Here is a 56,514-nt window from a genome sequence, read left to right as displayed (position 1 = left end):
GCTTACCGACCAGAGCTGCGGTGAAGCCATCAACACCGAGCTTCAGGTTGGCGCTATCACCACCCGCAGCGCCACTGGCAGAGAAATCTCCAAGATCTACATAGTTAGCTTCTACAGCGAAGTTGGGGTTGAACTGGTAGCCGGCAAACAGCTTGTAAGCGGTATCGCTGTCATCGGTGTTGAATCCGTTGCGATCAAGCCAGTCCAGGCCATCGTTGTCCATTGAGGCATGGCCAATCCCGGCACCCAGATAGGGCCCCTCGGCAGGGCTGTACTGGTAGCTCTGGGCGAAGGCGGGGGAGGCGACCAGCCCGGCCAGGGCGGCGGTGGCGATCAGGCGTTTCATCATGCGCTCCTTTGCATGCTGGGGCAGGCGGGCCTGCAGTTGGGCAAGCGGCAAAAGCTGGCTACCCTGATGTAAGATCCTGTGAAAGGATGTAACCTCGATGATTCTAGATGCTAATTCAAATGAATGCCATGGTCCGGCGACGGCCGGCAGGGCGACAATCCAGGCGACGGGGCAGGGAGCGAGGATGATGAAGCGATTGGGCAAGAGCACGATGTTCGCCATGCTGGCGCTGGTGATGCTGCTGGGCAGCCTGCCGGCCGTTGCGCAGGGCGAGCGCATGGAGGCCCAGCCCAGCGGCGGGGCGATGATCGCCGATGCGGTCGTCGCCCGGCCGCTGCTGGCGGCAGCCACGGTGGGCGGTGCGGCGATCTTCCTGGTGTCGCTGCCGTTCACCGCCCTGGGGGGCAACGTGGACGGGGCGGCGGAGACCCTGATCAAGACCCCGGCCGAGGCGGCCTTCCGGCGCTGCCTGGGGTGTAAGGTTAGTAGGCGCGCCGACGAGATGTAGGCCATCTGCCGCCGACGGCCAGTCCCTCAACCGGGTGTTCTGGCTGTTTAGGCGCGTTATCAGACGACGGCGCCCCGCTCGATGAGCGGGGCGCCGTCGGTCGTGCTGGCGTTGAGCGGGGTCAGGCCGCGGTGATGAGGTGGTACTTCTCCATCAGCTCGTCACGACTTTCCTTGTGCCCCGGGTCCAGCGGGATGCAGTCCACCGGACAGACCTGCTGGCATTGGGGCTCGTCGTAGTGGCCAACGCACTCGGTGCACAGGCCGGGGTCGATGACATAGATCTCTTCCCCCGGCGAGATGGCGCCGTTGGGGCATTCGGGTTCGCAGACGTCGCAGTTGATGCACTCGTCGGTGATCATCAGGGCCATGGGGTACCTCACGGATGTCGCTGGCCGGCAAGCGGTCTCGGGAAGGGGATAATCCCGAGTTTCCTAGTCAGGTATTGTAATGGCTCTTCAGCGTCTGGGCGACCCTGGGATGCACGTGCTTGGAGACATCGCCGCCGAGCCGGGCGATCTCGCGCACCAGCGTCGAAGAGATGTAGGAGTTCTCCACCTCCGGGGTCAGGAAGACCGTCTCGAGATCCGGCATCTGGGCGCGGTTCATGTTGGCCAGTTGCAGCTCGTACTCGAAGTCGGATACCGCCCTCAGGCCGCGCAGCAGCACGCGCGCCTGCTGCTGCTTCATGAACTCGGTCATCAGTCCCGAGAAGCCGACCACCTCGACGTTGTCGAGGCCGGCCACCACCTCCCGGGCCAGGGCGATGCGGGTGTCGAGGTCCAGGGTAGGTCCCTTGCCGGGGCTGGTGGCGATGGCCACCACCACCTTGTCGAACAGCCGGGCGGCACGCTCGATCAGGTCGAGGTGGCCGTTGGTGATGGGGTCGAAGGTGCCGGGATAGACGGCGGTATTCATCACGCTTCTCCTTCGTCGAGTCGTCCGAAGGGATTGTCCACGGCCAGTGACACCTCCCGCGCATAGCCGGGAATGCGAATCGCGTCGCGGCCGACCTCGAGCTCGGGCCCCTCCAGCACGCCCTCGCCGAAGCGGTAGCGCACCTCGAAGCGGCCTAGGTCGGCGGCCTGATGATAGGCCGCGGCGGCCTGCCGGGTGGCTTCGCGGCGGGTCTGCCAGGCGGCCACGGCGGTTTCGCCGTGGCGCTTCACCATCAGCCGCTCGGTCACCGCGGGGGAGAGCACCACGCCGGTGGCATTGTTGCCACCGAAGCCCTTGGCGTTGATGAAGGCGGCATCCGCGACGAAGGGCAGCGGCTCGCGAAACAGCTTCAGGCGCTCGGCATGGACGTCGTCGGCCACGGCATCCAGGGTAAAGATGCCCGGCAGTAGCCCGTAGGCGAAGCTGCCAAGGGCGCTGGTCAGCTGGTCGCCTGCGGCACTGCCCTGGGAGTGGCCGACGAAGGCCTTCACCGCTACCACCGGCCATGCTGCGATGCCATGGGCGCGGGCCACCTGGTCGAAGACATGGGACTCGGTGATGCGGTTCTTGGGCGTGCTGGTACCATGGGCGTGGAGGAAGGTGCGCTCGCGCAGGGCCGTCTCGCCGAGCATGTCGCGCACCAGCGCGGCCGCCTTGGCCAGGGAGATGTAGTTGCCGATGCCGGGGGCAGAGATCGAGCGCTTCCAGCCGTCGGCATTGACGAACACGCCCGGCACGCTGCCGAGGATCTCGGCACCGGTCTCCAGGGCCAGGGCATCGTCCATCAGCATGATGAACTGGCTGGACTCGCCCATGGTGAAGCCGCAGTTGCGGGCGAAGGGCCGGCAGGCCCGCTGGTAGTCGGGGTCGGTGAGCAGCTCCAGGGCATCCAGCGCCTTGAGGCCGTCGTCATCGGCCAGCGCCCCCATGCTGCGGAAGCCCTCGATGACCTCGGGCGTGATCGGGGCGTCGGCGGTGCCCACCAGCACCACCCGGCGGCGGCCGGCACGGATGTCGTCCACGCCCAGGCGCAGGTTGTAGAGGAAGCTGGCGCAGGCGCCGAGTGCCGCCCCGGTGCCGCCCACGCTGCCCAGCACATAGGCATTGATGAAGTCGGCGGGCATCTGGCCATAGCCCAGCGGCATCTGCTTGGAGGTGGCGCGCTTGCCGGAAACGAAGCTCTTGAGCAGGCCGCCCCAGCCCTCGTCATCGAGCTGGCCGATGGAGTTGCCGGCGTAGACGGCGACCTCGTCGGGGTCGAGGCGGTCGCGCAGCTCGTCCCATTCCAGGCCGCTGTCGCCCAGGCAGTCACTGGCGGCGAATACCGTCATCGAGAGCCCGCGCGGATGGTGCACGCTGCGGTAGAGCCGGCTCGGCTCGAACCCTGTGGGCAGCTGGCCGGCGGCGCGCACCTGGGCCGGGCGCGTCTCGGGCAGCATCACCTCCATGGTGCCGGAGGGGACGGTGACTTCGAGGCTCTGGCGGTCCAGCTCCCGAACCTGCCAGGTGGGGGGCAGGTCGTTGGGCAGCTGGCGGCGGCGGATGCGGAAGGTCAGCGGCGTGTCCAGCGCGAGGCTCGCCTTGCGGTTGGCCGGCAGGCCCTCCTCGTTGAAGCGGGGATCCTCGATGCGACGGATCAGGGTGTGGTCGAGCACCTGCTGACGGGTCTGCTCGACGACCCCGGCGGCGTCCAGCGGCCGGCCCTCGGCGTCATGCCAGGCACCGTCTGCCTGGCAGTCGGCCAGGCGCATCATCGCCGCCAGGCCCAGCAGGGTGCGGGCCTGGTCGTCGTCGGGCAGGGCGTCGAGCACGGTACGGCGAAACGCCTGGTGGCCCGAGGTTCGGCCGGCGGGATTCACGCCGCCCATGCCGACGATCACCGGTAAGTGTGGCAAGCCGGGTTCCTCGTTGTGCGGTTGATATCGTGGCTGCATGTGTCGCTGTCAGGCCATGGATCATAGCACCCGGCCCGTGGCGGCGTCATGCCGGGGCCTCTGCGTGGGGGGCTTGCGGCTGGTAGAATACCGGCCCTTTCCCTTTCCGCCGAGTTCGCTGCCATGACTGCCCGTTCGCGATCCATCGTCAGCCGCCAGACCGGCCCCCACCAGGACCTGGCCCGCCGCGTGGCGAGGGCCCTCGAGCATCCCCTGCGCAAGCCGCTCGCCGCGCACACCCGCGAGGCCTTTTCCGGGGCCCGGGACTGGCTCGAGCGCCGTGGTGGGGCGCCGTTGATCCTGGATGCGGGCTGCGGCGTGGGGCTCTCGACGCGCCGGCTGGCCGAGCAGGCCCCGGACGCCGCGGTGATCGGCGTCGATCGCAGCGCCGACCGCCTCTCCCGCGACCATGGCCGGCTGCCGGATAATGCCCTGCTGGTGCGGGCCGACCTGGTGGACTTCTGGCGCCTGGCCCTGGCCGAGGGCTGGCGGCCGGTGCGTCACTACCTGCTCTATCCCAACCCCTATCCCAAGGCCGCCCACCTGAAGATGCGCTGGCAGGGGCATCCGGTGCTGCCGGTGATCCTGGCGCTGGGCGGTCGGCTGGAGCTGCGCTCCAACTGGCGGCTCTACGTGGAGGAGTTCGCCCTGGCGGTGACCCAGGCCACCGGGGTGGCGGCCGAGGCACAACCCTTGGTGCCGGGTGAGGCCTGCCTGACGCCCTTCGAGCAGAAGTACCATGCCAGCGGACAGGCGCTCTGGCGGCTGGTGGTCGAGCTGCCCCACGCACCCGGGCTGGTGCCCGGGGGCGCGCTGCCGGCCGCCGGGGAGGACGCATGATGGTGTTCCTGTACCTGGCGCTGGCGATCGTCGCCGAGGTGGTCGGCACCAGTGCACTGAAGGCCTCGGAGGGCTTCACCCGGCTGTGGCCCAGCGTCACGGTGGTGGTCGGCTATGGGCTGGCCTTCTACCTGCTCGCCCTGGTGCTGCGCACCATGCCGGTGGGCATCGCCTACGCCTTCTGGGCGGGTCTCGGCATCGTGCTGGTGACCCTGGTGGGCATCCTGGTCTATGGCGAGAAGCCGGACCTGCCGGCACTGCTGGGCCTCGCCATGATCGTTGGTGGCGTGGTGGTGATCCAGGTGTTCTCTTCCGTCGCGTCCCATTAAGCTGTGGGCCCCCCATGCTGCCTGGAGGTTAGATGTACCGTCGTCCGCTGCTCTGCGTCCTGCTGACGCTGCTGCCGCTGTTCGCCCAGGCGAGCGGCTTCACCCGCCTGGCCGAGTTGGCCGACAAGGGCTTCCTGCTGGGTGCCGAGGCCCGTCTGCTGGACAGCGGCGAGACCCTCGGCGCCATCGAGCCCGAGCGCCAGCTGTCACCGGCCTCGGTCTCCAAGGTCTACCTGGCGGCGGCGGCGCTGGAGCGCTGGGGCCCCCAGCACCGCTTCACCACCCGGCTGGTGAGCCTGGCCGAGCCCGATGGCGAGGGGGTCCTGCACGGCGACCTGGTGCTCGACGGCGGGGGGGATCCGCTGCTGACCAGCGAGGACCTGTGGCGGCTCACCCAGCGGCTGCACCAGGCCGGCGTGCGCCGGGTCGAGGGGCGCCTGGTGGTCAGCCAGTGGCGCTATGGCCCGGTGGAGTGCATCACCACCGACCGCTGCCAGGCCCACTCCCGGGTGGCCAATGCCTACAGTGCGCTGCTCTCCTCGGCCGGGGTGAACCACGGCAGCTGGTGCGTCAGCGTGGCCCCCGCCGCCGTGCCCGGCGAGCCCGCCCGCATCACCAGTTGCGACAGCCAGGCGCCGATCGTCGGGATCGACAATCGCGTCGAGACCCAGCCCGACGACAGCGGCACCCGGCTCAATGCCGAACGTGTGCTTCGCGACAGCGGCGACGTCATGGTGGTGAGCGGACAGATCTCCACCAATGCCCGCCCCCGCGCCGTCTACCGGGCCAGCTCCGACCCGGCGCGCCAGACCGCGGCGACCCTGCTGGCGATGCTGGAACAGGCCGGGATCGGCGTGCGTGACGGTGCCGGCGTGGCGTCCACCGAGCCACCGGCCGAGTCCCGCTCCCTCGCCGAGGTGGAGAGCGAGCCGCTGCAGGAACTGCTGCTGCGCACCCTCAACCACTCCAACAACTTCATGGCCGACCAGCTGGCGCTGAACCTGGTGGAGTCGCCCCGCGCCGGCCTGGTGCAGGCCGGCGGGGCGCTGGAGGCCTTCGTGGCCGGCCTGCCCGACCACGGTCCCGTGACCCTTCGCAGCGGCAGCGGGCTGACCCCGGAGAACCGCACCTCGGCGGCGGGTATCACCACCCTGCTGGAGAGCATGTACCGCCGGCCGGCGCTCTTTCCCAGCTTCGTCGCGGCCCTGCAGTCACCCGCCAACGGCGTGATGCGTTTCCTGCGCCGTGGCTCGGCGACCTTCCAGGAGCATGTCATGCTCAAGACCGGCACCCTCAACCAGCCGGTGGCGGTGCGCGCCGTGGGCGGCTACTTCCGCACCCGCAGCGGGCAGTGGGGCGTGTTCGCGGCGCTCGTCAACGGTACCTCGAACACCCCCTGGCTCAACTGGCAGCAGGTGCTCGAACCCTTGGCTGCCGACCTCGAGGAGATGATCGATGCCCACTGATACCCCGGAGCGCGCGACATGAAGCCAGGGCACACCGGCTGGCAGCACCTGGTGCACTCCACCCGCTATTCCCTCAAGGGGCTCAGCGCGGCCTTTCGCAACGAGGCGGCCTTCCGGCAGGAACTCGGGATCTGCGTGGTCCTGCTGCCGCTCGCCTGGTGGATCGGCCAGGGGCCGGTGGAGTGGATCCTGCTGGTGGGCAGCTGCCTGCTGGTGCTGATCGTGGAACTGCTCAACAGCGCCATCGAGAACGTGGTGGACCGCATCGGCACCGAGCACCATGAGCTCTCGGGGCGCGCCAAGGACATCGGCTCGGCGGCGGTGATGCTCTCGCTGATCCTCGTCGGCCTGACCTGGGGGTTATTGGCCTGGGAGAAATTCCTCACCTAGGCCGGGTTATGGGGCGAGGCTGGCTTCGCTATGCTGGAGGCATTCAAGAACCGGATGCGAGACGCCCATGGCCCTGCCCGATGACTTCCTGCCGCTGGATGACATTCCCGAGCCCCTGAGGGCTCCCCTGGCGCATGCCCGCGACCGGCTGGCGAGCTCGCTGGAGCAGGCCGACAACCTGGCCGAGATGAACGGCAGCGACTCACCGCTGGAGGACTGGCTGGCGCTGTCCGACGCGCGGCGGTATCAGCTGGCGCGGGTGCTGGCCATCTCGACCTTCGCTGCCGAGACCCTGGTGCGCTACCCGGAGTGGCTGTTGCACCTGGATGCCAGCGGCGAGCTGGAGACGACGCCCTCCGCTGAGGCCCTGCGCGAGTGGCTCGACGAGCGGCTGGAGGCCGCCGAGGACGAGGCGGCCCTGCATGGCGCCATTCGCCGCTTTCGTCGTGCGCGGATGCTGGGCATCGTCTGGCGTGACCTGACCCGCCCCCCGGGCATCGACATGTGGCACACCAGCGGGGCGGTGTCGCGGCTCGCCGAGACCTGCCTGGAGGGGGCCCTGACCTGGCTCGAGGCCCATCTTGCGCCGCGCTGGGGGCGCCCCGCCCCGCGTCGCGACGGCAGCGAGCAGCGGCTGGTGGTGCTGGGCATGGGCAAGCTCGGCGCCGGCGAGCTGAACCTCTCCTCCGACATCGACCTGATCTTCGCCTTCCCCGAGAAGGGCGAGACCGAGGGCGGGCGCAAGTCCCTGGAGCACCAGGAGTATTTCACCAAGCTCGGCCAGCGGCTGATCACTGCCCTGGACGCGGTGACCGCCGACGGCTTCGCCTTTCGCGTCGACATGCGCCTGCGCCCGCTGGGCGACGGCGGCCCCCTGGTGGGCAGCTTCTCCTCGCTGGCCGGCTACTACCAGGACCAGGGGCGCGAGTGGGAGCGCTACGCCATGCTCAAGGCGCGGCCGGTGGCCGGCGACCTGGGCGCGGGCGCCGAGCTGCTCTCTAGCCTGCGCCCCTTCGTCTATCGCCGGTACCTGGATTTCGGCGCCATCGAGTCGCTGCGCGAGCTCAAGTCGATGATCAATCGCGAGGTCCGGCGCAAGGGCATGCAGGGCAACATCAAGCTCGGCCCCGGGGGCATCCGCGAGGTGGAGTTCGTGGTCCAGGCCTTCCAGCTGATCCGCGGCGGCCGTGACACCGAGCTGCAGGTCACGTCGCTGAAGACCGCCCTGGAACGCCTGCCCGAGCTTGGCCTGCTGCCCCGGGAGGTGGTCGAGGAGTTGACCCCCGACTACGCCTTCCTGCGTGACCTGGAACATGTGCTGCAGGCCCTGGAGGACCGCCAGACTCAGACCCTGCCCGATGACGACATCGACCGCGAGCGCGTGGCCCTGGCGCTCGACATGGAGGACTGGCCGGCGGTGATGGCCCGCCTCGACGAGGTGCGGGAGCGGGTGCGCCGGCATTTCGATGCGGTGATCGCCGAGCCCGAGGAGGAGGTCGACGAGGCCATTGACGCCGACCAGGCCCCCGGCGCCGTCGGCCTGGAGGAGTGGCGCGCACTGTGGCACGGCGAGCTCGAGGAGGACGAGGCCCGGGAGCTGCTGGAGGAGGCCGGCCTGGCGGAACCGGATGCCGCCCTGCGCCGGCTGCGGGCACTGCGCCAGTCGCGCCAGGTGCAGGCCATGCAGCGCATCGGCTTCGAGCGACTCGAGGCCCTCATGCCGCTGCTGCTCGATGCCGTGACCACCAGCGAGACCCCCGACATGGCCCTGGAGCGGGTGCTGCCGCTGGTCGAGGCGGTGTTGCGACGCACCGCCTACCTGGCGCTGCTGCGCGAGAACCCGGATGCCCTGGGGCATCTGATGAAGCTGTGCAGCGCCAGCCCCTGGATCGCCAGCCAGCTCGCCCGGTATCCCATCCTGCTCGACGAGCTGCTGACCCCGGAGACCCTCTATACGCCGGCCGACAAGGAGCGCCTGGCCGACGAGCTGCGACAGGCCCTGGGGCGGCTTCCCGAGGATGACGAGGAGGCCCAGCTCGAGGCGCTGCGCGTCTTCAAACATGCCCAGGTACTGCATGTGGCGGCCTCCGACATTGCCGGAACCCGCCACCTGATGAAGGTCAGCGACTACCTCACCTACATCGCCGAGGTGATCCTGGAGGCGGTGCTGGCCATGGCCTGGAAGCACCTGACCCGCAAGCACGGCTTCCCGGAACGTCGCGAGGGTGGGCGCTGCGACAGCGAGCCCGAATTCCTGGTGGTCGGCTACGGCAAGCTGGGCGGGATCGAGCTGGGCTACGGCTCCGACCTGGACCTGGTGTTCCTCCATGACGGCGCTACCCAGGGGGCCACCGACGGCAAGCGTCCCATCGACAACGCGGTCTTCTTCACCCGGCTGGGCCAGCGCATCATTCACCTGCTGACCGCGGTGACGCCGGCGGGCAGCCTCTACGAGGTGGACATGCGCCTGCGCCCCTCGGGCAACTCGGGGCTGCTGGTCGCGACGCTTTCGGCCTTCGCCGACTACCAGCGCGAGCAGGCCTGGACCTGGGAGCACCAGGCCCTGGTTCGGGCCCGGGTGGTGGCCGGGCATCCGCGGCTGGCCGAGGGCTTCGACGCGATTCGCGGCGAGATCCTCGGCCGTGAGCGCGACCTCGAGGCGCTGCGCGAGGAGGTGGTGAAGATGCGCCACAAGATGCGCGACCACCTGGGCGGCAAGAGCGGGGAGGGCGAGTTCGATCTCAAGCACGACCCCGGTGGGATGGTCGACCTCGAATTCCTCTGCCAGTACGCCGTGCTGGCCATGGGCCATGAGGCGCCGGTACTGCTGGCCTACAGCGACAACATGCGCATCCTCGAGACCCTGGAAGCCACCGAGCGCCTGCCGGCCGAGACATGCCAGCGACTGCGCGACGCATACCTGGCCCTGCGCAGCGCCGCCCATCGCGCCTCGCTGACCCGCGAGCCCGTTCGCGGACGCGACGAGGCGTTCCAGGAGCACCGCCAGGTGGTGATCGAGGCCTGGCAGCAACTGCTGGAGCCGCAGGAGGATCCGCAATGACTCCCCTCGAGGCGTGCAGACGGGGTATCTGATAGAGCACGTATAAAGGCGTTAGTCCCTGGAGGAGGTCAATGCCGACCGTGACGACCTCGTCGAGCGTGATGGCGAACGGGTTGCCTGGTGTGAAGGCGTCTCGAGAAACGGATTACCCGCGACGCGATCTACCTCGCCCATGAGGTCCTCTTCGCCGCGGGATGACTGACGCCGGAGGCCCGGACCCTCCGCCCACCCCTCTCTCGGTGATTCCCGGAATGGAAACCACGGCGCCCCGCCCGTCATCGACGGGCGGGGCGCCCTGCGTCTGCACCAGTGATGTCCCGTTACCGAGTGATCCTTCGGTAACGCCTGCCCGATACTTTCTGTTTATACAACCAAGGGTTAGTGACGAATGAATCCGGCATTCCTCGCTGTTGCCCCAGGATGTGGCGCCTGGCGACGGCAAAATAGCCAAAATGGTCATTTCGCCGGGATGGTCGCGTTGCGGTGAATCAAGCCACGGCACTAAGCTCACCTGACCCTGACAAGCCGCTCCGGCGAGTCGGTGAGTCCAACTAAAACAAAGCAGGTGACAACATGATCTACAAAACAGCGCTAGCCACCAGTGTCATGATTCTCTCCGCGGGCCTCGCCCAGGCCGAGGAGTCCTATCGGATCGGCATCACCCAGAACAATGTCGGTGTCGACAGCTACCAGACGACCTATGAAAGTGCCTTCGAGCAAGCCGCCGCCAAGCAAGGCAATGTAGACGTCGTCGTGCTCGATGCCGGCGGCGATGTCGCTCGCCAGATCGGCCAGGTGCGCAATCTCATCCAGCAGCGTGTCGATGCCATCATCATCTGGCCGACCAACGGACAGGCGGTAATCCCCGCCATCCGCCAGGCCCACAAGGCCGGCATCCCCGTCGTGGTAACCAACTCCAAGATCGCCGAGGCGGGCCTTGACTACATTGCGGCCTTCTCGGGCCCCGACAATGTCCAGCAGGGGGCCTCTTCTGCCGAGATGATGTGCGAAGCCCTCGACGGTGAGGGACGGGTCGTGCAGATCACCGGTCAGCCGGGGTATACCACTGCCATGGAGCGTGCCAAGGGCTTTGAGGAGCGACTGCCCGAGGCGTGCCCCGGCGTCGAACTCGTGGAGACCCAGCCCGCCGACTGGAACCGTGAGAAGGCCCAGCGGGTCATGGAGAACTTCCTCACCAAATACGATGACATCGACGGCGTCTATGCCGGGGATGACAACATGGGTGTCGGTGCCCTGAACGCGGCCAAGAGCGCCGGCCGGGCCGACGAGATCGTGTTCATCGGTGCCACCAATTTCGCCGTGGGTTACGAGGCCATCGAGCGTGGCGAGTACTACGGCTCCATCTATCAGTCACCGGTCGATGACGCGGAAGCGGCCCTCCAGACCGCCCTCGATGTCCTGGCGGGTGAAGAGGTGCCGAAGATGAACTTCTTCGAGACACCCAAGATCACCGCCGACAACCTGGCCGAGTTCGACAAACCCGTTTTCTAAGCTTCGGGGTTCTCGGGTCACGCAGGGGGCTTGGCCTTCTCAGGTGACCCGGGGACAGTGGTTCCGGAATATTTGATAAAGACTCTTCTTTCGGAACACCAGGAACGACACTCTGTTCCGTCTGCCATGCCAAATGGCCACGAGTTTTCTCGGATCGATGGCATGCTCCCGGGCATGCCATCGGGGCGACGACTGCAACGGAAGCATCCTGGCCTTCAGTCAGTAGTGCCAATAAAGGTGAGTATCATGGCTTCTGTAGAACAAGGTAAACAAGCCATCATGCTGAATAAGAAGTATAAGGCAGGTCTCCTGAACTTTCTTTCCGCTCAGGGTATCCTGGTCTTCTTTCTTATCTGCATGTTCGCTTTCTCGCTGTTCTCCGAACAGTTTCTCTCCCAGTCAAATATCATGACGGTGGTGCGTCAGGCTTCGATCATCGGCATCATTGCCGTAGGTGTCACGGTGGTCATCATCGGCGGTAACCTGGACCTCTCCGTCGGGTCGATGCTCTCCTTCTCGACGGTGCTGGTCGTCGATCTGCATGACAAGATCGGCCCAACCGGTGCCATCATCCTGATGTTCGTCTTCACGCTGTTGATCGGGGCCGTCAACGGCTTCCTGATCGGCTTCATGCGGCTGAATTCGCTGATCGTTACCCTGGCGATGCTGTCGGCGATCCAGGGGCTGGTGCTGATCTATAGTGGCGGGAAGAACGTCGATATCGCCAACCAGAGCGGCACCTGGTTCGCCTTCTTCGGACGAGGCTATGTGCTGGGTATCGCGGTCCCGGTAATCCTCTTTGCCGTGCTGGCGATCATCATGCAGATCGTCATGTCCTACACCAGCTATGGTCGGCGCATCTTCGCCGTCGGCGGTAACCCGGCCGCGGCCGTGTATTCCGGTATCCGCAAGAACTGGTGCGTATTCAGTACCTACCTGATCTCGGCCTTCTGCGTGGCCTGTGCTGCACTGGTTCTGGGCTCGCGGGTCATGGGTTCCCAGAACAACGTCGGGCAGGGCTACGAATTGCTGGTGCTGGCCGGGATCATTCTCGGGGGAACCAGCCTGTTGGGTGGGGCAGGCAGCATCTGGAAGACGATCGTCGGGGTACTGATCCTGGGCTTCATCCAGAACGGCCTGCTGCTGTTGGGGTATCCCTATTACACCCAATGGCTCGTCACCTGGGTGATCATCATCCTGGCGGTGTGGCTGGATCTTGCCAACAAGCGCAAGCGTCTGTTCACGACTCACTCCTGAACCTGGTGATCAACATGATTAACATGAAGGATTTTCTAAAGGGCAGTGGCTTTATCCAGCCGATCTGGGTATTTGTCATCGCCATTACCGTCTTCTTCAGCTTTATGTCGGAGTACTTCCTCTCGGTCGGTAACCTGACCAATATCCTGGTTCAGACCTCGACCATCGGGCTGATTGCCCTGGGCATGACCTACGTGATGATCAACGGCAACATTGATCTCTCGGTAGGTGCCGTCCTGGGGCTGGCGGCATCATTGTCGGTCGGTCTTCAGGACTATGGCATCACCATCGCGGTCATCGCCGCTCTGGCATCGGGCCTCGTGTTGGGCGCCATCAATGGCCTGATCGTCTGGAAGACCGGCGTCAACGCCTTCATTGTGACCCTGGGGGCCATGATCGGTATCCGTGGCCTCATCTTCGTCTACACCGAAGAGCAGTCCTTCTACGCCACCAATTTCGCCTTCTCCGACTTCGGGGTCGCCTCGATCGGGCCGTTTCCCGTACTCGCCATCATCTTCCTCATCTGCACCCTGGTGATGCATCTGGTGCTGAAGAAGACCGGCCATGGGCGCAATACCTTCGCCGTGGGCGGCAACCCCGAGGCCGCCCTGGATGCGGGTATCCGCATCGGTCGTCACATGATGATCAACTTCATGATCGTGGGGTTCTTCGCGGCCCTGGCCGGCGTGATGCTCGCGACCCAGATGGGCGCCGCAACGCCGAACCTGGGTCGTGACTACGAGCTCTGGACCATCACGGCGGTAGTGCTCGGCGGCACCAAGCTGGCAGGCGGATTCGGCAGCATCACCGGCACCCTGGGCGGCGTGCTGGCCATCGGGATCCTGCGTAACGGCATGAACCTGATGCAGGTGCCGGCCTTCTACGTGCTGGTCATTCTCGGCGTCATCCTGATCTCGGTGCTGATCATCGACCAGCGGATCAATGTCCATGCCAGCAAGGGAGTCAGCATATGAGCACTGCAGCCATGAACCGGAACGCCAGTCACGGTGCGGATTCCCCGAGCCCCGTACTGTCGTTGATCGATATCACCAAGAAGTTCCCCGGTGTGGTGGCCCTGAACAAGGTCAGCTTCGACGTCAGGGCGGGTGAGGTGCATGCCCTGCTGGGCGAGAACGGCGCCGGCAAGTCCACCCTGATGAAGGTGCTGGCCGGCAAGCACCAGCCCAACGGGGGCCAGATCATACTGGCGGGAGAGGAGAAGTCCTTCGAGAACCCCAAGCAGGCCAAGAAGAGCGGTATCGTGCTGATTCACCAGGAGCAGTCGCTGGTCCCCGAGATGTCGGTGGCGGAGAACATCTTCCTGGGCAGCCTGCCGCTGAAATGGGGCAACCGCGTCGACTGGAAGAAGCTGCATGCCGACAGCACCGAGATACTCAATCGCCTCAAGTGTACCTTCAGCTCCCGCGACATGGTCAGCAATCTCTCCATTGCCAAGAAGCAGATGGTCGAGATCGCCCGAGCCCTGGTCTTCACACCGCGGATCGTGGTCTTCGACGAGCCGACGGCATCACTGACCGACCACGAGAAACCGGTGCTCTACGACATCATCCACAACCTGCAGGAGCAGGGGGTAGGCATCGTCTACATCTCGCACCGCATGGACGAGATCTTCTACCTCTCTCAGCGCATCTCGGTCCTGCGTGACGGCGAGTACAACGGGACCCTGAATACGGCCGAGACCAGCGAGGACGAAGTCACCAAGCTGATGATCGGCAGGACCCTCGAACTCGATCACGCCAGCAAGCCGAAGGATTTCGGCGAGAACATGCTCGAGTTGCGCAACCTCACGGTCAAGGGGGTCTTCGAGGACGTCAGCTTCAACGTGCGTAAGGGCGAGATCGTCGGCATGTACGGTCTGGTCGGCGCAGGCCGCTCCGAAGTCGCCGAGACGATCTTCGGGCTGCGTCAGCCATCGGCCGGCGAGATCCTGCTCGACGGCAAGGTCGAGACGATCCGTTCCACCCACGATGCGGTGTTAGAGGGGATCGCGCTGGTGCCTGAGGATCGCAAGGACCAGGGCCTGATCCTCGGCATGAACTGTCGCGACAACATGACCCTCTCGGCGCTTGGCAGTGTCTCCTCCATGGGCTTCATGAAGACCAGGGAAGAGAAGGTCGTCTACGACAAGTACCAGCAGGCGATGAAGATCAAGACGCCCAGCTGGCGCCAGAAGGTCGGCAACCTCAGCGGCGGCAACCAGCAGAAGATCGTCATCGGCAAGTGGCTGCACACCCACCCCAAGCTGCTGATCCTCGACGAGCCGACCCGCGGCATCGACGTGGGCTCCAAGGCCGAGATCCATGCGCTGATCAAGGAACTGGCCCGGTCGGGCTATGCGGTACTGGTGATCTCGTCGGAAATGCCCGAGGTGCTGGGTGTCAGCAACCGCATCATCGCGATGTATGACGGCCGGGTGACGGCCGAATTCGACGGCGATGCGGTATCCGAGGACAAGCTGGTTCAGGCCATCACCGGGCAGTACGTCACGGAAACCAGCGGGCCTTCCCACTCGGCCTCGGCCTGATGTGTCCATGCGACCCGCGACCCAGCTTCCCACGCAATCAAGAGGACACCACCATGATGCCCTTCATCTATAACGGCCTGCCGTCACGCGTCATCTTCGGCCAGGGAACCCTGACCCGACTCGCCGACGAGGTCCGTGAACTGGGCTGCCACCGAGCACTCGTCCTGGCAACGCCCGAGCAGGCAGGCCAGGCCCGCGAGGTGCTCGCCCAACTGGGCGAGCTAGGGGCCGGCCTCTTCGCCGAGGCCAGGATGCACACCCCGGTCGAGGTCACCGACGCGGCGATGCGCCATGTCGAGGAACTCGAGGCGGACTGCACCGTGGCCATCGGGGGCGGCTCCACCATCGGGCTCGGCAAGGCCATCGCCCTTCGCGCCGGCCTGCCCCAGGTGGCGATCCCCACGACCTATGCCGGCTCCGAGATGACGCCGATCCTCGGGGAAACCAAAGGCGGCCTCAAGACGACCCAGCGCACCCTCGAGGTACTGCCCGAGGTGGTGATCTATGACGTCGACCTGACGCTGGGTCTGCCGGTCGGCATGTCCGGGACCAGCGGCATCAATGCCATCGCCCATGCGGTGGAGGCGCTCTACGCCAAGGACCGCAACCCGGTGGTCTCGCTGATGGCCGAGGAGGGCATCGCCGCCCTGGCGCGAAGCCTTCCGGTGATCGCCGAGAATCCCGCCGACCAGGACGCGCGTTCGGATGCCCTCTATGGTGCCTGGCTGTGCGGTGCCTGCCTCGGCTCCGTCGGGATGTCGCTGCATCACAAGCTCTGCCACACCCTGGGCGGCTCCTTCGACCTGCCCCATGCCGAGACCCATACCATCGTGCTGCCCCACGCCGTGGCCTACAACGCCGAGGCGGCGCCGGAAGCGATGGCACGCATCGCCCGGGCGCTGGGCGCGGGCGACGCGGCCGGCGGACTTTATGACCTGGCGCGCGCCGTGGGCGCCCCCCTGGCCCTGCGCGACATCGGCCTGCAGGAGAGCGATATCGACCGGGCGACCGAGATCGCCACGGGCAATCCCTACTGGAACCCGCGCGAGATCGAGGCCGACGGCATCCATCGCCTGTTGAGCGATGCCCATGCCGGCCGTCGCCCGACGTCAAGGGAGGTTACTGACGCATGAAGACCCTGCTGACCAATGCCACCGTGGTGACCATGGACCCCGAGATCGGCGATCTGGCCAAGGGCCAGGTGCTGGTGGAAGACGATCGTATCCTGGCGGTTGGCCATGACCTGCCGTCCGAGGGGGCCGAAGTGGTCGACTGCCGGGGCGGCATCCTGATCCCCGGGCTGGTCAATGCCCATATGCATACCTGGCAGACGGGGCTGCGCGGCGTCGCCGCCAACTGGACGCTGCTCGAGTACTTCGGCCATGTGCATCGCGGCCTGGCGACCCTGTTCACCCCGGATGACATCCACATCGCCACCCGTATGGGCGCGCTCAACCAGCTCAACTGCGGTACTACCACCCTGGGTGACTGGTGCCACAACAACCCCACGCCCGAGCATACCGATGCGGCCATCCGCGGGCTCGAGGAGTCCGGTATCCGGGCGCTGTTCTTCCATGGCTCTCCCAAGCCGGACCCCAAGCCGGGCCAGCCGCACTTCAGCGAGATCCCCCATCCGCGCAGCGAGGTCGAGCGGCTGCTCGCCGGCTCGCTGGGCGACCGCGAGGGACGCGTGACCCTGGGGCTGGCGATTCTCGGGCCGCATTACTCCACCCTCGAGGTCAGCCTGCACGATTTCCGACTGGCCAAGGAGTTCGGCCTGGTGGCCTCGATGCACCAGGGCGGCGGCGAGGCCGTCAGCCCCGGTGGCTGGGACGTGATCGAGGAGCAGGGGCTGCTGGGGCCGGACATCAACATCGTGCATGGGCAGAGCCTGGACGACGGCCAGCTGGCCCGCTTCTGCGAGCAGGGCGTGACCTTCTCCATCGCCCCCGAGAACGAGATGACCCAGGGGCACGGCTTCCCGATCACCGGCCACGTTCGCCGACACGGCGGTGTCGTCTCCCTGGGAGTGGATCTCGAATCGGTCATTTCCGGTGACATGTTCTGCGTCGCCCGCATGGCACTGGGCATGCAGCGCTCGCTGGACAACGATGCCTCGCGACGCGAGCAGGGCACGATACCCGACACCTCGACCATCCGCACCCGCGAGGCGCTTCAGTGGATCACCGTCGATGGGGCGAGGGCCCTGGGCCTCGAGGGGCGCATCGGCAGTCTGACGCCGGGCAAGCAGGCCGACATCGTGCTGCTGGACAGCGGCCTGCTGAACATGCAGCCGGTCAACGATCCGGTATCGGCTGTGGTCATGCAGGCGAGTCTCGCCAACGTCGACAGCGTCATGGTGGCGGGGGAATTCCACAAGCGACACGGCAAGCTGCTGGGGGACGTCGAGGAGGGGATCAGCCACCTGGCAGCCTCCGGCCACCGCATCAATGCCGAGCTTCAGTCACGGCAACAAGAGGGGGCGTCACAATGACCACCACCACCACCAAGGTAGCCTGGATTGGCCTGGGCAAGCTGGGTTTGCCCATGGCGACGCGGATCGCCGCGGCCGGCTACCCCGTCCAGGGATTCGACCTCAGCGCCGAGCGGATGGCGCTGGCCGAGCAGGCCGGCATCACGGCACATGAGGACCTGGCCTCCGCCGTCGAGGGCTGCCGCCTGGTCTTCGTCTCGATTCCCGACGACAAGGCGCTGCTGGGCCTGACGCTGGAAACCGGCCAGCTGCTGGCGAAGCTGGCGCCGGGGAGTGTGCTTATCGAGACCAGTACCGTCAGCATCGAGGCCTCCGCCAGGGTGGCCGTGGCCGCCGAGGAGCGGGGCATTGCCTATCTGCGTAGCCCGGTGTCGGGCAACCCGGTCGCCGCCGAGTCCGGGACCCTGTCGGCCATGGTCTCCGGTCCGCGCGAGGCCCTGGAGGAGGCCGTGCCGGTGATGAACACCTTCACCAAGGCCCAGTACTGGCTCGGTGACGATGAGCAGGCTCGCTACGCCAAGCTGGCCATCAACCTGATGATCGCGGTGAGCGCCGGGATGATGGGCGAGGCCCTGGCGATGGCCCGCAAGGGCAACATCGGCTGGGACGCGATGCTGGACCTGATGGCCGACAGTGCCGTGGGCTCGCCGATGGTCAAGTACAAGACCCAGCCGCTGAAGGACCGTGACTTCACCTCCACCTTCTCGGCCGCCCAGATGGCCAAGGACCTGGACCTGATCCTCGGCTGTGCCCACGGAGACGGTGTCGCCGTGCCCCTGGCCGCCCAGATGCGCGAGGCCTACAGCTCGCTGATCGGCACGGGGCACGGTGGGGATGACTACATCGCCACGATCCACCACACCGAGCGCCTCTCCGGGCTGCCGGCCATCGAGAGGAAATGACCCCATGCGAAACCTCAATGCAGAGAACATCACGGACGCCGTGATCGAGCAGTTCGCCGGCTGCAGTGACGAGCGCCTGAAGAGCGTGCTGAACAGCCTGGTGACCCACCTGCACGCCTTCATCCGTGAGGTGGAGCCCACCGAACAGGAGTGGACCCAGGCCATCGACTTCCTGACCCGCACCGGCCAGATGTGCGACGACAAGCGTCAGGAGTTCATCCTGCTCTCCGATACCCTGGGCGTGACGATGCTGGTCGATGCCATTAATCATCAGACCTCGGATCCCATGGTGTCGGAAAGCACGGTGCTGGGCCCCTTCTATGTGGCCGACCCGCCCGAGGTCGCTCAGGGCGAGTCGATCGACTGGAACGTCGAGGGCGAGCCCTTCTTCGTGGAGGGGCGAGTGCATGACGGGCGCGGCGAGCCGCTGGCCAATGTCGTCATCGATGTCTGGCAATCGGACAGCGAAGGGTTCTACGACGTCCAGAAGGAGCTCGAGAGTGCCTCGCTGCGGGCCAGGTTCACCACTGACGACCAGGGGCGCTATGCCTTCTGGACGGTGACCCCCTCACCCTACCCGATTCCCACCGACGGCCCGGTCGGCAAGATGCTGGAGGTCACGGGGCGACATCCTTACCGGCCCGCCCATGTGCACTTCATGCTGATGGCCGAGGGCTACGAGACCCTGGTGACCCAGGTCTTCGCCGAGGACGACCCCTATCTCGATTCCGATGCCGTCTTCGGCGTCAAGGATTCCCTGGTCAGGGAGTATGAGCTGCTGCCACCGGGAAGGGCACCGGATGGACGGTCGATGGAAGTCCCCTTCCGCCATCTGAAGTATGACTTCGGCCTGAAGACGAGCCGCTAGTCCCATCGCAAGACGAAGCCAACCAGCAACAACCACCCAGCAAGAGGAAAGCGATATGACTGTCATCGATAACCATGCGGTCGAGACCTTGTTCACCGAGGCACGTACCCACAACGTGTGGACGGATCAGGACGTGAGCGAGGAGAAGCTGCGCGAGCTGTATCACCTGATGCATTTCGGCCCGACCTCCATGAACTGCCAGCCCCTTCGCGTGCTCTTCCTGAAGAGCCAGGCGGCCAAGGAGCGCCTCAAGCCGGCGCTGCTTCCCGGCAACCAGGAGAAGACCATGAAGGCGCCCGTGGTGGCCGTGCTGGGCTACGACACCGAATTCTACCAGCACCTTCCGCGGATGTTTTCCCACAACAAGGACGCCAAGTCGCTGTTCGAGGGCAAGACCGACTTCATCAATACGACGGCGTTCCGCAACAGCTCCATCCAGGGGGGCTACTTTATCCTGGCCGCCCGCGCCTTGGGACTGAATGCCGGGCCGATGTCTGGCTTCAACAATGCGGCCGTGGATGAGGAGTTCTTCCCCGATGGACAGGTGAAGAGCAACTTCCTCTGTAACCTGGGGTACGGCGATGCCTCGGCGCTCTTCCCGCGCCAGGACCGCTTCAAGTTCGAGGAGGTTTGCGACGTCCTGTGATGTGGCCTTCCGGGAGGCGACTCCCTGACATCCCATGAGGCGTTCCCTTCATGGGCGGCAATGTACTCCTCCGATTGGGCCGTGATCGTCACGGCCCCTTTTTATATCCGGTCAGAGAGCAGGGGCCTGCATGGTGTACGACTGGCAGTTCATTGTGTTGATCATCATCGCCGTGCTGATTACCGGCATATCGAAATCGGGCTTCGCCGGCGGCGTCGGGGTGGTGGCGGTGCCGCTGATCTCGCTGAAGGCCAGCCCGGCCTTCGCCGTGGCCGTCATGCTGCCGCTGCTGATCGTCATGGACGTCTTCAGCCTGAAGGCCTGGTGGCGCCACCGTGTGGGGTCCGTTCTGTGGCTGATGTTTCCCCCGGCGGTGCTGGGCGTGGCGGTCGGCTACCTGACCTATGGCCGCTTCGATGAGGAGCTGCTGAAGGTGCTGCTGGGGGTGTTCTCGATCCTGTTCGGCCTGTGGGGACTGCTCAAGCCCTTCCGCGGCCGCGTCATGCCGGTCTGGGTCGGTGGGCTGAGTGGCGGTATCGCCGGCTTCACCAGCTTCATCGCCCACGCCGGGGGGCCGCCACTCAACTTCTACCTGCTGCAGTGCCGGCTCACCAGGGAGCAGTTCCTCGCCACCGCCGTGGTCTTCCTGGCCGCCACCAACCTGGTCAAGCTGGTGCCCTACGGCCTGCTCGGCCTGCTGAATGTGGCGAACCTCACCATCGCGCTGCTGCTGATCCCGGTGGCCTGGCTGGGGGTGCGCCTGGGGCTGGTCATTCAGAAGCGGCTGAGCGGTGAACTCTTCTTCCGGGTCATCCTGAGCTTGCTGATCCTGCTGGGCATCCGGCTGATTATCGACGGCTGGGGATAGCCGCGTTGGCGTCGCGTTTGCTGCCAGGCGCAAGGCGGCGCTATCGTGGTGCACTACCTTCTCCCTGCCCCGAGGCGAACATGAGCGACCTCCCCGACGAGCGCCATCCGGAGGGTCCCTATGACCAGCTGTCGCAGAGGCCGATGCCGAAGCTCTCCAATACGGAGTTCTCGCGCTTCATCGACTTCATCGAGAAGTTCGAGGGAGAGACCGAGCAATCCCTCTCCATGAGCCACGGTTACCGGGAGATGCGCATGATGCTCCATCTCATGCGCAACCACCTGGCCGGCCGACTGACGACGCCCACGTCACTCGCGGATGCCTCGGGGCTCTCCTATGGCACCGCCAAGCGCGGGATCGAGAGCATCATCAAGCGCGGGTTGATCCTTTCACGCCCCAGAACGAAGTCGGGAAAGACCGTATCGCTGCACCCCTCGCCCATGATGATCGACGAGTGGGAGGCCTATGCGCACCGGATCAAGGGCCTCCTGGGCCCCCTGTTTGGCGTGGACCCGGCGTCGGATTCCGGTCGACGCATCTTCCTCGACGAGGCCGCGGCGGATTGCGTGATCTCACCGCCGGCGGTGCTTTCGGCACGGCTCGAACTGAAGGGCGGGTTGCGTGGACTCATCCACGCCGATCCCACCTTCATGGCGATGCATAACCTGAAGCAGCAGCTGGAATCGATCTTCGGCCTCGAGATCCACAACTCTGCCAGGTCGATCGACGACCTGCTCGAGGCGATCCTGACCAATGCCGGTCGCTCGAAGTCTCGCTATGATCTCGTGGCCTGCGATCTCCCCTGGTTCGGCGAGTTGGCGTCGAAGGGGATTCTGCAGCCCCTCGACCACTTCATTCGTCGCGATGCCTACGACCTTTCTGACTTCCACTCGGTTGCCGTTCAGAGCACGCAATACGCCGGACAGCAATACGGCATTCCCCTGCAGACCACGCCGGAGCTGCTCTGTTACCGGAAGGACATATTCGAGCAGGCACAGCTCGAGCCCCCGACGACGACCGAGGAGCTGATCAAGGTGGCCAGGCAGTTGCATGATCCTGCCAGGGGGCGCTATGGCATCGCCTGGAATGCCGCGCGAGGCACGCCGCTGGGACACACCTTTAGTTTTCTGATGGCCAAGTTCGGTCAGCCGATCCTCAATCTTCGCCGCTGCGAGGGTGGCTATGACTTCAAGCAGGCGTCCGGGGAGGAGCTGCGGCCGATGTTCCAGACGGATGCGGCCTATCGGGCCTGCGAATATATGCTGGATATTCTCAAGTACTCACCCCCTAACATTCTCCACATGGCGTGGTACGAGCGAGCCCAGTCCTATGCCGCCGGCGAAGCCTGCATGGCCTACTGCTATACGCTGCTGGCCCCGCTCATCGAGTTCGACCGACAGTCACCGGCCTGGGGAAAGACCGGTTATCTGCCGCACCCGATCGGCAACCATGGCCGTCTGATCACCCCGATCGGGGGCTATGCCCTGGCCATTCCGGCCAACCTATCGGAGGAACGGGTCGAGGCGGTCTGGACGGCCCTTCGTCACCTGACCTCGGCCAACATGTCCAAGCTCTACATCCTCAACGGCAGCCTGGTGACCCCGCGCTTCAGCGTCAGCCAGGACCCGGAGGTCTCGGCACTGTCGCCGCTGATCGAGATCGTGGATGACATGGCGAGGAAGGAGATCCTGCAGGCCTGGCCGCGTCCCCCGGTGCCGGGCATCACGGACGTGATCAGTATTGCCGGGCATGAGATCTTCGAGGTGCTGGACGGGCGGCGCTCCATCAAGAAGGCCCTGTCCATGGCGCAGGACAGGGCCGATCGGGTGATGCGCGACAGGGGGTTCTACTGAGCCACCAGTCGGCTTGCCGCTGGCATCACTGCATGATCATGCCGCCGTCTATCATCAGCAGCTGGCCGGTCATGTAGTCCGATTCCGGGCTGGCCAGGAAGGAGGCGGTTCCCACCACGTCTTCCGGGTAGGAGTAGCGCTTCATCAGGATCATCTTCTCGGCGAGTTCGTCCATGGACTGGCCCTGCTTGTCGAACTTGCCGATGCTGACCAGGTCCTTGTCGAGCTGCTCCCACAGCTCGGTACGCACGACGCCGGGGCCATAGCCGTTGACGGTGATGTTGTGGTCGACCAGCGCTTTGGCGCCACCGTTGATCATCGCCAGGACGGCATGCTTGCTGCAGGCATAGGGCACCACATCATCGAAGGCCTGGCGCGACAGGATGGAGCCGACATTGAGGATCTTGTAGGGGCCGTTCTCCTTGCCCTGCTCGATCATCTGCTTGGCGGCTTCCTGCATGCCGATCAGGCACCCCAGGGCATTCACATCCATGATCTGGTGCCAGTTCTCCTCGGTGATATCGAGGAACATCAGCGGCTTGTTGATGCCGGCATTATTGACCATGACGTTGAGGCTGCCGAAGGCATCGACGGTGGCCTTCACGGCGGCCTTCATCTGGTCGCGTTCCGTGACGTTCAACTTGACCGCGATGGCCTTGCCGCCATCCCTGTCGTTGATGCGCTTGGCGACTTCCTCGCATCCCTCGATGTTCAGGTCCGCCACGCAGACATTGGCACCCTGCTCGGCATAGTGTTCGGCAACAGCCGCGCCCATGCCGCGCGCCGCACCGGTAATCAGGCAGTTCTTTCCTTCGAGTCGAGTCTTGTCCATGGTGTCACCTCGGAAATCTTGTTGTGGGTCTCTCCATAGCGCCGCTGATCTGATGACCGCTTTTTGGGGCGCGTGGAGACTGGGGCTACAAGGAGTCTTGTCACGCGTTAATCCGCGCGAACGAAACGTCGTGTGTCCTTGCTGATCCGTATTGTCTTCAGGCCAGCCTGGCAATGACAGTTGCCGCTGAGGCCAATATGACCAGATTGGATTTTTCCGAGGGTGCTGCGTCATGCGCAGGCAGCCTGCCGAGCAGATGGCCACTGTCTTGCAACCCCTGGGGGGGGAACTGACAATTGCCAGGCTGCCAGGGACACCCACTGGCTGATCTCTTGAACCCCATCGACAAATGATTAAGGAAGACTGCCAGATGAGTCAGTGCAAGGTACTGGTACTCCACGGCCCCAACCTCAACCTGCTGGGCACCCGGCAGCCCGAGATCTATGGCCATGAGACGCTGGATGACATCAACAACGCCCTCTACGAGCAGGCGGCGCTGGGGGGCTGGGAGATTACCTGCCGGCAGAGCAACCACGAGGGCGAGCTGATCGACCTTATCCAGGCGGCTCGTCTGGATGGCACCGCGGCGATCATCATCAACCCGGCGGCCTATACCCATACCTCGGTGGCGATCCTGGATGCGCTCAACGCCTTCGACGGCACGGTGATCGAGGTGCACCTCTCCAACGTGCACCGGCGCGAGAGCTTCCGTCACCACTCCTATGTCTCGCTGCGGGCCGACGGGGTGATCGCGGGCCTGGGGAGTCGAGGCTATGTCAGCGCCCTGGAGGCGGTGATGGTTTCTGGCGGGGTGTCAGCCTCCTGACAGCCGGCGCTCAGGCCGGCAGCAGGCCAGTGCGAGCCGCGATGAAGCCGGCACCGATCAGCAGGAAGATCGGCAGCGTGATCGCCAGTATCTCTAGCACGTCACCGTCCTTGGGGTGGCAGGGGGGATCAGCTGACGCTGGCGCGGATCTGTCGGGCCTTGTCCTGCAGCAGCGGCAGGTACTGGCGCATCAGGGTGTCGAAGTCGATCCGAGCGGCATTGGTGCTGATGTTGATCGCGCCCAGCAGCCGGCCGTTGGCATCGAAGGCCGGCACGGCCACCGAGCGCAACCCGGAGTCGAGCTCCTGGTCGGCGATGGCGTAGCCCTGCTGGCGCACCTCGAGGATGCAGCGCCTGAGCTCGGCCTTGTCGGTGATGGTCTTTTCGGTATGCGGCTCGAGGACCACCCGCGCCAGAAAGGCGTCGAGCTCGGCATCCGGCAGCTGGGCCAGCAGCACCCGCCCCATGGAGGTGTGGGCCGCCGGCAGGCGCGTGCCCACCGAGAGGGTGATGGCCATCAGCCGGTGGCGTGACGAGGAGCGCGCCACATAGGTGACGTCGTCGCCGTCCAGCACGCCCAGCGACGAGGACTCGCCACACTCGGTGGTGATGTCCTCGAGAATCTGCTGGATCACGCTGCGGTAGTTGTTGGCCGAGAGGAACGCATAGCCGAGGTTCAGCACCTTGGGGGCCAGCTCGAAGTGACGCTGCTGCTTGCGGACATAGCCCAGGGCATGCAGGGTCAGCAGGAAGCGTCGCGCCCGGGCACGGTTCATGCCGGTGCGCGCCGCCACCTCGCTGAGCGTCATGCGCGGGTGGGCCTCGTCGAAGGCCAGGATGACTTCCAGTCCGCTGGCCAGGGCCGTGACGAAGTCGCGGTCATCTGGTGTCAGGGTCTCGTCTTGCATGGGCACGTCATCCGCTAATGGTCCTGTGGAGTGGTGGGGTCACGGTGCCTCAATCTACCATGATGTTCGAGATGCGAACACTTGTGCATCCGGCTCTAAAGGAATTGACGGCCGGTCGCGGCGGGCGTATTTTGTTCGTAATGCAAACCGATGTTCACACAGCGAACAGTTTGCGGGCCAGCCAGCTTCCTAGTCGGTGGCCTCCCGAACGCCAGCACACCGGCGACGAACAGGAGAAACTCCATGAGCGACGTATTCCTCTGTCATCCGCGGCGCAGCGCCGTGGGGCGCTTCGGCGGCTCGCTGGCAAGTGTCAGGCCCGACGACCTGTCGGCCGCCATCTTCCAGGCGGTGCTGGCCGAGGCCCCCGGGCTCGACCCGGCGGCCATCGACGATGTCTTTATGGGCTGCGCCAACCAGGCCGGCGAGGACAACCGCAGCGTGGCGCGCATGTCGCTGCTGCTCGCCGGCCTGCCGACCTCCGTGCCCGGCACTACGCTGAACCGCCTGTGCGGCTCCGGCATGGACGCCGTGGGCACCGCCTTCCGCGCCATCAAGGCCGGTGAGATGGCGCTGGCCCTGGCCGGCGGTGTGGAGTCGATGTCCCGCGCCCCCTACGTGATGGGCAAGGCCGACAGCGCCTTCTCCCGCGGCCAGAAGATCGAGGACACCACCATCGGCTGGCGCTTCATCAACCCGCTGATGAAGAAGGCCTACGGCGTGGAGTCCATGCCCGAGACCGCCGAGAACGTGGCCGACCAGTTCAAGATCTCCCGCGAGGACCAGGACGCCTTCGCCCTGCGCTCCCAGCAGAGGGCCGCCGCCGCCCAAGAGGCCGGCCGCTTTGCCGAGGAGATCACCGCCATCGAGATCCCGCGTCGCAAGCAGGCGCCGCTGGTGTTCGAAACCGACGAGCATCTGCGCGAGACCACGCTCGAGATGCTCGCCGGCCTGCCCACCCCCTTCCGCGAGGGCGGCAGCGTCACCGCCGGCAATGCTTCCGGGGTCAACGACGGCGCCGCCGCCATGCTGGTGGCCAGCGCCGCGGCGGTGGAGCAGCATGGCCTGACGCCCATGGCGAAAATCCTCGGCATGGCCACCGCCGGGGTCGAGCCGCGCATCATGGGCGTCGGCCCGGTGCCGGCGGTGAACAAGCTGCTCGCGCGCACCGGGGTCTCGCTCGACGAGATCGACGTGATCGAGCTCAACGAGGCCTTCGCCGCCCAGGCGCTGGCCTGCATGCGCGACCTGGGGCTCGAGGACGATGACCCGCGGGTCAACCCCAACGGCGGCGCCATCGCCCTGGGCCATCCCCTGGGCATGTCCGGCGCGCGCCTGCTGCTGACCGCGGCCCACGAACTGCACAAGAGCGGCAAGCGCTACGCCCTGTGCACCATGTGCGTGGGCGTGGGGCAGGGCATCGCGACGCTGATCGAGCGGGCGTAAGGGCCCGCGGCACCGCCCTTGAGACGCATCCATACTCTCCTAACGAGCCCTTAGGCCTAACGCGAGGTTCCCATGTCAAATCCCTGTATTATCTGCGTTGCCATCACCGGCAGCCTGCCACGCAAGGAAAACAACCCGGCGGTGCCGATCACCATCGAGGAACAGATCGAGAGCACCCAGGCGGCCTTCGAGGCCGGGGCGGCCATCGCCCACTGCCATGTCCGCAACGAGGATCAGACCCCGACCTCGGATCCCGAAAAGTTCGCCCGCCTGCTGGAAGGCCTGCGCAAGCACTGCCCGGGGATGATCGTCCAGCTGTCCACCGGCGGCCGTTCCGGTGCCGAGCGTGAGCGCGGCGGCATGTTGCCATTGAAGCCCGACATGGCCAGCCTGTCGGTGGGGTCCAACAACTTTCCCACGCGCGTCTACGAGAATTCCCCCGACCTGGTGGACTGGCTCGCCGCCGAGATGCTGACCCATGACATCAAGCCCGAGATCGAGGCCTTCGACCTGTCGCATATCCATCAGGCGGTGAACCTGATGAAGCAGGGCAAGATCAAGGCACCTCTCTACGTCCAGTTCGTGATGGGCGTGAAGAACGCCATGCCGGCCGACAAGCCGACCTTCGACTTCTATATCGAGACCCTGGAGCGTCTGGCACCGGGGTCCCAGTGGTGCGGGGCCGGGGTCGGCGCCAACCAGCTGGTGCTCAACGAGTGGTCGATCGCCGCCGGAGGCCACACGCGCACCGGCCTCGAGGACAACGTCCGCTGGGACAAGGAGAGCCTGGCCCCCTCGAATGCCGCCCTGGTCGAGCGGGTGGCGGCGCTTTGCGAGAAGTATGAGCGCCCGGTGGCTACCTGGCAGCAGGCTCGCGAGATCCTCGGTCTTAGGATGGCCTGATCGGCCAAAGGCCGGCGACAGCGGGACGATCATGACAAGGGGCCGGCATCCGATGGATGCCGGCCCCTTCCTCTCTAACGGTCATCGGCGCGCTGTCCTTCGCCCTGCGGCATCGGTCATGGCGCGGCATAGGAGCGCCGGGACGCAAGACGCAGGCCCCCAGGGGCAAGCCCTTCCGGCAGGCGTCTCCGTCAACGGTGATCGGCGTCCTTCTGCTCCTCGTCCCTGACCTCGTAGTCGCCCTCCAGTACCTGCTGCTCGCGGTAGCGGCCGTCGGCGTCGCGGCTCTCGCGATAGTGGGTCTCGCGGTAGTGGACGCTGCCGTCCACGTCCTCGGCCCGGTCGGCGCGCATCTTCTCCATCTGCTTCTTCATGCGGTGGCGCAGGAAGGGCATCATCGCCCAGCCGATGAGCAGGAAGAACAGCCCCAGCACCATGGCGACGATCATCATGGCGCCGAACAGCAGCCAGGTGAGCAGCAGCTTCAGGCCGCTCAGGGGGCCGTCGGCGCGGGTCTGGCGGGCACGCGACTGCCACTCTCGGGCGGCGCGCCAGGCGGCATTCTGCTGTGAATCGCGGCGCGGGTCATGGGGATCGGGCATGCGGGACTCCGGTGTCTCTGAAGGGGCGCCGGCCCGGCCGGCGCCCCGTGAATGACTGCCCCTTGGAAAGCGCAACGGGCGCTTCGTTCCGAGGCGGGGTCAGGATGCGATCAGCCGCCACAGGGCGGCGGTCAGGATCCCGGCGGCGATCGCCGGTAGCGGCTTGCGCAGCACCAGCATCACTCCCGCCGTGGCGACCAGGGCCATCCGGGCCCCGCCGTCGCCGTTCACGGCCATGGGGGTGATCACCGCCACCAGCACCGAGCCGGCCATGGCGTTGATGAAGCGCTCGACCCGCGGGCCGATGGGCACCCGGGCCATCACGAAGACTCCGCCGGCGCGAGTCAGGTAGGTGACCAGCGCCATGATCAGGATCGCCAGCAGCACGCCGCCGTTGGCGGCCGTCAGGGTCATGGGGGCGTCTCCTTGCTTGCGGGGGGCAGCAGCAGGCCCACCACGCCGCCCGCGAGCGCGCCGACGATCACGTGGGCATGGGGTGGCAGCCAGGCCATCGCCGCCAGGGCCGCCAGGGCCGCGGCACCCCAGGGCAGCAGCACGCCGAGGTCGCGCTTGTCGCCCACCAGCATGGCCAGCAGGAAGCAGCCCATGATGGCATCCAGCCCGAAGCGGTCGGGTTCGCTGATGCCGCTGCCGAAGGCCACGCCGAGGCCGGTGCCGATCATCCAGGTGGACCACAGGGCCAGGCCCCCGCCGACCAGGATGCCCAGCCGGGCCGCCGTGGTTTCCCCGGTCATGGCCATGGCCCAGTTGGCGTCGCTGAGCAGCAGCAGGCTGGCGTAGCGGCGCCCGCTGGGCAGGTCACGCAGGTGCGGGTAGAAGGCGGCGCCCATCAGCAGGTGGCGGGCATTGATCGCCAGGGTGATGGCCACCAGCGGCAGCAGCGGGATGGTATCGCCCCACAGCTCCAGGGTCGCGAACTGGGCCGCCCCCGCGAACACCAGGCCGCTCATCAGCAGGGTCTCGGCCGCGGAGAGCCCCTGCTGCAGGGCTGCCACCCCGAAGGCCAGCCCGAAGACGATCACGAACAGCGACAGTGGCGCCATGCGCCGGAAGCCGTCGACGAGATGGCCAGGGGTGGGTCGCGAGGTGTCGGGTGGGGTCATGAGCGCCACATTTCGGCGACGATCTCGTAGCTTCGCAGCCGATCCTCGGCGTCGTAGACATCCGTATTGAGCATCAGCTCGTCGGCGCCGGTCAGCTCCAGGAAGCGCTCCAGGCCCTCGCGCACGGTCTCGGGCCCGCCGATCACCGCGGCGCCCAGGAACTGCTCCACCTGGGCCTGTTCCCGGGGTGACCAGTCCAGCGCCTCCACCGGCGGCAGGGCCTTGGTGCGCTGGCCGCGGATCATGCCCAGGAACTTGCGGCGGGCGGTGGAGGCGAGGTAGTCCGCCTGGAGGTCGTTCTCGGCGGCGATCACCGGCAGGCCGACCATGGCGTGTGGCCGGTCCAGCACCGCCGAGGGCCGGAAGTTGTCGCGATAGAGCCTGAGTGCCTCGAACAGCTGGGCCGGGGCGAACTGGGCGGCGAAGGCGAAGGGCAGCCCCTCCCGGGCCGCCAGGCGGGCGCTGAAGTCGCTGGAGCCGAGCAGCCAGAGCGGCACCTTCGTGCTCTGGCCGGGCACCGCCCGTACCCGCTGGCCCGGCCGCTCGTCATCGAGGTAGCCCTGGAGCTCGGCCAGTCGCTTCGGGAAGTCATCGACTCCGGCGTAGGGGTCGCGGCGCATGGCGGCCATGGTGGGGCCGTCGGAGCCCGGCGCGCGCCCCAGGCCCAGGTCGATGCGCCCGGGATAGAGGGTCTCCAGGGTGCCGAACTGCTCGGCCACCACCAGCGGCGGGTGGTTGGGCAGCATGATGCCGCCGCTGCCCACCCGGATCCGCTCGGTGGCCCCGGCGATATGGCCGATCAGCACCGCGGTCGCGGCGCTGGCGATGCCCTCGATGCTGTGGTGCTCGGCCAGCCAGTAGCGCGTGAAACCGAGCCGCTCGGTGAGCCGGGCCAGCGTCACGCTCTCCCGGAAGCTGTCGGCGGCGCTGCCGCCCTCGCGGATCGGGGCCAGGTCGAGCACGGAAAGCGGCGTGTCGGCGAGTCGGGACATGTCGTGGAGAACTCCGGAAACAATTAGCCTGCTGAGTTTCTACGCCTGCTTCACGGGGGCGTCAATGTCCTGCCGTAACGGCCGCTATCCCGGCTCTGATAGCATGGCCACCGATCGAACACACGCAGCGAGGAGTCGACGATGGCCAGTCATGGCGGACAGCGCGTCTTTTACGTTTCACTGGGCATCACCCTTGCCGTTGTTATCGGAGGGGCGGCGTTCCCGGAGGCGATCGGCGATTTCGCGGAAGTTGCCCTCGATGGCACGACGCGCCTGTTCGGCTGGTTCTACCTGTTCTCGTTGTTCAGCGGGGTGGTCTTGCTGGGATGGCTGGCCCTGAGTCGCTACGGCAAGATTCGCCTGGGGCCGCAGGACAGCCGGCCGGACTACGGCTTCTTTTCCTGGATCAGCATGCTGCTGGCCGCGGGTTTCGGCGTGGGGCTGGTCTTCTACGGCATGGCCGAGCCCATGACCCATTACATCGATCCGCCCTACGGGGATGTGCCCGCCGAGACCGTCGAGTCGGCGCGCCATGCGATCCAGTACAGCTACTTCAACTGGGGGATCCACCAGTGGGCGGCCTTCTCGGTGGTGGGGCTGATCATCGCCTACTTTCAGTTTCGCAAGGGGCAGGCTGGCCTGGTCTCCTCGGTGCTCTCCTCGGTCACCCCCAAGGAGGCGCGGTATCGCTCCAGCATCGGCTGGCTGGACGTCTTCGCGGTGGTGGCCACTGTGATGGGCGTGGCCACCTCCCTGGGGCTGGGCGTGCTGCAGATGAATGGCGGGCTCAACGCCGTCTTCGGCCTGCCCGAAAATACCCTTTGGCAGTTCATCATCCTGTTTGCCTTGTTCCTGGCCTACATGGCCTCGACCTGGGCGGGCCTGGACCGGGGGATCCGACGTCTCTCCAATCTCAACATGATTCTCTGCATAAGCCTGATGCTCTATGTGCTGGTGACGGGCCCCACGGTGGCGATCCTTGAAACCATCATGCTCGGGTTTGGCGACTACCTGCAGAACTTCATCGGCATGAGCCTGCGCACCACCCCATACAGCAACGATGCCTGGGCGCAGGAGTGGACGCTCTTCTACTGGGCCTGGGCCATTGCCTGGTCGCCCTTTGTCGGCACCTTCGTGGCACGGGTCTCGCGCGGACGCACCATCAAGGAGTATGTGGTAGGTGTCCTGCTGGTGCCGCCGCTGCTGGCCTGCCTGTGGATCGGCGTGTTCGGCGGTGCTGCCATCAACATGGAACTCGGCACCGACGTGGGCCTGGCCGCGGCCACCCAGGACAACATCACCGTGGCCCTGTTCGAGATGTTCGAGCTGATGCCCTTCTCCGGGGCGCTGTCGGTGGTGGCGATGCTGCTGATCTTCATCTTCCTGGTTACCTCCGCGGACTCCGCCTCCTATATTGTGGCGCAGATGACCGACGCCGGCTCCATCAACCCGCCGCTGTTCAAGCGGGTGACCTGGGGCGTGCTGATCGCAGCCATCTGTCTCACGCTGATCACCGCCGGTGGCCTGACCGGGCTGCAGTCGGCCTCGGTCCTCGCGGCGCTGCCGTTCTCCCTGGTGCTCTATGGCATGGTGGTCGCGTTGATTCGCACCCTTCAGCGCGACCATCGAGCGCTGCTGACCCAGCTCTATCGCCGTCACGGCGAGACGCCGGTGGGGGCAGATGCCTTCGAGGCCGAGTCCCTGGGCGAGGCAGAGAGTCGTCGCCTGGCGGCGCCCGGCAGGATCAAGCGGCGCATTAAGCGCTGAAGCGGGGTATCGGTGGCGATCGTGGCTGATGGTGGTGGCCAGTCACCGCGGCAGGCCGTAAGCTCAGGGAACAATGGTGAAATCGGACTTCGACCATGACCCTCATCCGCAGCGGCCGCGGCGCTCCCCGTCGCGGTGCCACCCGTCGACGCCCACGGCGCGGGCTCGACTGGGCCTGCTTCGATCGCTGGCTCGACCGGGTGGTGGTCGTGGCGGTGAGCATCGCCCTGCTGGTGGGGGTCGTCGCCCTGGTCCTCACCCTGTTGCTCTAGTGCCGTGCCTTCCCTCCGATGCATAAAGGATGATCTGCCCCATGCTGGGATTCCTGCAGGGATTTTCCTATGGCCTCTTCCTGACCTGCCTGCCGTGGCTGCTGGTGGGGCTCGTCAATCCGCGCCTGGCCGTGCCGTTCGACCCGCCTGGCCGCCTGCAGGTCATCCTGCGCTATGCCCTGGTGGTGCCCTTCATCAGCATGCTGCTGTGGCTGACCTCGCTGTGGGGCGGCTTCGGGCCGACCCTGGCGGGCTGGCTCGCGGGGCTGGTGGCGATTCCGGTGGCGCTGCCACTGGAGCGTCGCTTGCGCGGCTGGCTCGCTCGGCGGCGCGAGAAGCGCCGGCAGGCGGTGCGGGCCTCCGAGGACGCGCGACGCCGCGCCCAGCAGCAGCGCGACGCCCACGAGGCCGACCTGGCGGTACTCGACCCGGCACGGCCGCCGGCGGATGCCGACGACCTGGTGCTGGCCCTGTGCCGGGCCAAGCAGGCCTTGATCGACGCACGGCGCCCCGACCTGGCGGTCCAGGCCGACCGCGTCTACAGCCGTTACCGCCATGTGCTGGAGGTGCTGGGGGGCCGCTTCGACAGCGGCGAACTGGCCTTCGCCCGCGCCCGCGGGCTGGTGGTCGAGGTCTGCCGCACCGTGGTGGATACCCTCGACGCCATGGCCTCCCGGGCCCGCGGGGTGGCGAATGTGGACGGTGACTTCGTGCGGCGTCGCCTGAGTCGCGAGGGCCGGCAGCTGGGCGCGCAGGAGCGCGCCGCCCTGGTGCGGCGGCTGGAGCTGCTCGAGGAGACCGAGAAGGGGCTGCGTGAGCTGGCCGCGCGCAACGAGTCGGCGCTGACCGTCCTCGACGACACGGCCGTGTCCATGGCGCGCATCGAGACCGGGCGCCCCCAGGCCTCGGTCACCACCGAGCAGGCGCTGGAGGAGCTGCGCCGCTTCGTCTCACGTGCCGACCGCTACGGGCGTGGCAAGCCCTGAGCCCGTCCCTTCACACGCCCTGACCCGATCCTTCGAGAGGTGACCATGACCCAGCAACCCGATCACGAGTCTCGCCTGGCACTGCCCCCGGTGGAGGAGATCGCCCGCCAGCTGGACGGGAGCCCGTCGGACGGTGGCGCAGACGCCCCGTCGCTGGCGGCCGAGGCCGATGCCTTCGTCGACGAGCTGGTCGCCGGTGGCGATGCCGAGGCCATGGCGCGCCAGCGACGCGCCGTTGACGAGCTGGGGCTGGAGCTGCAGCAGCAGGCCGCCCACCAGAGCGCCATGCTGCAGACCCCGCTGCGCCAGCTGGCCCACCACGGCGATGAGGGCGGCCCCGTGGCCAGGGCCCTGGTCGACCTGCGCGGCCGGATGCAGGAGCTGGACCCGGCCCGGCACCGCCTGTCACCGGGCCCGCTGGACCGGGTGCTGGCGCTGCTCCCGGGGGGTGGCAGTCGCCTGCAGCGCTACTTCCGCAAGTTCGAGACCGCCCAGCAGGCGCTGGATGCGATCATCGCCGACCTGGAGGGAGGGCGCGACATGCTGCATCGCGACAACCTCACCCTGAGCGACGACCAGCAGTCGCTGCACGAGAGCCACGTTCAGCTGCAGCGCCAGGTCACCCTGGGACGGCTGATCGACGAGCGGCTGCAGGCCGCCATCGCCCGGCGCGACGAGGAGGACCCCCAGCGGCGCTTCCTCGAGGAGGAGCTGCTGTTCCCGCTGCGCCAGCGCATCGTCGACCTGCAGCAGCAGCTGGCGGTGAGCCAGCAGGGCGTGCTGGCGCTGGAGGTGATCATCCGCAACAACCGCGAGCTGATGCGTGGCGTCGACCGCGCCATCAACGTCACCGTCTCGGCGCTGACCGTGGCGGTCACGGTCGCCCTGGCCATCGCCAACCAGCGGCTGGTGCTGGATCGCGTCGAGGCGCTCAATGCCACGACCTCGGAGATGATCGGCGGCACCGCGCGGGCGCTGCGCCAGCAGGGCGTGGACATCCAGCAGCGGGCCTCGTCGGCGATGCTCGACATGCAGGCCCTGGAGCAGGCCTTCGGTGAGGTGATGGGCGCCATCGACGACCTCTCCCGCTATCGCCGCGAGGCGCTGCCGCGGCTGGATGACCAGATCGATCGCCTGGCCACCCTGGCCGGCCGGGGCGGCGAGGCCATCGACCGCCTGCAGCGCGGCCGCGAGGGAGAGGGCAAGGGAGAGGCCGATGCCGAGGGGCCCCGGCAGCGTTGATCCCGTTTTCGCCCGTTGGACTATGCTGCTCGAAGGCGCCGGGTCCGGCGCGCGACAGAGGGGGACAGGGCAATGGCCGAGGAAAAGAACATCTTCGTGGTGGGGCTCAACGACTTCAACCGCCAGCGTCTCGAGACGCTGCGGGGTGCCGGGCAGTGGCGCTTCCACGGGGTGATCTCCCCGGAGGCGGTCTACGACACCGAGGAGTTCGACATCGCCGCCATGCTGGCGGAGGCCACGGAACAGCTCGAGGCCTTCGAAGGCTCCGTCGATGCCATCGTCGGCTACATGGATTTCCCGGTCTCGACCATGCTGCCGATCCTCTGTGAGCGCTTCGGCACCCGCACCACTTCGCTCACGAGCCTGCTCAAGTGCGAGCACAAGTACTGGAGCCGCCGCGTCCAGCGCGAGGTGATCCCCGACCACATCCCGGCCTTCACCGCCTTCGATCCCTTCGATGACGAGGCGATGACCCACATTGGCGAGGCGGGACTCTACTTCCCCTTCTTCGTCAAGCCGATCAAGTCGTCCGGGTCGCGGCTGGGCTTCCGCATCGAGACGCCCGAGGACTTCTACCATGCCATCGAGCAGCTTCGGGACTCCATCGGGAGCATCGCCGACCCCTTCAACACGGTTCTCGAGCAGGCGCAGCTGCCGCCGGAGATCGCCGCCGTGGACGGCCACTTCTGCATGGCCGAGGAGATCATCGGCGGCTGGCAGTGCACGGTGGAGGGGTACGTCTTCGAGGGCGAGGTGGTGAGCTACGGCATCGTCGATTCGCTGCGCTATCCCCAGGTGCTGAGCTTCTTCCACTACCGCTATCCCTCCGGGCTGCCCGACGATGTCCAGGCCACCATGGTCGAGCTAACCGACACCATCATGACCCATATCGGCTATGACAACGCCGCCTTCAACGTCGAATACTTCTGGGACGAGGTGCAGGGGCGCATCTGGCTGCTGGAGATCAACACCCGCATCTCCCAGTCCCATTGCGATCTCTTCGAGAAGGTCGATGGGGTCAGTAACCAGCAGGTCACCATCGACCTGGGGCTGGGTCGGCGCCCCGACATGCCCCATCGCGAAGGGGCCTTCCCCATCGCCGCCAAGTTCTTCTATCGGGTGTTCTTTACCGATGCGATCGTGACGTGGGTACCCACCGAGCAGGAGCTCGAGGAACTCATGGCCGACTTCCCCGGGAGCCAGATCGCCGTGCAGGTGGAGGAAGGGCAGCAGCTCTCCTCCCTGCCCGAGCAGGATGCCTACAGTTTCGCGCTGGCGCATGTCTATCTGGGCGCATCGTCGGCCGAGCAACTGCTCGCCGACTATGATCGGCTGGCGGCGCGCCTGGCGTTCGAGTTCGACAGCATCCAGGGCTGAGAGCATCCCGCCAGGAGCAGGTTTTAAGGGACTCATTCAAGGGACTAAGGAGAGCAGGACCATGCGTATCGTCAACGACTTCCCCCGCCGGGTCATGGAGGAGGAGACCTGGATCCCGCTGCCCGATGGCAGCCGGCTGGCGGCGCGTATCTGGCGGCCGGTGGACGCCGAGCTCCATCCCGTGCCGGCGATCCTCGAGTACCTGCCCTACCGCAAGCGCGACCTCACCGCCGAGCGCGACGTCCAGAGCCATCCCTACTGGGCGGGCCATGGCTATGCCGGGGTGCGGGTCGACATCCGCGGCACCGGCGAGTCCGACGGCGTGCTCACCGACGAGTACCTGCCCAGCGAGCTCGAGGATGGCCTGGCGGTCCTCGCCTGGCTGGAGGCCCAGCCCTGGTGCACCGGCGAGGTCGGCATGATCGGCATCTCCTGGGGTGGCTTCAACGGCCTGCAGATCGCCGCCCTGCGCCCGCCGCAGCTCAAGGCGGTGATCACCCTGTGCTTCACCGACGACCGCTACGCCGACGACATCCACCACATGGGCGGCTGCCTGCTCGCCGACAATCTCTCCTGGGCCTCGACCATGTTCGACGGCAACGCCTGCCCCCCCGACCCCGAGCTGGTGGGGGAGCGCTGGCGGCAGATGTGGCTCGAGCGCCTGGACGGCAGTGGCCTGTGGCTCGCCCAGTGGCTCGAGCACCAGCGTCGCGATGACTACTGGAAGCACGGCTCGGTGTGCGAGGACTACTCGGCCATCCAGTGCCCGGTCTATGCCGTCAGCGGCTGGGCCGACGGCTATTGCAACGCCGTCTTCCGGGTGCTGGAGGGGCTTTCGGTGCCGCGCAAGGGGCTGGTCGGCCCATGGGCCCACAAGTACCCGCACCTGGGCGTGCCGGGGCCGGCCATCGGCTTCCTGCAGGAGTCGCTGCGCTGGTGGGACCAGTGGCTCAAGGGTATCGATACCGGGATCATGGACGAGCCCATGCTGCGGGTCTGGATGCAGGAGTCGATGCCCCCCTCGGCGCGCTACGACGAGCGCCCCGGGCGCTGGGTCGCCGAGCCCGACTGGCCGTCACCGAACATCCAGTCCGAGGCCTTCCGGCTCACCGAGGGGCACGACCTGGTGCCGGAAGGCGAGGGGAGCGAGGACGACGGGGCGGTCCTGGACATCCGCTCGCCCCTCTCGGTGGGGCTCTATGCCGGCAAGTGGTGCTCCTACAATGCCCCGCCCGACCTGCCCCACGACCAGCGCGACGAGGATGGTGGCTCGCTGATCTTCCAGTCGGCGCGCCTCGAGGCGCCGCTGGAGATCTGCGGGTCGCCGCTGGTGGAGCTCGAACTCGCCGCCGACCAGCCGGTGGCCATGGTGGCGCTGCGCCTCTCCGACATCGCCGAGGATGACAAGGCCACCCGGGTCTCCTACGGGCTGCTCAACCTGACCCACCGCGACAGCGACGAGCACCCCGAGCCGCTGGAGCCGGGCCGGCGCTATCGGGTCAGGATCCCGCTCAAGCATATCGCCCAGCAGTTTCCCGCGGGCCATGCCATCCGCCTGTCCCTATCCACCAGCTACTGGCCGCTGGCCTGGCCGGCGCCGCAGCCGGCGCGGATCACCCTCTGGCCCGGCGCCAGCCGGCTGCTGCTGCCGCGCCGCGAGCCTCGCCCCGCGGAGGAGGCCGCGCTGCCCGCCTTCGCCGAGCCGGAGGGCGCGCCGCCCCTGGCCAAGACGCTGCTGCAGCCGACCCAGGAGACCTGGCAGGTGATCCGCGACCTGGCCCAGGATCGCACCACCCTGGAGGTGGTCCATGACGAGGGGCGCTACCGGATCGATGACATCGCCCTGGAGATCGCCGCCAGCGTCACCGAGCGCTACTCCTACGCCTACGGCAGCTACGACAGCGTCAGCGGCTGGACGGAGTGGCAGCGCAGCTTCAAGCGCGGTGACTGGGAGGTCAGCACCCTGACCCGCACCCTGTTGACCAGCGACGCCGACAACTTCCGCATCCGGGCCACCCTGGACGCCTGGGAGGGCGATACCCGGATCTATGCGCGAACCTGGGACGAGACCATTCCCCGCGATCTCGTCTAGGGCGGGAGGGGCTGCTATGGTGGCGGCCTGATGCCACAGGGACGTTCCGCATGAGTCCGATCCCCGCCGCTGTGCCGACGACCCCCCGCGCCTCGCGCAAGGAGATCCTCGGCTGGGCGATGTTCGACTTCGCCAACCAGGCCTACACCCTGCTGATCATCACCGTGGTGTTCGGCGAGCTCTTCACCACGGTGATCGTCGGCGACCGCGGCGACGGCTACCGCCTGGCCAACTTCCTGTGGAGCCTGGCGCTGGCGGTCAGCTACCTGCTGGTGGTGGTAACCGGCCCGCTGTGCGGGGCGGTGATGGACTACCGGGCCGCCAAGAAGGGCTTCCTGTTCGTCAGCTACCTGGCCACCGTGGCCACCACCGCCATGCTCTATTTCGTGGCGCCCGGCTACGTGATGCTGGGGCTCGCGTTGATCGTGGTCTCCAACTACGCCTACTCGATGGGCGAGTCCTTCATCGCCGCCTTCCTGCCGGACCTGGGTCCGCCCGAGGACCTGGGCAAGATCTCCGGCTTCGGATGGGCGCTGGGCTACGTGGGCGGGCTCTTCGCGGCGGGCTTCACCCTGGTGGCACTGGGCGAGGCCACCGCCGAGAACTTCGAGCGCATCCGCTGGGTGGGGCCCTTCGCGGCGGGCTTCTTCCTGGTCACCGCCATCCCTACCTTCCTGTGGGTGAAGGAGCGCGGCACGCCCCAGCCGCCCGGCAAGCCCTACCGCGAGATCGCCCTGGAGCGCGTCTCGACGACCCTGCACGAGCTTAGGCGCTTCCGCGACCTGGGGATCTTCCTGGTCTCCCTGCTCTTCTCCATGGCCGGCGTCTATATCATCATCGCCTTCGCCTTCATCTACGGCGCCCAGGTGATCGGCTGGGACGAGTCGGTGCGCAACATCATGTTCATCATCGTGCAGATCACCGCGGCGGCAGGCGCCCTGGGCTTCGGCTTCATCCAGGATCGCATCGGCACCCGGGTCACCTACCTCTTTACCCTGGGCCTCTGGGTGGCGGCGATACTGGCCATCTGGGCCACACCGGAGGTCACCGCTTTCCTGCATGCCCGTTTCGGGCTCGACTGGGAAGCCCAGCACCTCTTCCTGGTGGTGGGCTGCCTGGCGGGCCTCTCCCTGGGCTCCAGCCAGTCCGCCAGCCGCGCCCTGGTGGGGCTCTTCTCGCCGAGCCGCAAGGCCGCCGAGTTCTTCGGCTTCTGGGGCCTGGCCAACAAGCTTGCCGGGGTGATCGGCATCATCGGCCTGGGGCTGCTGCAGTCGCTGGTGGGGCTCAAGGCCTCGATCCTGCTCTGCGTGGTGCTCTTCGTCATCGCCATCCTGGTCTGCCTGGCCGTCGACCAGGCCCGCGGCCAGCAGGCGGCCCGCGACTGGGAAGCGCGCAACGGACGCTAGGTCGTCGCGGGACCGACGCGGAATGTCGCTGTGGCATGATGGTCTCAAAGGGCAGACGCCGGGAGGGAGGGTCATGAGCGAGGAGCGAGCCACACGCCGTGCGGGGCTGGGCATGATGCTGCTGTTCTGGGTGCTCTTCCTGGGGGGCGGGGCCTGGTGGTTCCACGACTACCTGGAGGCGCAGCGTAACCCCAATGCCCACCTCGCCAATGTCGCGGTGGGGGAGGGGGAACCGGTGGTGCTGGAGCGCAACCGCGCCGGTCACTTCGTGGCTACCGGGCGCATCAACGGCCAGCCGGTGGAGTTCCTGCTCGACACCGGCGCCACCTATGTTGCGGTGCCCGCCGGGTTGGCCGAGCGGCTGGGGCTCGAGAGCACCGGCAGCGCCTGGTTCAATACCGCCAACGGTCGGGTGCGCGGCGAGCTGACGCGGCTCGACGAGGTGAGCCTGGGCGGCTTCTCCGCCCGGGAGGTGCGCGGCTCCATCAGCCCGGGCCTTACCGGCGAGGTGGCCCTGCTGGGCATGAGCTTCCTCGACCGCTTCGACATCGAGATCCGCGATGCGCGCATGGTGCTGCGCCCCGCGCAACGCAACTGAGGTACCTATGGCGAAGCCGAAACGCGGTCGCTGTGCCGACGAGCCCCGGCAGATCCCCGCGACCGGATGGCTGGATATCGTATGGCGCGTCAAGCAGGAGGTTCTCCAGGACCTCGTCGCCATGATGGCCGCCGGCATTGCCTTCAATGCCATGCTGGCGCTCTTTCCGACGATCGCCGCGATCATCTCGATCTGGGCGCTGGTGATGGACCCCCAGGACCTGGCGGGTCGGATCGTGGAACTCAGTCGCTATCTGCCGCCCGAGACCTCGAGCCTGATCAACGATCAGGCCCGCAAGATAGGCGAGAGTACCAGCACCGGTCTTAGCCTGACGGCTCTGGGTAGCGTGGTGGTGGCGATGTTCATCGCCTCCAAGGGCGTGCTGTGGATGGTGATCGGGCTCAACGTGGTGTACGGCGAGGAGGACCGCCGGGGGTCACTGCAGCGAGGCGCGATCGTCGCCGCGCTGACGCTGGGGCTGATCCTGGTGCTGCTGATCACCATCGCCTTCGTCGCCTTCTTTCCGCTGGCCATCGGCATGCTGGCACTGGATACGCTGATGGTGACGGTGATCGTGTGGCTGCGCTGGCCGGTGCTCCTGCTGGTGATGATGCTGGTCATCGCCGTCTTCTATCGCTTCGGCCCGTATCGGCGGCCGCCGCGCTGGCAGTGGCTCAGCGTCGGCTCCGTCGTCGCCACACTGTTATGGCTGATCGGTTCCGCCGGGCTGTCGTTCTACTTCGGCCGCGTGATCAACCTGAGTGATATCTATGGCTCGCTGGGGGCGGTGGTGGTGCTGATGCTATGGTTCTGGCTGTCGGCGTTCATCGTGCTGCTGGGCGCGGAGTTCAACGCGGAAATGGAGCGCCAGACCCGTCGCGACACCACCATCGGCGACCCCCGCCCCCCGGGCGAGCGCGAGGCCCACGCCGCCGATACCCTGGGCCACAAGTGGCCATGGCGACGCGGCAAACGCAAGCGCAACGCTTCCCACCAGGACGCCGCTGATCGAGGAGATACCCCATGACACTGACCGACCGGCTGGGCATCGACCTGCCGATTCTCCAGGCCCCCATGGCCGGCGCCCAGGGCAGCGAACTGGCCATCGCCGTCTCCCGTGCCGGTGGCCTCGGCGCCCTGCCCTGCGCGATGCTATCGCCCGAGGCCATGGCGGAGGAGCTCGAGACCCTGCGCGCCGCGACCTCGGGGCCAGTGAACGTCAACTTCTTCTGCCATACGCCGCCCGCGCCTGACCCCGAGCGGTTGGCGCGCTGGCAGGCGGCCCTGGCGCCCTGGTATGCCGAGCTCGGCCTCGACATCGAGGCGGTGCCTGCCGGGGCCGGGCGGCGTCCCTTCGACCAGGCGGCCTGCGACGCCCTCGAGCCCTTTCGCCCCGAGGTGGTGAGCTTCCACTTCGGGCTGCCGGCGCCGACACTGCTGGCGCGGGTCAAGGCCTGGGGCGCGACGGTCCTCTCCACGGCCACCACGGTGGAGGAGGCCTGCTGGCTCGAGGCCCACGGCGCCGATGCGGTGATCGCCCAGGGGCTCGAGGCCGGCGGCCATCGGGGCCTGTTCCTGACCGAGGATCTGACCACCCAGGTGGGGACCCTGGCGCTGCTGCCCCAGGTCCGGCAGGCGGTGGAGGTGCCGGTGATCGCCGCCGGCGGCATCGCCGATGCCCGGGGCGTGGCGGCGGCGCTTGCCCTCGGTGCCGACGCCGTCCAGGTGGGTACCGCCTTCCTCTGCTGTTTGGAATCCCGCGCCTCGGCCATCCATCGACGGGCGCTGATGAGCGAGGCGGCCCGCCATACGGCCCTGACCAATCTCTACAGCGGCCGCCCGGCCCGGGGCATCGTGACTCGGCTGATGCGCGAGCTGGGGCCGATCAGCGAGGCGGCGCCGACCTTCCCGCTGGCCACCGCGGCCCTCGCCCCGCTGCGCGCCGCCGCCGAGGCGCAGGGCAGTGGCGACTTCTCGCCGCTGTGGGCGGGGCAGAACGCCAGCCGCTGCCGCGAGGTCCCCGCCGCCGAGGTGGTGCGCGAACTGGCCCGAGGCCTGCCGCGCTGAGGGCGTCGCGTGATCTGCAGGGCCTCAAGCCCGGTGGCGAAGCTCGACGACCTGAGCAGGCGGCTGAAAACTGTTGGCGCGACTCTCCTCCCAGAATCGCTGGAACAGCGGCTGGTCAGGGAGGTGGCGCAGCAATTCGCCCGGAGCCAGGACAGGGTAGAGTTCCGCATAGGAGCAGGACTGGTGACGCGACACGCGGCGCATGATGTGGCCGGGGCCAAGGTCGGCGGGGCGTTCCAGCCCCGCGGCGGACAGCATCTCGGCCAGGGCCTCCAGGGTGTTGCGGTGATAGTGATAGACCCGCTCGCCCTTGTCGGCCACGTCCAGGTGTCGACTGCGGCGCGGATCCTGGGTCGCCACGCCGCTGGGGCAGCGCCCCGTATGGCAGTTCATGGCCTGGATACAGCCCAGCGAGAACATGAAGCCGCGTCCGGCGTTGCACCAGTCTGCGCCCAGCGCCAGGGTGCGAGCGATATGAAACGCCGAGGTGATCTTGCCGGACCCCGCCAGGCGAATACGATGGCGCAGATTGGCGCCTACCAGAGTGCTGTGAACCAGTGACAGGGCGTCTACCAGCGGCATGCCCAGGCGGTTGATGAACTCCAGTGGCGACGCGCCGGTCCCTCCCTCGCCGCCGTCCACCACGATGAAATCGGGCAGGATGTCGCTTTCCAGCATCGCCTTGACCATGCCGAACCACTCCCAGGGATGGCCGATGGCCAGCTTGATGCCCACTGGCTTGTCGTCGGTGAGCACCCGCAGGCGTGCGATGAAGTGCATCATCTCCAGCGGGGTGGAGAAGGCAGGGTGGCTGGCCGGCGATACCACGTCCTGGCCGATGGGAACGCCCCGTGCGGCGGCGATCTCCGCGGTCACCTTGGCACCGGGCAGGATGCCGCCATGGCCCGGCTTGGCGCTACACCGAAAGTAAGGCTCTTGACAGATAGAACCGAAAGTGCCAGACTACTGACAATGGGCATTTGGTGGGCATGTCATGGCTATAAGTGCAGATGGGCAATTGCTGAGCAAAGTTGACGTAGCCTCTGTTGAGCTTATTAACCAGTTTTACCCTCGTCAGTTGACGTTTAGTGATAGAGAATGGAAACAGGGAAAGCGTATAGCAAGTGAAGAGAGTTACAAAGTACACGAAGACGTTGATGGGTATCTTCCTAACTTCCCTGTGATTATAAAGGGCGACGGCTATCCTTGGACTATTGGAAATCTTTACTTGACACGGCTAGCGCTTGATTCTAGGTCTAACGATTATCATCATTCCTCGCACAAGTCGAAAGCTTTGCACCTTTGTGATTATCTTCGATTTCTTGAAAAAGAAGACTTGGATTTCGCGGTTTTCCCTGAGAGTCAGCGCCGTCGGCCAACTTATAGATATAGAAATGATTTGCTTGACCGAGTTTCAAGCGGGCTGCTCTCAAGAAGCACAGCTTCGGCAAGGATCAATGTAGTAGTGAAATTTTACAGGACCCTTGTGGCCTGGGGGCTACTTGACCGTCAGCTGCTTACAAGTGAGATAGCTTTTAAAGATTTCGATAGAACGATAAACTATATTAATAGTTCAGGATTTTCAGCTTCTCTGTCGATCCAAACAACAGATATTAGTATTAAGGGAGCCAGGCCTACTGATGATCCTTACGTAATTATCGACCAAGGAAGGTTGAGGCCATTAATCCCAGAAGAGCAATATATTCTATTGAATGCGCTCAGGGACCATAACCGATGCCTACAGCTTATCTTTATGGTTGCTCTGGCAACTGGCGCTCGCCTTCAGACTGTTTGTACCCTGAGTATTCGTAACATTTTGAATGTCCCAATTAACGAAGAAGGGTATGCGCTCATCAATTATGGCGGCCTATTTGATGCTGACGGAAAGGGGGGGGATGTAGGAACGCTATGGGTGCCTGAAAGGATCATCAGAGAGCTTAAGCATTATATTTATAGCGATGTCGCAAAAAAACGTAGAATATTATCATTCTACGGTGAGTCAGATTCTAACTATCTTTTTCTTACCAGAAATAGTACACCTTACTACACAAGTAAGAGAGAGATGCGTGATCGCCGTAATAAATCCGCTGATCGTCGTGTGAATTCAAGTGGCGCATTAGAAGAAGGCAGCCCTAAAATTGGTGATAGTGTGGGAGTGTTTATTCGTCAGGAGTTATTGCCCTCCATATGCAAAAAGCACACTGGTTTTCATAAGTTCTCATTTCATGACCTTAGGGCGACGTTTGGCATGAATTTGCTTGAGGCATGCTACAAGCAGATTGATTCGATAAACCATTATCGAAAAGAATTAGGGCGGCCACTTATAGGCTACTCTGCGGCACTCGATATTGTTCAAGTGAGGCTAAATCATAAAAGTAGGAAAACAACTGAGCGCTATTTGAAATATCGTGACCGAATTCACTGGAGAAAAGAGCTTGTCGCTGAGTTCGAACGCAGGCTTATTGGCGATAATGGGGAAATAGATCCGCTAAGTTTAGAAATATCGTCCAAAGCAATAATCGGTAACGAAGGAGCTTGAGCATGCCCAATATCGTTGCCCGGGAAAAATTATCCGTTATCGAATTTTCTGGTCATGCTACAGCTCCTCTTAAGGTAAAAAGTCTTTCTCTAAAATTTGATGAGGGATGTGTTGTTGATATTGGGGTATTGTGCTTCACTGAGAGACAGTGGAAGCCTGGTTATAATGCATGCTACCACGTCAACATAGATTCTTACGATCCTCGCCGAGAAGGTTTTGTTGAAGCTTACGTAGAGTTTTTGATGTCATCATTAACAAAAAGCTCAGCACGAACGTTTCATGGGGAATTGAAGCGTTTTATAAGCTTTGTTGATGAACAGCTTTCAGATAAAGATCTAGATTTCAATAATAAAAATGACATGCTGTATGCCTACGATAAGTATTCCCACTACCTTTTATATCTTATATCTTTGGGAAAGCAAGTTAGGCGAAAAGATACAGCTTTAAAGCCAATAAAGCAAAGATATGCAGCTGCATTACAAAGTGCTTCACGTCGCACGCTTTGTGCTGTTTTCAATCTAAACAGTACTGATGTATGGCTCTCATCACTTGTCAGAATTTCAGAGACCACTAAAGAACGAGCTGGAGCTGTACGGGGTAAAGCACGCTCCCATACTGAAATTGGGTATCAGTTTAAATGCTTGAAAACTTTCCTTGAAATGGCCCATGATGTTCTGATAAAAGAGTTGCCTTTTCCTAGGCAATACGAGACGCCGGAAGGCGAAAAAAGATACTTCCATAATTTTCATATAACTAATTCTAGCTTTGGCAGTAAACGAGAGTCCTTATTTTTTGATTCTGTACCTACCTACGGTAAGTATCTTGAAATTATGGGCTGTTCTGAAGATAAAGGAGTAAAGAACAAGTCAAAGGAGTATGGAAATTACTATAATTTGTGCGTGTCTACTAAGAACCAAATGGTAAGTTCTGAGAGCTTGGCAAATCTTGCAATTCGAGCAGGTGCCTTGATGTTTGCTATGGCTACAGGTCAGAATACAAGTACAATATATAACTTGGAGATTGACACCCTGGAGTTCGTTCCAACAGTAAAGCACTGGCGATTAAGTGGATGTAAGGCGCGCGCTGGAAATAAAGTAGTATATCCTGAGTTCGGCGCAGCTTTTACCCCGTTATTCAAGAAAATTCTTGATATACGAAGTTACATACTCAAACGTATTGAAGAGAAAAATTTAAAAAAAGTATTTGTTAAATTCCCAAGGACAAATTCAAAATCTTGCCATTTTAATCCTACTTGTTCCCTCTCTTCTAATAACCCTACAGCAAGACTTTTAAGCAAGCTTTTTGATGGTTTTGAGTGGGTGATATGCGATGAGGCTAGAGATCATCGTACTCTTGAAATTAACCGCATATCAGGGGGTGATTTAGAAAAGTCTTCTGCGCTTTCGGAGCATTCGGAAAAGACTGAAAGGCAAAGCTATTTAGTCGTAGGTATAGATGAAGCTGCAAGCGAAATGAACGCTTTTCTTTCACAGGTACACGAAACAGCTATCAGCAGGACTCGTACCTTGGATGTTGTGCCTGTTAAGGTGGACGATAGTAGCGAAACTTGGATTCCAGCAGGCCGATGTGAAGCTCCTAATACACCTCATAAACGTGAAGAATTTACTGAGTTTGCACCTACGCCCGATTGCAGAAAGTTCGAGAACTGTTTGTTTTGTGAGCATTACGCAGTGCATGCAGATGATGAAGATATCAGACGGCTGCTTAGTATTAGGTACTTAGCTAAGGCGCTACGAGGAACTCGAGGCGATATCAAGCAATATGAAGAGACATGGGGTGTAGTTATACATCGCGTAAATGAGGTTCTACATGCGATTACTTGTTATAAAGACGACCTCAGGTTAAAAGTAAACAATATTGCAGTAGAGGTTGATGAGAAAGAATTGCTTGATGATTTTTGGAGTATACATCTAGATGTCTTAATAGATCTCGGAGGTGTTGCATGAGCGTCTGGAGAAATTACATCTCCGATTACGGCTTGGAAAGTAACTTGATTCCAGACCATCCGGATCTTATTCATAAAAAGGGCAATGATTTTGCTATCTCAAGGGGTGCGGATGGAAGCGTACTATCTTGTTATGGCGACGATAGCTGGATACTTCTTGATTCGTCACGTGGGTCGGTTAAATTAAACTTTGATGGGTGGAGTGATAAACGGTCTTCAAACGACAGACTTTATGAGAAGATTAAGAGTGAGATGAAGGTTATAGTCTTCGCTCAAATTTATTACCATGACAAACAGAGAGTTGCGAACACTATACGTATTGATGTAATGAGAAGGTTAGGTCGACTTGCTTTCACCCTGAATGTTACAATTAGTGAGTTGCTTTCGCAAAAAGAGAACTGGGATGCAATTATAATTAGTTATGCTGAAGCAGCCAGATCTGTCAAGAAACGCATTCTTCGGCTGCTCAAAGAGCTGGTGTTTTACACATCAAATGATAAGCTGTTAGGATTTGAAGGGTGTTACGAGCACCTTCTTGAGCTTGTTTGTATTTTAGAAAAAGACTTTCAGGAAACCGCTGAAAATGGTGATTATGAGTCTAGGACGCCACTTATTCCTACGCGTATTTATGGTGAGCTTATAAAAATAATAGACTATAGAATAAATTGCGCACTTCCTATGATTGGGTCTATCGTTGATCTCTATAGAAGAAAGTATAAAAGTGGCGAGCCGAAATATTTCGGCGCGGTTAAAAGAGTATTCAGAACAAAATTTGCAACAACCTGGGAGGAAGAGGTATTCAGAAGCGGTCTTACTCATTATTTCGAGGAAAAAGGAATAAGTAATTGGGATGAGTTAAAGTGGTATGTGGATGAGCTTAAATTTGAAGCAATCTATTGGATTATGCTTTTTTCAGGGATGCGCTTGGGTGAAGCTTTAAAGCTTCCCTCCAACTGTTTTTATAAGGTATCGACGGAAGCAGGAGAAACCTGCCTGATCAAAGGTTATACACACAAAACTATAGGAGGTGGTCAGCTAGCAAATGCGAAATGGATTACAATTGATATAGTTGAAAAGGCAGTAAAAGTTCAGTTGGGAGTTGCAGAAATCACCGGCTTAGAAAGCAACTACGAACTTTCTTCTTTTCCGTCTGATGACTACCCGCTTTTCCCCATGCGAATAAAGAAAAATGCGTCTGAAAGTACATGGGTGTATCCTCTCGCCCCGACCCTTCCTAAGATAAGTAGGGCAAGAACGAGAACTTGGTTGGAAAATCACAAACAGCTTATTGTGACTGATAAAGACCTAGATGAGTTGAATTCCTTTATGGCATTTCGAGACTGGGGCGAGAAAAGTATTGAACTTGGTAAGCCCTGGCCACTTTCACCACATCAATGCAGGCGTTCTTTAGCCGTCTATGCAGCCAAGTCAGGACTTGTATCGATTGGTACTCTTAAGAACCAGTTTAAACACTTAACTAAAGAAATGACTCTTTACTATCAGCAAAGATCGGCTTGGGCAAAAAATTTCCTAACTTCTGATAATAATGAAGATTTGGCGATACATGAAAGCCAATTGAGCTTTATCAAAGACCTTGAGGCGCAGAGAAGAATTACAGATTTTCTCTCTTTTGAAAAAGAGGTTATTGATTCTAACTCTAGGCTTTGGGGACCTGAGGGTAAACGTATCCAACAATCAAAGGACAAAGGAAAGCCTTTGGTTATAGTGACAGATAGATCGGCCACGCTGAAAAGGTTCAAGCAAGGCGAGATGACATATAAGCAAGGGCCCTTCGGAGGCTGCACTAATCCAGAGCCATGCGTCAAACTCTCTCTTACAGTGATCGCAGAGTGTGTGAGTTGCAAGTGGGCGATAAATAATGATGAGACGTTCACTAAGCTTTACAAGTCCATTGTTCGACTTCAAAGACAGCGAGACTGCTTTCCTTCAGGTAGCCATCACCATCAGCAGCTTACAGACGAGATTAAGAAAATTAAGGAGATTATCGACACCAATTCAAATGCAGAAGATTCGTCAGTATGACTAAGTCAGAAGAGCAATACTACCAGGCGCTAGATCGGCTCATTAAGCGTGGGGTTAGAATATCTGTTGATGCAGTAGCGAAAGAGGCAGGCAGGAAAGCGTCATCGATTCGTAAGGATAGAATGCCTAGGCTCGTGGCAGATATCAATAAAGCCTCAGTAGAGCAAGAGAAACAGGTTACGCCTGGATCGCGTGCGAAATTAGAGACAAAACGCAAGGTTAAGTATCGTGAAGAACTCGAAGCTTATAAGTTAAAGTACCATGCTGTACTTGAGAAGCTCGTTTCGTTGGAGAACCAAGTATGGGAGCTTAAAATGGAAAACGAGGCCCTTAAGAAAGGCAAGGTCGTCAGTTTTAGAACAAGCTACAGAACGAAGCTGGAATTTGCTAAAAATGATCAATATGATGAGACATGACCTACCGTCTGAGGTTCGGCGATATACACTCACGGACGAATATCGACATGTCGTGTCTTGTCCGATGGCTGGGATGTCTAAACTCAATCAATAAACGCAGTACTTGCTTTATCCAAGGCTTTTGATTATTCCATCAGGAGTACTTGTGCCGGTGTCCTATAGCCGAGCCGCATGCGAGGGCGGTTATTCAGCTTATTAATCAACTTGCCTAGCTCGACATCAGTGATCTTGCGGAACTCCGTTCCCTTTGTGAAATGCTGCCGTATCAGGCCATTCAGGTTCTTATTGGGCCCTCGTTGTACTAACTTCATAAAATGATCTTTCTTATGTGATTGGCTTAGTCAGGAAAACTCTGTAACAGAAAACGGATAAGTCGGAATAATACAGAAATTCCCAAGAGTTGAGGTGATCTTTACCCGTTCTCTTGTAGCCATTTTTTTTCATTGGTGCCTTTGATTCGTGACATCTTCGGCATGACTAAGTAGGCTTCAGGAGATATCGAATCTCTAGACTCCACCCGAGCCAGCACGCAGGGAGCACGCGCCTCATGGCCTTCGATCAGACCTACTGCATGGATACCCTCACCGCAGCGACCCGGCCTGATGCCGACAGCGGTGAGTTCATCTACGCCCTCCTCGACGCTTACGGGTTCCCCAAGGCTACCATCACTCAGGTCCGCCACGCCGGGCAGCGCAATGTCGCCCGCCGCAAGGACGAAGGGCATGTCGCGCTGAAGAACTGGCTCTACTTCATGGCGGTGCGTCTAGGCTTTGTCCGAAAACTCGAATTTGCTAATGTCACTTATGCCTCAGCAGCATAGGTGACCCATGGCAGGACGCTACGAGATCTCCGACAACGGCTGGGCCCTCATCGAGGACATCGTGTCGCCGCCGCAGAGAACGGGACGCCCCCGCCGCGATGACCGCCAGGTGCTGAACGGTATCTTCTGGATCCTCTGCTCAGGCGCCAAGTGGCGCGATCTGCCCGAGCGCTACGGCCCCTGGAAGACGGTGTACGATCGTTTCCGTCAGTGGCGCGATGACGGCACCTTCGAGACCATCCTGGCGCGTCTCCAGCTCCGCTTGCGAGAAGATGGCCTGATGGACCTGGACACCTGGATGATCGATTCGACATCGATCCGCGCCACCCGCGCCGCCTCTGGAGGCGGCAAAAAGGGGGACACCAAGAGCCCGTAGACCATGCCCTGGGCCGCAGCCGTGGAGGCCTGACAACCAAAATCCACATGGTCTGTGATCGGCATGGATGGCCGTTGACCTTCACGCTCTCACCCGGGCAGGACTCGGATACACGCCACTTCATCCCGGCCATGGAACACGTTCATCTGCCTGGAACCAGGGGCAGGCCACGTAAGCGCTGTCGCCACATTGTGGCGGATAAGGGCTACGACAGCGATTCGCTTCGCCCCTACTGCGACCGGCACCGCATGAAGCCGATCATTGCCCGGCGCAAGATGAAGCGAAAACCGCGCCCTGGCGCCCCAAGGGGCTTTGACAAGTCCCGCTATCGAGAGCGAAACATCATCGAGCGCTGTTTCGGATGGGTCAAGGAACTGCGCCGCGTCTGCACCCGCTACGACAAGTTGGCCAGCAGCTTCAGAGCGATGGTATGCCTGGCCTGCATAGATCGTTGCCTACGTGCCGACTTTTCAGAGTGCGCCAGGAGAAGCCTGGTCGCCCAGGACACCAACTAAAGGAGGTGAAAAGGGCGTAGTGAAACCCAGTGGGTGAAAGTCCCACCCGGCCAAGGTTAGCCACCAGCCGGTAGCGAGTCTTGCGCAGCATCGAGCAATCGCTGCTGTGAAGCGTAGATAGCGAGTGGGCAGGCCGTGTGATTGAGCCCCGAAATAGTCATGGTCGCGATCGCCGACACTCTTCTGAAAGTGGAAGGCAACACGAACCCGCTGTGTGGCTTGGCGGGGAGGGTCGCCGGGGTCGGAGAGCAGGGCATGTCCACATAGGGGTTTCCCAGGAACCTGGGAGGCCCGCCTCTCTCCCCTGAAGGGTAATGGCACAGGCGAGGGGCTGCCTGCTGCGAAAGCTCCCGGTCCGGTGCTGTCGTGCCTGACGGTACTGGAAGCGAATTACAGGCACTCAGGGGGTACGACCAGGCGACGACAAGGAGCCGGCCGGAAGGAGAGGCGGGAGTCGGAGTCGCTCATAGTACCTAAGAAAGCGGGGAACTGGCTCGACGGGACCCGCTGGAGGGAAGGGGCGGCCAATCATCAGAACCGCGAGAGGGAAACATGACAGGTGCACAGGAACCTGGTGTCATGTACACGAAACAATTGCGGATAGCTGCGCTGGCAGAGCGCTTCCCGCAGCGTGCCTTCACGTCACTGGCGCATAACATCGATGCCCAGTGGCTGAAGACGGCCTACCTGATGACGCGCCGAGACGGCGCTGTCGGGATCGATGGCCAGACGGCGGATGACTTCGCAAACGACTTCGAGGCCAATATCCAGCGGCTGCTGGAGGCGGCCAAGAGCGGTCACTATCGAGCCCCGCCGGTGCGGCGTGTCCATATTCCCAAGGGAGATGGGCGCACCACACGGCCGATCGGCATTCCCACCTTCGAAGACAAGGTCCTGCAACGTGCCGTGGTGGCCCTGCTGGAGCCCCTCTACGAGCACGACTTTCTGGACGGCTCGTATGGTTTCCGGCCGGGGCGCTCGGCGCACCAGGCGATCAAGACGGTATGGGATGACCTGTCGTCGATGGGGGGTGGCTGGGTCATCGACCTGGACATCCAAGCCTTCTTCGACACGATCGACCATCAGCACCTGCGTGCGTTTTTGCAGCAACGAGTGAAGGACGGTGTCATCCTCCGCCTGATCGGCAAGTGGCTCAAGGCCGGGGTGTTGGACGCCGGGCAGTGGCAGAAAGGTGAGGTAGGAAGCCCTCAAGGCGGGGTCATTTCCCCGTTGTTGGCGAACGTTTACCTTCACCATGTGCTGGATGAGTGGTTTGAGAAAGACGTCAAGCCACGCCTGCGTGGACGAGCATTCTCGGTGCGCTTCGCTGATGATGCCGTGCTCGCATTCAGCAACGAGGCCGATGCCCGCAAGGTGCTGGAGGTGTTGCCCAAGCGCTTCGCGCGCTTCGGGCTCACCCTGCACCCGACCAAGACCCGGCTGGTGCGGTTTCGACCACACCGCGAGCTGCGTGCCGAGACCTTCGACTTCCTGGGCTTTACCCACTACTGGGGAAAATCCCGGCGTGGTCGCTGGATCATCAAACAGAAAACGGCCAAGGACCGATTCAAAAGGTCACTGAGGAAAATTTCGCTCTGGTGCCGAGCGAATCGGCACCTGCCGCTTCAAGTCCAGCATCTCCATCTATGTCGGAAGGTCCAAGGGCACTTTGCTTATTACGGTATCTGCAACAATGGCAGAGCGCTTCAGGTATTCCGGTTCCGGGTAATCTGGTACTGGATAAAGTGGTTGAGTCGACGCTCCCAGAAAGGGTGGATTACTTGGGAGAAGGCAGGTCAACTGCTGGCTCGTCTTCCCTTGCCGCGTGCAAGGGTAGTGCACCGATGGTCCTTTTAGCGAATCTGATGATTGAGGAGCCGGATGCGTTAATTGCGCACGTCCGGATCTGTGGGGGGCCGGGACGAGTAATCGCCCGGTCTACCCGACCGAAGCCTAGCGGCCTCTCTCAGCGTGGGAAACACCTCTTCGCCGTTACCCTGAAGGCAGTATAGCGAGTTTTTTGTCTTCACTAACCCCGTCTCTTCGTCAAACTTCACCACTGCACTTGTGAACACATAGTCGCCATACTGCCAGCGGCGCTTATAGTCGCTCACCACTGTACGGTAAAGGAATTGAACATCTTTACCTTCAAGATCAATGCTGACTAGTTCCCAGTCCTAGACGATACAGGCGTTGTCACGGTGGCTCTCAGCTGAAGATCTCCATGCGGGGAGGGCATTAATAGTTTTTGGTTGTTTCATGATGGGTGCCATGCAGGGTGGGGTTACGTCTCTATCTGAGTCTGTGAGGATATGGAAAGAGCGTTGCTACCTTGGTCTTATCTTAAGCAACGTGCAAAAACGATAGCTAGCCCCAATCATCCTAGACTAACTTACAAGGATTTATAGATTGCGCGAGGGAGGGACTGGTGATTTCTAGATATCTATCTCGAAAGTGTCGCCATCTTGGATGCCCCTGGCCTCAAGCAGCACCCGCTCAGCAAGCATCGACATACTCAGCGAGCCGGTCAGCATATGAAAGTGGTGTTGCAGCCAGAACAGCGTGCGTCGGCGTTTGGAGAACGGGAGCCAAGGTAAACAGGCGAGGGCGCTGGTAGTGCTCATGGAGCACCAAGTGCTGACCATCAATGAAAATCTCCAAGCGATTATCTTTGCGGGCGAGGCGAGTCATGAATACCACTTCTCGATTTTGCGATATTCCTCAACAACATCCCCATGCCCCAAACTGATTAAAAATTCGCACAGCACTTCATCAGCATCAACATGCTGCATATGCTGATCTACCACCAACTCTTGTAGCCACGAATTGTACTCTGCCTGCCTATTCTGAATCGCTACGAGTCGTCTAATAGCTTCTTGTCTATCCATATTCACTCTCCCTTGCCTTTTGAATGGATAAAAGCCAGCAAATCACTATACAGTTTTGATTTATCACCCCATATATTGTACTCGCGTCCTTCTGCGAAATCCTCAAGCCACGGCGTGCGTGGAAGTGCCAGCAGCCAGTCATAATCTTCATTCAGGGTGCTGCTTAGGAGATTGCTTTTCAGGTTTTTCACTGACTCCTCAGGGCTGGCTCCTGTACCCAAAAACTCACCTCTGGACTCGGCGAGCGGTATAGGCAGTTCATTCCCAAGCATTGCTTCCCAGACAGGCTCCCCATCAAGATTGAAAAACAGGGCAAACTCCTTGTTTCCTGGTTTCTTTTCGATACACTCAATAATTAATTCGTTGAGGTTTGTCATGACTCGTCTCGACGCGGGATATCCCGCATGGCTGGAGCCTTGCCACCCAAGGCTGCAAGCCGTCGCGCCGCTTGCACTCGTACATATGTTTGGAGTACTTCACGGAAAAGATCTGACGGGCTGTCCACACCGGGATCAGCAAGATCCATAGCCTGCTTATACAGGGCATCATCAATGGTTACGGTGGTTCTCACTATCCTCTCCATTTCATTTTGAAATCATAACGCATCATGTGATTCCTAAATTATGAACTCCCTGGCCCACATATGTGCCTGTGATTGACCTCTAACTGAACTCCCCGCGCTCGATCCTCTCGAGTACATCACGTACCATGGTTCTGCCTTGAAATGTATCCATGAGATCAACCGGTCGCGAGCCCGAGAGTGCGGGAATCTTGCAACTGAACCAACCTCTGACGATGTCGTCGCTATCAAGGATAGTACCGGCATAGGCGAACAGGCGCAGGAGGTCTAAGATTTCTTCGCTCTGTGTTTTCTCAAGGGCTGGTTTTGTGTAGATGCTGTGAAGGTTGCCGGGGTGGCCTCTGTGAGGTCCGCTACCAGCATCGCGATGCCCACCCAGAAGTTCAACAGTTTATCGTACAACTTGGCCGGGGATTCCTGTTTTGACCGCATGGATGAATGCCACGTCGTCACACAGAACATCCGAAGGCAACCCATCTACGTGAAGAACCTTCATTTTCAGCTACCTATATTGCAGCTATGATAGATGTAGAGTAGTAGGAGTAAAAGGGTAGCGAAAGCAACATAGCCTAGGGGGTATCGTGAACGAGTACCTTGAAATGATTTTGTTAGCATCGCCTCTCTTGGGCCTGGGCGTGCTGGTAGCGCTTGCAGCGTGGCTATCGTATCGCAATTCAAAAAAGTGAATTTGGCTCACGAGGGATGGGATATGTCAGTCTTGGGAGTGGCAGTAACGCATCTTAACGCACCTTATGGCAGGGTTGTGACAGAGGAGCAGATTGCGCTTGCGCTTCGGCATGGAACGATTCATGTAGTAGGGATCTCTGAAACCGCAGGCGCAATAATTGTATCTCTATTTACTGAATTAACACCAAATCTTATTATGCGCTGCGTTAGAGAGGCGGGCGCTACTGTAGAGTCAGCGCAAGCTCTGTATGAAGAGACAATTAAAGACTGGCACCGATCCCCCGAGTGGGAGCAGGCAGTAAGTCATCTTATACTAGACCCTCAGGAGCGGCTAAAAGGAAGCGTGAAAGCCTATCACCGGCCGTTCGATCAAGCAGATGATTGAGGCCTGCACACTGATAATTGGGGGGCCCGCTTCATCACTGTGTAGCGGAAGTATCAAAATAATTGGTCCAAACTCGAAAATAGATTTATGGAAAAATACCTTTCCTCATAAGATATCGTTTCTCGGGTCGTTTCATACCAATGCTCGGCGTGCCTGGGAAAAGAATGCATTTACATGAATTGTGTACTCATTTCTTCTGAAGTCATGGGGAAGAGCGCTTTTGTAGGGTTGCGGATTGTCTGCCAACGTTCAATGGTAGGGGAGTCAAGCCGAGAGAGGTGGGTGGTCTAGCTACCCGAGGTGTAGGAGCGATCAGTGCAGTAGGTCTGTCATGTTCAATACTTTATGAAACAATCCTTAATTCTGCCGCAGCTGCTTTGCAGCTATCGGTGTCATAGAATTTAGCCTTTTCTGCAACCATCTGATCAGAAGATGGAAGAACCCTCATAGAGATGCTACTGCTGGTGGGCAAGAAGCTTAAGGCAAGGACCCGCGCCACGGCTGAGTACCCGTTTCATGTCCTCGAAAATCTCTTAGGCTACCAGAAGGTGCGCTACATGGGTCTGGCCAAGAACCAGGCGCAACTCTTCAGCCTGTTCGGGCTGGCAAACCTAGTGCTGCTGGGAAGGTGCCAGGACCATGCTGACGGGGGCAGTGTGTCTTGAATCTGGCCTGGGGGCCGGATAATCCGGCCCCCAGGCAAAAATGCCACCTGAGGTGGTCAGCAAGTGATCGCTGACACGGTGCTTGAGCCTCGCTGATCGCTTGAGGTACCCGTGCTGAATTGTACAGCGGATCCCTAGATGAACAGCAAATCGCCTTCTTGCGCTAAAATACATGATAATCGATGGAGTAGCTGCGCTATGCCTTGCCATGACCGCTATGGTTTGCCTCTCTCGACAAGCTCCGATTTCGCGGCCGAACTGTACCAGACGGGCCTCGATCTCCTACTCTCGCTCTGGCTGGGGGCAGCACAAACATTGGAGGAGGCGATCACCGCTGATCCGTCCTTTGCCTTGGCGTATGCGGCGCGCGCACGCCTTCATGCCATTCAAGCCGAATCTGCGGAGGCGCTTTCTAGAATCGCTACCGCCGAGGA

At 62.6% G+C, this 56,514-nt stretch carries 53 protein-coding genes and 3 pseudogenes (1 of these 56 only partly in view); 39 read left to right on the top strand and 17 right to left on the bottom strand.

Annotated features, from left to right (window positions below; translation table 11 throughout):
• Positions 1-346, bottom strand: the 5' portion of a protein-coding gene (locus M8009_RS17700) for a porin family protein (protein WP_250063602.1). 266 nt of this gene lie to the left of the window's left edge; the window shows 346 of its 612 coding nt (coding positions 1-346); its start codon is at positions 344-346; its stop codon lies off the left edge, out of view.
• Positions 347-533: 187 nt separating this feature from the next.
• On the opposite strand from M8009_RS17700, the gene M8009_RS17695 reads away from it, so the two are divergent.
• Positions 534-857, top strand: a complete 324-nt coding sequence (locus tag M8009_RS17695; RefSeq protein WP_250063600.1) for a hypothetical protein — start codon at positions 534-536, stop codon at positions 855-857.
• 121 nt (positions 858-978) lie between these two features.
• Here M8009_RS17695 and M8009_RS17690 read toward each other — a convergent pair whose 3' ends face one another.
• From M8009_RS17690 to M8009_RS17680, 3 genes are all read right to left on the bottom strand, one after another.
• Complete coding sequence (locus tag M8009_RS17690; protein ID WP_250063598.1) at positions 979-1,227, bottom strand: YfhL family 4Fe-4S dicluster ferredoxin; 249 nt, start codon at positions 1,225-1,227, stop codon at positions 979-981.
• A 67-nt stretch (positions 1,228-1,294) separates the two neighbouring features.
• Entirely contained in the window at positions 1,295-1,774 is a 480-nt protein-coding gene (gene coaD / locus M8009_RS17685) for a pantetheine-phosphate adenylyltransferase (protein WP_250063596.1), read from the bottom strand.
• On the bottom strand, positions 1,774-3,663 hold the full coding sequence (locus M8009_RS17680; protein ID WP_250063701.1) for a beta-ketoacyl synthase: 1,890 nt from the start codon (positions 3,661-3,663) through the stop codon (positions 1,774-1,776). The genes coaD and M8009_RS17680 overlap by 1 nt, the downstream gene beginning before the upstream one ends.
• Before the next feature lie 189 nt (positions 3,664-3,852).
• Between M8009_RS17680 and trmB the strand changes: the two genes are divergently transcribed.
• From trmB to M8009_RS17600, 16 genes are all read left to right on the top strand, one after another.
• Positions 3,853-4,569, top strand: coding sequence for a tRNA (guanine(46)-N(7))-methyltransferase TrmB (gene trmB / locus M8009_RS17675; RefSeq protein ID WP_250063594.1), 717 nt, complete (start codon positions 3,853-3,855; stop codon positions 4,567-4,569).
• Positions 4,566-4,898 (top strand): DMT family transporter, encoded by a 333-nt coding sequence (locus M8009_RS17670; RefSeq protein WP_250063592.1) that lies wholly within the window; start codon positions 4,566-4,568, stop codon positions 4,896-4,898. The genes trmB and M8009_RS17670 overlap by 4 nt, the downstream gene beginning before the upstream one ends.
• Positions 4,899-4,930: 32 nt before the next feature.
• Positions 4,931-6,364, top strand: a complete 1,434-nt coding sequence (gene dacB / locus M8009_RS17665; RefSeq protein WP_250063590.1) for a D-alanyl-D-alanine carboxypeptidase/D-alanyl-D-alanine endopeptidase — start codon at positions 4,931-4,933, stop codon at positions 6,362-6,364.
• A gap of 18 nt (positions 6,365-6,382) precedes the next feature.
• Entirely contained in the window at positions 6,383-6,754 is a 372-nt protein-coding gene (locus M8009_RS17660; RefSeq protein WP_250063588.1) for a diacylglycerol kinase, read from the top strand.
• Between the two features lie 67 nt (positions 6,755-6,821).
• Entirely contained in the window at positions 6,822-9,815 is a 2,994-nt protein-coding gene (gene glnE, locus M8009_RS17655) for a bifunctional [glutamate--ammonia ligase]-adenylyl-L-tyrosine phosphorylase/[glutamate--ammonia-ligase] adenylyltransferase (RefSeq protein ID WP_250063586.1), read from the top strand.
• Positions 9,816-10,388: 573 nt separating this feature from the next.
• Entirely contained in the window at positions 10,389-11,327 is a 939-nt protein-coding gene (locus M8009_RS17650) for a sugar ABC transporter substrate-binding protein (RefSeq protein ID WP_250063583.1), read from the top strand.
• Between the two features lie 246 nt (positions 11,328-11,573).
• Positions 11,574-12,584, top strand: a complete 1,011-nt coding sequence (locus M8009_RS17645) for an ABC transporter permease (protein WP_250063581.1) — start codon at positions 11,574-11,576, stop codon at positions 12,582-12,584.
• 14 nt (positions 12,585-12,598) lie between these two features.
• Positions 12,599-13,558, top strand: a complete 960-nt coding sequence (locus M8009_RS17640) for an ABC transporter permease (RefSeq protein ID WP_250063580.1) — start codon at positions 12,599-12,601, stop codon at positions 13,556-13,558.
• Complete coding sequence (locus tag M8009_RS17635; RefSeq protein ID WP_250063578.1) at positions 13,555-15,129, top strand: sugar ABC transporter ATP-binding protein; 1,575 nt, start codon at positions 13,555-13,557, stop codon at positions 15,127-15,129. Before M8009_RS17640 ends, M8009_RS17635 begins: the two co-directional genes overlap by 4 nt.
• Before the next feature lie 53 nt (positions 15,130-15,182).
• Entirely contained in the window at positions 15,183-16,262 is a 1,080-nt protein-coding gene (locus tag M8009_RS17630; RefSeq protein WP_430886925.1) for a maleylacetate reductase, read from the top strand.
• Positions 16,259-17,623: an amidohydrolase family protein gene (locus M8009_RS17625; protein WP_250063576.1), complete on the top strand. Its 1,365-nt coding sequence runs from the start codon at positions 16,259-16,261 to the stop codon at positions 17,621-17,623. Before M8009_RS17630 ends, M8009_RS17625 begins: the two co-directional genes overlap by 4 nt.
• Positions 17,620-18,525, top strand: a complete 906-nt coding sequence (locus tag M8009_RS17620) for an NAD(P)-dependent oxidoreductase (RefSeq protein ID WP_250063574.1) — start codon at positions 17,620-17,622, stop codon at positions 18,523-18,525. The genes M8009_RS17625 and M8009_RS17620 overlap by 4 nt, the downstream gene beginning before the upstream one ends.
• A 4-nt stretch (positions 18,526-18,529) precedes the next feature.
• Positions 18,530-19,393, top strand: coding sequence for an intradiol ring-cleavage dioxygenase (locus M8009_RS17615; RefSeq protein WP_250063572.1), 864 nt, complete (start codon positions 18,530-18,532; stop codon positions 19,391-19,393).
• A 55-nt stretch (positions 19,394-19,448) separates the two neighbouring features.
• The gene (locus tag M8009_RS17610; protein WP_250063570.1) at positions 19,449-20,039 is read left to right on the top strand and encodes a malonic semialdehyde reductase; all 591 of its coding nucleotides are present in this window, start codon (positions 19,449-19,451) and stop codon (positions 20,037-20,039) included.
• 130 nt (positions 20,040-20,169) lie between these two features.
• A complete protein-coding gene (locus M8009_RS17605; RefSeq protein WP_250063568.1) occupies positions 20,170-20,907 on the top strand; it encodes a sulfite exporter TauE/SafE family protein in 738 nt (245 codons plus the stop codon).
• Between the two features lie 80 nt (positions 20,908-20,987).
• Entirely contained in the window at positions 20,988-22,760 is a 1,773-nt protein-coding gene (locus tag M8009_RS17600; RefSeq protein WP_250063566.1) for an ABC transporter substrate-binding protein, read from the top strand.
• Between the two features lie 25 nt (positions 22,761-22,785).
• On the opposite strand, the gene M8009_RS17595 is transcribed toward M8009_RS17600, so the two are convergent.
• The gene (locus M8009_RS17595; protein ID WP_250063564.1) at positions 22,786-23,592 is read right to left on the bottom strand and encodes an SDR family NAD(P)-dependent oxidoreductase; all 807 of its coding nucleotides are present in this window, start codon (positions 23,590-23,592) and stop codon (positions 22,786-22,788) included.
• Positions 23,593-23,962: 370 nt separating this feature from the next.
• Here M8009_RS17595 and aroQ point away from each other — a divergent pair, with 370 nt between their 5' ends.
• Positions 23,963-24,418, top strand: coding sequence for a type II 3-dehydroquinate dehydratase (aroQ, locus tag M8009_RS17590; protein ID WP_250063562.1), 456 nt, complete (start codon positions 23,963-23,965; stop codon positions 24,416-24,418).
• 128 nt (positions 24,419-24,546) lie between these two features.
• Here aroQ and M8009_RS17585 read toward each other — a convergent pair whose 3' ends face one another.
• A complete protein-coding gene (locus M8009_RS17585; protein WP_250063560.1) occupies positions 24,547-25,326 on the bottom strand; it encodes an IclR family transcriptional regulator domain-containing protein in 780 nt (259 codons plus the stop codon).
• A gap of 243 nt (positions 25,327-25,569) precedes the next feature.
• On the opposite strand from M8009_RS17585, the gene pcaF reads away from it, so the two are divergent.
• Complete coding sequence (gene pcaF / locus M8009_RS17580; protein WP_250063558.1) at positions 25,570-26,772, top strand: 3-oxoadipyl-CoA thiolase; 1,203 nt, start codon at positions 25,570-25,572, stop codon at positions 26,770-26,772.
• A gap of 72 nt (positions 26,773-26,844) precedes the next feature.
• A complete protein-coding gene (locus tag M8009_RS17575; protein WP_250063556.1) occupies positions 26,845-27,675 on the top strand; it encodes a 3-oxoadipate:acetyl-CoA acetyltransferase in 831 nt (276 codons plus the stop codon).
• Between the two features lie 191 nt (positions 27,676-27,866).
• Here M8009_RS17575 and M8009_RS17570 read toward each other — a convergent pair whose 3' ends face one another.
• The 4 genes from M8009_RS17570 to M8009_RS17555 form a co-directional block, all read right to left on the bottom strand.
• A complete protein-coding gene (locus M8009_RS17570) occupies positions 27,867-28,277 on the bottom strand; it encodes a hypothetical protein (RefSeq protein WP_250063554.1) in 411 nt (136 codons plus the stop codon).
• Positions 28,278-28,376: 99 nt separating this feature from the next.
• Entirely contained in the window at positions 28,377-28,691 is a 315-nt protein-coding gene (locus M8009_RS17565) for an AzlD family protein (RefSeq protein WP_250063552.1), read from the bottom strand.
• Positions 28,688-29,401 carry an AzlC family ABC transporter permease gene (locus M8009_RS17560; protein ID WP_250063550.1) on the bottom strand — a complete coding sequence of 238 codons (714 nt, stop codon included), beginning with the start codon at positions 29,399-29,401 and terminating at the stop codon, positions 28,688-28,690. The genes M8009_RS17565 and M8009_RS17560 overlap by 4 nt, the downstream gene beginning before the upstream one ends.
• Complete coding sequence (locus tag M8009_RS17555; RefSeq protein ID WP_250063549.1) at positions 29,398-30,393, bottom strand: LLM class flavin-dependent oxidoreductase; 996 nt, start codon at positions 30,391-30,393, stop codon at positions 29,398-29,400. The genes M8009_RS17560 and M8009_RS17555 overlap by 4 nt, the downstream gene beginning before the upstream one ends.
• Positions 30,394-30,534: 141 nt before the next feature.
• On the opposite strand from M8009_RS17555, the gene M8009_RS17550 reads away from it, so the two are divergent.
• The 10 genes from M8009_RS17550 (at position 30,535) to M8009_RS17505 (ending at position 42,200) form a co-directional block, all read left to right on the top strand.
• Positions 30,535-32,160 (top strand): BCCT family transporter, encoded by a 1,626-nt coding sequence (locus tag M8009_RS17550; protein WP_250063548.1) that lies wholly within the window; start codon positions 30,535-30,537, stop codon positions 32,158-32,160.
• Between the two features lie 95 nt (positions 32,161-32,255).
• A complete protein-coding gene (locus tag M8009_RS17545; RefSeq protein ID WP_250063547.1) occupies positions 32,256-32,432 on the top strand; it encodes a hypothetical protein in 177 nt (58 codons plus the stop codon).
• 41 nt (positions 32,433-32,473) lie between these two features.
• Positions 32,474-33,418 (top strand): cobyrinic acid a,c-diamide synthase, encoded by a 945-nt coding sequence (locus tag M8009_RS17540; RefSeq protein ID WP_250063546.1) that lies wholly within the window; start codon positions 32,474-32,476, stop codon positions 33,416-33,418.
• 45 nt (positions 33,419-33,463) lie between these two features.
• The gene (locus M8009_RS17535; RefSeq protein WP_250063545.1) at positions 33,464-34,660 is read left to right on the top strand and encodes a toxic anion resistance protein; all 1,197 of its coding nucleotides are present in this window, start codon (positions 33,464-33,466) and stop codon (positions 34,658-34,660) included.
• Positions 34,661-34,732: 72 nt separating this feature from the next.
• Entirely contained in the window at positions 34,733-36,037 is a 1,305-nt protein-coding gene (locus M8009_RS17530; RefSeq protein ID WP_250063544.1) for an ATP-grasp domain-containing protein, read from the top strand.
• Between the two features lie 61 nt (positions 36,038-36,098).
• Entirely contained in the window at positions 36,099-38,129 is a 2,031-nt protein-coding gene (locus M8009_RS17525; RefSeq protein WP_250063543.1) for a CocE/NonD family hydrolase, read from the top strand.
• A gap of 50 nt (positions 38,130-38,179) precedes the next feature.
• Positions 38,180-39,535: an MFS transporter gene (locus tag M8009_RS17520; protein WP_250063542.1), complete on the top strand. Its 1,356-nt coding sequence runs from the start codon at positions 38,180-38,182 to the stop codon at positions 39,533-39,535.
• Between the two features lie 73 nt (positions 39,536-39,608).
• A complete protein-coding gene (locus M8009_RS17515) occupies positions 39,609-40,133 on the top strand; it encodes a retropepsin-like aspartic protease family protein (RefSeq protein ID WP_250063541.1) in 525 nt (174 codons plus the stop codon).
• Between the two features lie 7 nt (positions 40,134-40,140).
• Positions 40,141-41,160, top strand: coding sequence for a YihY/virulence factor BrkB family protein (locus M8009_RS17510; RefSeq protein WP_250063540.1), 1,020 nt, complete (start codon positions 40,141-40,143; stop codon positions 41,158-41,160).
• Entirely contained in the window at positions 41,157-42,200 is a 1,044-nt protein-coding gene (locus tag M8009_RS17505; protein ID WP_250063539.1) for an NAD(P)H-dependent flavin oxidoreductase, read from the top strand. Before M8009_RS17510 ends, M8009_RS17505 begins: the two co-directional genes overlap by 4 nt.
• A gap of 24 nt (positions 42,201-42,224) precedes the next feature.
• On the opposite strand, the gene M8009_RS17500 is transcribed toward M8009_RS17505, so the two are convergent.
• Complete coding sequence (locus M8009_RS17500) at positions 42,225-43,076, bottom strand: glutamate synthase-related protein (protein ID WP_250063538.1); 852 nt, start codon at positions 43,074-43,076, stop codon at positions 42,225-42,227.
• Positions 43,077-43,194: 118 nt separating this feature from the next.
• Between M8009_RS17500 and M8009_RS17495 the strand changes: the two genes are divergently transcribed.
• The 4 genes from M8009_RS17495 to M8009_RS17480 are packed head-to-tail and all read left to right on the top strand — an operon-like array spanning position 43,195 to position 49,164.
• Positions 43,195-44,739 carry a site-specific integrase gene (locus M8009_RS17495; RefSeq protein WP_250063537.1) on the top strand — a complete coding sequence of 515 codons (1,545 nt, stop codon included), beginning with the start codon at positions 43,195-43,197 and terminating at the stop codon, positions 44,737-44,739.
• Between the two features lie 2 nt (positions 44,740-44,741).
• On the top strand, positions 44,742-46,706 hold the full coding sequence (locus M8009_RS17490) for a hypothetical protein (protein ID WP_250063536.1): 1,965 nt from the start codon (positions 44,742-44,744) through the stop codon (positions 46,704-46,706).
• Positions 46,703-48,748, top strand: coding sequence for a hypothetical protein (locus M8009_RS17485; RefSeq protein WP_250063535.1), 2,046 nt, complete (start codon positions 46,703-46,705; stop codon positions 48,746-48,748). Before M8009_RS17490 ends, M8009_RS17485 begins: the two co-directional genes overlap by 4 nt.
• Entirely contained in the window at positions 48,745-49,164 is a 420-nt protein-coding gene (locus M8009_RS17480; protein WP_250063534.1) for a hypothetical protein, read from the top strand. Before M8009_RS17485 ends, M8009_RS17480 begins: the two co-directional genes overlap by 4 nt.
• 125 nt (positions 49,165-49,289) lie before the next feature.
• Here M8009_RS17480 and M8009_RS19360 read toward each other — a convergent pair.
• Positions 49,290-49,463, bottom strand: a pseudogene (locus tag M8009_RS19360) (IS30 family transposase); the annotation flags it as partial.
• Positions 49,464-49,711: 248 nt separating this feature from the next.
• Here M8009_RS19360 and M8009_RS17475 point away from each other — a divergent pair.
• From M8009_RS17475 to ltrA, 3 genes are all read left to right on the top strand, one after another.
• Positions 49,712-49,984 carry a hypothetical protein gene (locus M8009_RS17475; protein WP_250063533.1) on the top strand — a complete coding sequence of 91 codons (273 nt, stop codon included), beginning with the start codon at positions 49,712-49,714 and terminating at the stop codon, positions 49,982-49,984.
• A gap of 7 nt (positions 49,985-49,991) precedes the next feature.
• Positions 49,992-50,875, top strand: a protein-coding gene (locus M8009_RS17470) for an IS5 family transposase (RefSeq protein WP_250063532.1) whose coding sequence is annotated in 2 segments (ribosomal slippage) — positions 49,992-50,339 and positions 50,342-50,875 — 882 coding nt in all. Because the reading frame shifts where the segments join, the coding sequence is not laid out codon by codon here.
• A gap of 579 nt (positions 50,876-51,454) precedes the next feature.
• A complete protein-coding gene (gene ltrA, locus M8009_RS17465; protein WP_250063531.1) occupies positions 51,455-52,732 on the top strand; it encodes a group II intron reverse transcriptase/maturase in 1,278 nt (425 codons plus the stop codon).
• A gap of 29 nt (positions 52,733-52,761) precedes the next feature.
• Here the strand turns inward: ltrA and M8009_RS19355 are convergent, their stop codons facing one another.
• The 5 genes from M8009_RS19355 to M8009_RS19350 form a co-directional block, all read right to left on the bottom strand.
• Positions 52,762-52,989, bottom strand: a complete 228-nt coding sequence (locus M8009_RS19355) for a DUF6957 family protein (protein WP_488592970.1) — start codon at positions 52,987-52,989, stop codon at positions 52,762-52,764.
• 321 nt (positions 52,990-53,310) lie between these two features.
• On the bottom strand, positions 53,311-53,499 hold the full coding sequence (locus M8009_RS17460) for a hypothetical protein (RefSeq protein ID WP_250063530.1): 189 nt from the start codon (positions 53,497-53,499) through the stop codon (positions 53,311-53,313).
• A 63-nt stretch (positions 53,500-53,562) separates the two neighbouring features.
• Positions 53,563-53,763, bottom strand: a complete 201-nt coding sequence (locus tag M8009_RS17455) for a hypothetical protein (RefSeq protein WP_250063528.1) — start codon at positions 53,761-53,763, stop codon at positions 53,563-53,565.
• Positions 53,764-53,765: 2 nt separating this feature from the next.
• A complete protein-coding gene (locus M8009_RS17450) occupies positions 53,766-54,140 on the bottom strand; it encodes a hypothetical protein (RefSeq protein ID WP_250063526.1) in 375 nt (124 codons plus the stop codon).
• 285 nt (positions 54,141-54,425) lie between these two features.
• A complete protein-coding gene (locus M8009_RS19350) occupies positions 54,426-54,578 on the bottom strand; it encodes an MbcA/ParS/Xre antitoxin family protein (RefSeq protein ID WP_430886926.1) in 153 nt (50 codons plus the stop codon).
• Between the two features lie 1,316 nt (positions 54,579-55,894).
• On the opposite strand from M8009_RS19350, the pseudogene M8009_RS17445 reads away from it, so the two are divergent.
• Both M8009_RS17445 and M8009_RS17440 read left to right on the top strand, forming a co-directional pair.
• Positions 55,895-56,080: pseudogene (locus M8009_RS17445) on the top strand (IS5/IS1182 family transposase); the annotation flags it as partial.
• 198 nt (positions 56,081-56,278) lie between these two features.
• A pseudogene (locus tag M8009_RS17440) lies at positions 56,279-56,514 on the top strand (hypothetical protein); the annotation flags it as partial.

The organism is Halomonas gemina (genome assembly GCF_023554995.1).
GTDB lineage: Bacteria > Pseudomonadota > Gammaproteobacteria > Pseudomonadales > Halomonadaceae > Halomonas > Halomonas gemina.
This window is presented reverse-complemented; position numbering and strand designations above follow the sequence as displayed.

Coding starts and splice junctions, on each gene's coding strand:
- trmB (WP_250063594.1), top strand. CDS start 3,853: ATGACTGCCCGTTCGCGATCCATCGTCAGCCGCCAGACCGGCCCCCAC.
- M8009_RS17510 (WP_250063540.1), top strand. CDS start 40,141: ATGGCGAAGCCGAAACGCGGTCGCTGTGCCGACGAGCCCCGGCAGATC.
- M8009_RS17460 (WP_250063530.1), bottom strand. CDS start 53,499: ATGAGCACTACCAGCGCCCTCGCCTGTTTACCTTGGCTCCCGTTCTCC.
- M8009_RS17560 (WP_250063550.1), bottom strand. CDS start 29,401: ATGACCCCACCCGACACCTCGCGACCCACCCCTGGCCATCTCGTCGAC.
- M8009_RS17680 (WP_250063701.1), bottom strand. CDS start 3,663: ATGGGCGGCGTGAATCCCGCCGGCCGAACCTCGGGCCACCAGGCGTTT.
- M8009_RS17480 (WP_250063534.1), top strand. CDS start 48,745: ATGACTAAGTCAGAAGAGCAATACTACCAGGCGCTAGATCGGCTCATT.
- M8009_RS17595 (WP_250063564.1), bottom strand. CDS start 23,592: ATGGACAAGACTCGACTCGAAGGAAAGAACTGCCTGATTACCGGTGCG.
- M8009_RS17475 (WP_250063533.1), top strand. CDS start 49,712: ATGGCCTTCGATCAGACCTACTGCATGGATACCCTCACCGCAGCGACC.
- M8009_RS17520 (WP_250063542.1), top strand. CDS start 38,180: ATGAGTCCGATCCCCGCCGCTGTGCCGACGACCCCCCGCGCCTCGCGC.
- M8009_RS17585 (WP_250063560.1), bottom strand. CDS start 25,326: ATGCAAGACGAGACCCTGACACCAGATGACCGCGACTTCGTCACGGCC.
- M8009_RS17505 (WP_250063539.1), top strand. CDS start 41,157: ATGACACTGACCGACCGGCTGGGCATCGACCTGCCGATTCTCCAGGCC.
- coaD (WP_250063596.1), bottom strand. CDS start 1,774: ATGAATACCGCCGTCTATCCCGGCACCTTCGACCCCATCACCAACGGC.
- pcaF (WP_250063558.1), top strand. CDS start 25,570: ATGAGCGACGTATTCCTCTGTCATCCGCGGCGCAGCGCCGTGGGGCGC.
- M8009_RS17650 (WP_250063583.1), top strand. CDS start 10,389: ATGATCTACAAAACAGCGCTAGCCACCAGTGTCATGATTCTCTCCGCG.
- M8009_RS17490 (WP_250063536.1), top strand. CDS start 44,742: ATGCCCAATATCGTTGCCCGGGAAAAATTATCCGTTATCGAATTTTCT.
- M8009_RS17515 (WP_250063541.1), top strand. CDS start 39,609: ATGAGCGAGGAGCGAGCCACACGCCGTGCGGGGCTGGGCATGATGCTG.
- M8009_RS17605 (WP_250063568.1), top strand. CDS start 20,170: ATGGTGTACGACTGGCAGTTCATTGTGTTGATCATCATCGCCGTGCTG.
- M8009_RS17615 (WP_250063572.1), top strand. CDS start 18,530: ATGCGAAACCTCAATGCAGAGAACATCACGGACGCCGTGATCGAGCAG.
- aroQ (WP_250063562.1), top strand. CDS start 23,963: ATGAGTCAGTGCAAGGTACTGGTACTCCACGGCCCCAACCTCAACCTG.
- M8009_RS17600 (WP_250063566.1), top strand. CDS start 20,988: ATGAGCGACCTCCCCGACGAGCGCCATCCGGAGGGTCCCTATGACCAG.
- M8009_RS17690 (WP_250063598.1), bottom strand. CDS start 1,227: ATGGCCCTGATGATCACCGACGAGTGCATCAACTGCGACGTCTGCGAA.
- M8009_RS17450 (WP_250063526.1), bottom strand. CDS start 54,140: ATGACAAACCTCAACGAATTAATTATTGAGTGTATCGAAAAGAAACCA.
- M8009_RS17645 (WP_250063581.1), top strand. CDS start 11,574: ATGGCTTCTGTAGAACAAGGTAAACAAGCCATCATGCTGAATAAGAAG.
- M8009_RS17540 (WP_250063546.1), top strand. CDS start 32,474: ATGCTGGGATTCCTGCAGGGATTTTCCTATGGCCTCTTCCTGACCTGC.
- M8009_RS17485 (WP_250063535.1), top strand. CDS start 46,703: ATGAGCGTCTGGAGAAATTACATCTCCGATTACGGCTTGGAAAGTAAC.
- M8009_RS17630 (WP_430886925.1), top strand. CDS start 15,183: ATGATGCCCTTCATCTATAACGGCCTGCCGTCACGCGTCATCTTCGGC.
- M8009_RS17525 (WP_250063543.1), top strand. CDS start 36,099: ATGCGTATCGTCAACGACTTCCCCCGCCGGGTCATGGAGGAGGAGACC.
- M8009_RS17535 (WP_250063545.1), top strand. CDS start 33,464: ATGACCCAGCAACCCGATCACGAGTCTCGCCTGGCACTGCCCCCGGTG.
- M8009_RS17635 (WP_250063578.1), top strand. CDS start 13,555: ATGAGCACTGCAGCCATGAACCGGAACGCCAGTCACGGTGCGGATTCC.
- M8009_RS17555 (WP_250063549.1), bottom strand. CDS start 30,393: ATGTCCCGACTCGCCGACACGCCGCTTTCCGTGCTCGACCTGGCCCCG.
- M8009_RS17610 (WP_250063570.1), top strand. CDS start 19,449: ATGACTGTCATCGATAACCATGCGGTCGAGACCTTGTTCACCGAGGCA.
- M8009_RS17565 (WP_250063552.1), bottom strand. CDS start 28,691: ATGACCCTGACGGCCGCCAACGGCGGCGTGCTGCTGGCGATCCTGATC.
- M8009_RS17660 (WP_250063588.1), top strand. CDS start 6,383: ATGAAGCCAGGGCACACCGGCTGGCAGCACCTGGTGCACTCCACCCGC.
- M8009_RS17455 (WP_250063528.1), bottom strand. CDS start 53,763: ATGGATAGACAAGAAGCTATTAGACGACTCGTAGCGATTCAGAATAGG.
- dacB (WP_250063590.1), top strand. CDS start 4,931: ATGTACCGTCGTCCGCTGCTCTGCGTCCTGCTGACGCTGCTGCCGCTG.
- M8009_RS17640 (WP_250063580.1), top strand. CDS start 12,599: ATGATTAACATGAAGGATTTTCTAAAGGGCAGTGGCTTTATCCAGCCG.
- M8009_RS17625 (WP_250063576.1), top strand. CDS start 16,259: ATGAAGACCCTGCTGACCAATGCCACCGTGGTGACCATGGACCCCGAG.
- M8009_RS17670 (WP_250063592.1), top strand. CDS start 4,566: ATGATGGTGTTCCTGTACCTGGCGCTGGCGATCGTCGCCGAGGTGGTC.
- M8009_RS17495 (WP_250063537.1), top strand. CDS start 43,195: ATGGCTATAAGTGCAGATGGGCAATTGCTGAGCAAAGTTGACGTAGCC.
- M8009_RS17550 (WP_250063548.1), top strand. CDS start 30,535: ATGGCCAGTCATGGCGGACAGCGCGTCTTTTACGTTTCACTGGGCATC.
- M8009_RS17575 (WP_250063556.1), top strand. CDS start 26,845: ATGTCAAATCCCTGTATTATCTGCGTTGCCATCACCGGCAGCCTGCCA.
- M8009_RS17530 (WP_250063544.1), top strand. CDS start 34,733: ATGGCCGAGGAAAAGAACATCTTCGTGGTGGGGCTCAACGACTTCAAC.
- ltrA (WP_250063531.1), top strand. CDS start 51,455: ATGTACACGAAACAATTGCGGATAGCTGCGCTGGCAGAGCGCTTCCCG.
- M8009_RS17545 (WP_250063547.1), top strand. CDS start 32,256: ATGACCCTCATCCGCAGCGGCCGCGGCGCTCCCCGTCGCGGTGCCACC.
- M8009_RS17570 (WP_250063554.1), bottom strand. CDS start 28,277: ATGCCCGATCCCCATGACCCGCGCCGCGATTCACAGCAGAATGCCGCC.
- glnE (WP_250063586.1), top strand. CDS start 6,822: ATGGCCCTGCCCGATGACTTCCTGCCGCTGGATGACATTCCCGAGCCC.
- M8009_RS17620 (WP_250063574.1), top strand. CDS start 17,620: ATGACCACCACCACCACCAAGGTAGCCTGGATTGGCCTGGGCAAGCTG.
- M8009_RS17695 (WP_250063600.1), top strand. CDS start 534: ATGATGAAGCGATTGGGCAAGAGCACGATGTTCGCCATGCTGGCGCTG.